Source organism: Nitrospirota bacterium, assembly GCA_023229435.1.
Taxonomy (GTDB): Bacteria; Nitrospirota; UBA9217; order UBA9217; family UBA9217; genus JALNZF01.
This window is the reverse complement of the sequence record JALNZF010000015.1, coordinates 1-57,671: the sequence shown is the minus strand read 5'-3', so window position 1 is coordinate 57,671 and position 57,671 is coordinate 1. Positions and strand designations below refer to the sequence as shown.

General features: G+C 53.5%; 56 protein-coding genes. 12 read left to right on the top strand and 44 right to left on the bottom strand.

Going from position 1 to position 57,671, the window contains the following annotated elements:
- Positions 1-133 precede the first annotated feature (133 nt).
- Together M0R70_10895 and M0R70_10890 are read right to left on the bottom strand one after the other, a co-directional pair.
- Entirely contained in the window at positions 134-1,579 is a 1,446-nt protein-coding gene (locus M0R70_10895) for a sigma-54 dependent transcriptional regulator (protein MCK9419873.1), read from the bottom strand.
- A 52-nt stretch (positions 1,580-1,631) separates the two neighbouring features.
- Complete coding sequence (locus M0R70_10890; GenBank protein ID MCK9419872.1) at positions 1,632-2,747, bottom strand: ATP-binding protein; 1,116 nt, start codon at positions 2,745-2,747, stop codon at positions 1,632-1,634.
- A gap of 174 nt (positions 2,748-2,921) precedes the next feature.
- Here M0R70_10890 and M0R70_10885 point away from each other — a divergent pair, with 174 nt between their 5' ends.
- Positions 2,922-3,809: a DMT family transporter gene (locus M0R70_10885; GenBank protein MCK9419871.1), complete on the top strand. Its 888-nt coding sequence runs from the start codon at positions 2,922-2,924 to the stop codon at positions 3,807-3,809.
- 56 nt (positions 3,810-3,865) lie between these two features.
- On the opposite strand, the gene M0R70_10880 is transcribed toward M0R70_10885, so the two are convergent.
- Positions 3,866-5,056: an ammonium transporter gene (locus tag M0R70_10880; GenBank protein ID MCK9419870.1), complete on the bottom strand. Its 1,191-nt coding sequence runs from the start codon at positions 5,054-5,056 to the stop codon at positions 3,866-3,868.
- 571 nt (positions 5,057-5,627) lie between these two features.
- Between M0R70_10880 and M0R70_10875 the strand changes: the two genes are divergently transcribed.
- The 6 genes from M0R70_10875 (at position 5,628) to M0R70_10850 (ending at position 8,603) form a co-directional block, all read left to right on the top strand.
- Complete coding sequence (locus M0R70_10875; GenBank protein ID MCK9419869.1) at positions 5,628-6,080, top strand: hypothetical protein; 453 nt, start codon at positions 5,628-5,630, stop codon at positions 6,078-6,080.
- Positions 6,055-6,240 (top strand): hypothetical protein, encoded by a 186-nt coding sequence (locus tag M0R70_10870; protein ID MCK9419868.1) that lies wholly within the window; start codon positions 6,055-6,057, stop codon positions 6,238-6,240. The genes M0R70_10875 and M0R70_10870 overlap by 26 nt, the downstream gene beginning before the upstream one ends.
- 13 nt (positions 6,241-6,253) lie before the next feature.
- Positions 6,254-6,733 carry a rubredoxin gene (locus M0R70_10865; GenBank protein MCK9419867.1) on the top strand — a complete coding sequence of 160 codons (480 nt, stop codon included), beginning with the start codon at positions 6,254-6,256 and terminating at the stop codon, positions 6,731-6,733.
- 93 nt (positions 6,734-6,826) lie between these two features.
- On the top strand, positions 6,827-7,405 hold the full coding sequence (locus M0R70_10860; GenBank protein MCK9419866.1) for a superoxide dismutase: 579 nt from the start codon (positions 6,827-6,829) through the stop codon (positions 7,403-7,405).
- Positions 7,406-7,535: 130 nt separating this feature from the next.
- Positions 7,536-8,030: a rubrerythrin family protein gene (locus M0R70_10855; GenBank protein ID MCK9419865.1), complete on the top strand. Its 495-nt coding sequence runs from the start codon at positions 7,536-7,538 to the stop codon at positions 8,028-8,030.
- Between the two features lie 3 nt (positions 8,031-8,033).
- Positions 8,034-8,603 carry a flavodoxin family protein gene (locus M0R70_10850; protein ID MCK9419864.1) on the top strand — a complete coding sequence of 190 codons (570 nt, stop codon included), beginning with the start codon at positions 8,034-8,036 and terminating at the stop codon, positions 8,601-8,603.
- 18 nt (positions 8,604-8,621) lie between these two features.
- Here M0R70_10850 and M0R70_10845 read toward each other — a convergent pair whose 3' ends face one another.
- From M0R70_10845 to M0R70_10790, 12 genes are all read right to left on the bottom strand, one after another.
- Positions 8,622-11,765: a type I restriction endonuclease subunit R gene (locus M0R70_10845; GenBank protein ID MCK9419863.1), complete on the bottom strand. Its 3,144-nt coding sequence runs from the start codon at positions 11,763-11,765 to the stop codon at positions 8,622-8,624.
- Positions 11,766-11,863: 98 nt separating this feature from the next.
- The gene (locus M0R70_10840) at positions 11,864-13,150 is read right to left on the bottom strand and encodes a DNA-processing protein DprA (GenBank protein ID MCK9419862.1); all 1,287 of its coding nucleotides are present in this window, start codon (positions 13,148-13,150) and stop codon (positions 11,864-11,866) included.
- Positions 13,147-15,225 (bottom strand): RecQ family ATP-dependent DNA helicase, encoded by a 2,079-nt coding sequence (locus M0R70_10835; protein ID MCK9419861.1) that lies wholly within the window; start codon positions 15,223-15,225, stop codon positions 13,147-13,149. The genes M0R70_10840 and M0R70_10835 overlap by 4 nt, the downstream gene beginning before the upstream one ends.
- 137 nt (positions 15,226-15,362) lie before the next feature.
- Positions 15,363-15,917, bottom strand: a complete 555-nt coding sequence (locus M0R70_10830; GenBank protein ID MCK9419860.1) for a TIR domain-containing protein — start codon at positions 15,915-15,917, stop codon at positions 15,363-15,365.
- A gap of 2 nt (positions 15,918-15,919) precedes the next feature.
- Positions 15,920-16,753 carry a DUF6430 domain-containing protein gene (locus M0R70_10825; GenBank protein ID MCK9419859.1) on the bottom strand — a complete coding sequence of 278 codons (834 nt, stop codon included), beginning with the start codon at positions 16,751-16,753 and terminating at the stop codon, positions 15,920-15,922.
- A gap of 56 nt (positions 16,754-16,809) precedes the next feature.
- Positions 16,810-17,661 (bottom strand): hypothetical protein, encoded by an 852-nt coding sequence (locus tag M0R70_10820; GenBank protein ID MCK9419858.1) that lies wholly within the window; start codon positions 17,659-17,661, stop codon positions 16,810-16,812.
- Positions 17,651-18,625: a hypothetical protein gene (locus M0R70_10815; protein ID MCK9419857.1), complete on the bottom strand. Its 975-nt coding sequence runs from the start codon at positions 18,623-18,625 to the stop codon at positions 17,651-17,653. The genes M0R70_10820 and M0R70_10815 overlap by 11 nt, the downstream gene beginning before the upstream one ends.
- Before the next feature lie 13 nt (positions 18,626-18,638).
- The gene (locus M0R70_10810) at positions 18,639-19,919 is read right to left on the bottom strand and encodes a restriction endonuclease subunit S (protein ID MCK9419856.1); all 1,281 of its coding nucleotides are present in this window, start codon (positions 19,917-19,919) and stop codon (positions 18,639-18,641) included.
- The gene (locus M0R70_10805; protein ID MCK9419855.1) at positions 19,909-21,492 is read right to left on the bottom strand and encodes a type I restriction-modification system subunit M; all 1,584 of its coding nucleotides are present in this window, start codon (positions 21,490-21,492) and stop codon (positions 19,909-19,911) included. Before M0R70_10805 ends, M0R70_10810 begins: the two co-directional genes overlap by 11 nt.
- Before the next feature lie 132 nt (positions 21,493-21,624).
- Positions 21,625-21,963 carry a P-II family nitrogen regulator gene (locus M0R70_10800; protein MCK9419854.1) on the bottom strand — a complete coding sequence of 113 codons (339 nt, stop codon included), beginning with the start codon at positions 21,961-21,963 and terminating at the stop codon, positions 21,625-21,627.
- A gap of 109 nt (positions 21,964-22,072) precedes the next feature.
- Positions 22,073-23,260, bottom strand: coding sequence for an ammonium transporter (locus M0R70_10795; GenBank protein ID MCK9419853.1), 1,188 nt, complete (start codon positions 23,258-23,260; stop codon positions 22,073-22,075).
- Between the two features lie 210 nt (positions 23,261-23,470).
- The gene (locus M0R70_10790; GenBank protein MCK9419852.1) at positions 23,471-24,202 is read right to left on the bottom strand and encodes a hypothetical protein; all 732 of its coding nucleotides are present in this window, start codon (positions 24,200-24,202) and stop codon (positions 23,471-23,473) included.
- Between the two features lie 420 nt (positions 24,203-24,622).
- Between M0R70_10790 and M0R70_10785 the strand changes: the two genes are divergently transcribed.
- Entirely contained in the window at positions 24,623-25,645 is a 1,023-nt protein-coding gene (locus M0R70_10785) for a hypothetical protein (GenBank protein ID MCK9419851.1), read from the top strand.
- Positions 25,646-25,657: 12 nt separating this feature from the next.
- On the opposite strand, the gene gspN is transcribed toward M0R70_10785, so the two are convergent.
- The 16 genes from gspN to M0R70_10705 all read right to left on the bottom strand — a co-directional run bounded on the left by gspN (position 25,658) and on the right by M0R70_10705 (position 40,761).
- Positions 25,658-26,488 carry a type II secretion system protein GspN gene (gspN, locus tag M0R70_10780; GenBank protein ID MCK9419850.1) on the bottom strand — a complete coding sequence of 277 codons (831 nt, stop codon included), beginning with the start codon at positions 26,486-26,488 and terminating at the stop codon, positions 25,658-25,660.
- Positions 26,489-26,519: 31 nt separating this feature from the next.
- Complete coding sequence (locus M0R70_10775) at positions 26,520-27,020, bottom strand: type II secretion system protein M (GenBank protein ID MCK9419849.1); 501 nt, start codon at positions 27,018-27,020, stop codon at positions 26,520-26,522.
- Between the two features lie 80 nt (positions 27,021-27,100).
- Complete coding sequence (gene gspL / locus M0R70_10770) at positions 27,101-28,432, bottom strand: type II secretion system protein GspL (GenBank protein ID MCK9419848.1); 1,332 nt, start codon at positions 28,430-28,432, stop codon at positions 27,101-27,103.
- Positions 28,429-29,334, bottom strand: coding sequence for a type II secretion system protein GspK (locus M0R70_10765; protein MCK9419847.1), 906 nt, complete (start codon positions 29,332-29,334; stop codon positions 28,429-28,431). Before M0R70_10765 ends, gspL begins: the two co-directional genes overlap by 4 nt.
- Entirely contained in the window at positions 29,325-29,975 is a 651-nt protein-coding gene (locus tag M0R70_10760; GenBank protein ID MCK9419846.1) for a prepilin-type N-terminal cleavage/methylation domain-containing protein, read from the bottom strand. The genes M0R70_10765 and M0R70_10760 overlap by 10 nt, the downstream gene beginning before the upstream one ends.
- A 49-nt stretch (positions 29,976-30,024) precedes the next feature.
- Positions 30,025-30,426 carry a prepilin-type N-terminal cleavage/methylation domain-containing protein gene (locus tag M0R70_10755; GenBank protein MCK9419845.1) on the bottom strand — a complete coding sequence of 134 codons (402 nt, stop codon included), beginning with the start codon at positions 30,424-30,426 and terminating at the stop codon, positions 30,025-30,027.
- Positions 30,423-30,989, bottom strand: a complete 567-nt coding sequence (locus tag M0R70_10750; protein ID MCK9419844.1) for a prepilin-type N-terminal cleavage/methylation domain-containing protein — start codon at positions 30,987-30,989, stop codon at positions 30,423-30,425. Before M0R70_10750 ends, M0R70_10755 begins: the two co-directional genes overlap by 4 nt.
- 22 nt (positions 30,990-31,011) lie before the next feature.
- Complete coding sequence (gene gspG, locus M0R70_10745) at positions 31,012-31,452, bottom strand: type II secretion system major pseudopilin GspG (protein MCK9419843.1); 441 nt, start codon at positions 31,450-31,452, stop codon at positions 31,012-31,014.
- Between the two features lie 247 nt (positions 31,453-31,699).
- A complete protein-coding gene (gene gspF / locus M0R70_10740; protein MCK9419842.1) occupies positions 31,700-32,920 on the bottom strand; it encodes a type II secretion system inner membrane protein GspF in 1,221 nt (406 codons plus the stop codon).
- Positions 32,921-33,048: 128 nt separating this feature from the next.
- A complete protein-coding gene (gene gspE / locus M0R70_10735) occupies positions 33,049-34,734 on the bottom strand; it encodes a type II secretion system ATPase GspE (GenBank protein ID MCK9419841.1) in 1,686 nt (561 codons plus the stop codon).
- A complete protein-coding gene (locus M0R70_10730) occupies positions 34,731-36,695 on the bottom strand; it encodes a hypothetical protein (protein MCK9419840.1) in 1,965 nt (654 codons plus the stop codon). The genes gspE and M0R70_10730 overlap by 4 nt, the downstream gene beginning before the upstream one ends.
- Before the next feature lie 130 nt (positions 36,696-36,825).
- The gene (locus M0R70_10725) at positions 36,826-37,656 is read right to left on the bottom strand and encodes a PDZ domain-containing protein (GenBank protein MCK9419839.1); all 831 of its coding nucleotides are present in this window, start codon (positions 37,654-37,656) and stop codon (positions 36,826-36,828) included.
- A 167-nt stretch (positions 37,657-37,823) separates the two neighbouring features.
- A complete protein-coding gene (locus M0R70_10720) occupies positions 37,824-38,222 on the bottom strand; it encodes a type II toxin-antitoxin system VapC family toxin (GenBank protein MCK9419838.1) in 399 nt (132 codons plus the stop codon).
- Between the two features lie 4 nt (positions 38,223-38,226).
- Positions 38,227-38,469: a type II toxin-antitoxin system PrlF family antitoxin gene (locus tag M0R70_10715; protein ID MCK9419837.1), complete on the bottom strand. Its 243-nt coding sequence runs from the start codon at positions 38,467-38,469 to the stop codon at positions 38,227-38,229.
- A gap of 363 nt (positions 38,470-38,832) precedes the next feature.
- The gene (locus M0R70_10710) at positions 38,833-39,945 is read right to left on the bottom strand and encodes a hypothetical protein (GenBank protein MCK9419836.1); all 1,113 of its coding nucleotides are present in this window, start codon (positions 39,943-39,945) and stop codon (positions 38,833-38,835) included.
- Between the two features lie 195 nt (positions 39,946-40,140).
- Positions 40,141-40,761, bottom strand: coding sequence for a hypothetical protein (locus tag M0R70_10705; protein ID MCK9419835.1), 621 nt, complete (start codon positions 40,759-40,761; stop codon positions 40,141-40,143).
- A gap of 87 nt (positions 40,762-40,848) precedes the next feature.
- Here M0R70_10705 and M0R70_10700 point away from each other — a divergent pair, with 87 nt between their 5' ends.
- Complete coding sequence (locus M0R70_10700; GenBank protein ID MCK9419834.1) at positions 40,849-41,055, top strand: AbrB/MazE/SpoVT family DNA-binding domain-containing protein; 207 nt, start codon at positions 40,849-40,851, stop codon at positions 41,053-41,055.
- On the top strand, positions 41,055-41,426 hold the full coding sequence (locus M0R70_10695; GenBank protein ID MCK9419833.1) for a type II toxin-antitoxin system VapC family toxin: 372 nt from the start codon (positions 41,055-41,057) through the stop codon (positions 41,424-41,426). Before M0R70_10700 ends, M0R70_10695 begins: the two co-directional genes overlap by 1 nt.
- 196 nt (positions 41,427-41,622) lie before the next feature.
- Here the strand turns inward: M0R70_10695 and M0R70_10690 are convergent, their stop codons facing one another.
- The 7 genes from M0R70_10690 to M0R70_10660 form a co-directional block, all read right to left on the bottom strand.
- The gene (locus M0R70_10690) at positions 41,623-41,991 is read right to left on the bottom strand and encodes a type II toxin-antitoxin system VapC family toxin (GenBank protein MCK9419832.1); all 369 of its coding nucleotides are present in this window, start codon (positions 41,989-41,991) and stop codon (positions 41,623-41,625) included.
- Positions 41,978-42,193 carry a hypothetical protein gene (locus M0R70_10685; protein MCK9419831.1) on the bottom strand — a complete coding sequence of 72 codons (216 nt, stop codon included), beginning with the start codon at positions 42,191-42,193 and terminating at the stop codon, positions 41,978-41,980. The genes M0R70_10690 and M0R70_10685 overlap by 14 nt, the downstream gene beginning before the upstream one ends.
- Before the next feature lie 190 nt (positions 42,194-42,383).
- The gene (locus tag M0R70_10680; protein ID MCK9419830.1) at positions 42,384-42,617 is read right to left on the bottom strand and encodes a type II toxin-antitoxin system MqsA family antitoxin; all 234 of its coding nucleotides are present in this window, start codon (positions 42,615-42,617) and stop codon (positions 42,384-42,386) included.
- Positions 42,618-42,896: 279 nt separating this feature from the next.
- A complete protein-coding gene (locus tag M0R70_10675) occupies positions 42,897-43,613 on the bottom strand; it encodes a response regulator (GenBank protein MCK9419829.1) in 717 nt (238 codons plus the stop codon).
- A 226-nt stretch (positions 43,614-43,839) separates the two neighbouring features.
- Complete coding sequence (locus M0R70_10670) at positions 43,840-44,472, bottom strand: hypothetical protein (protein ID MCK9419828.1); 633 nt, start codon at positions 44,470-44,472, stop codon at positions 43,840-43,842.
- A 326-nt stretch (positions 44,473-44,798) separates the two neighbouring features.
- Positions 44,799-46,172, bottom strand: coding sequence for a DNA repair protein RadA (radA, locus tag M0R70_10665; protein MCK9419827.1), 1,374 nt, complete (start codon positions 46,170-46,172; stop codon positions 44,799-44,801).
- Between the two features lie 85 nt (positions 46,173-46,257).
- Entirely contained in the window at positions 46,258-48,801 is a 2,544-nt protein-coding gene (locus tag M0R70_10660) for a PAS domain S-box protein (GenBank protein MCK9419826.1), read from the bottom strand.
- Positions 48,802-49,428: 627 nt separating this feature from the next.
- Here M0R70_10660 and M0R70_10655 point away from each other — a divergent pair.
- A complete protein-coding gene (locus M0R70_10655) occupies positions 49,429-50,790 on the top strand; it encodes an HD domain-containing protein (protein MCK9419825.1) in 1,362 nt (453 codons plus the stop codon).
- A complete protein-coding gene (locus M0R70_10650; protein MCK9419824.1) occupies positions 50,783-51,361 on the top strand; it encodes a hypothetical protein in 579 nt (192 codons plus the stop codon). Before M0R70_10655 ends, M0R70_10650 begins: the two co-directional genes overlap by 8 nt.
- 22 nt (positions 51,362-51,383) lie before the next feature.
- Here the strand turns inward: M0R70_10650 and M0R70_10645 are convergent, their stop codons facing one another.
- The 6 genes from M0R70_10645 to M0R70_10620 form a co-directional block, all read right to left on the bottom strand.
- Positions 51,384-52,088, bottom strand: a complete 705-nt coding sequence (locus M0R70_10645; GenBank protein ID MCK9419823.1) for a DNA alkylation repair protein — start codon at positions 52,086-52,088, stop codon at positions 51,384-51,386.
- Positions 52,089-52,170: 82 nt separating this feature from the next.
- Positions 52,171-52,638 carry an SsrA-binding protein SmpB gene (gene smpB, locus M0R70_10640; protein MCK9419822.1) on the bottom strand — a complete coding sequence of 156 codons (468 nt, stop codon included), beginning with the start codon at positions 52,636-52,638 and terminating at the stop codon, positions 52,171-52,173.
- Positions 52,639-52,701: 63 nt separating this feature from the next.
- The gene (locus M0R70_10635) at positions 52,702-54,645 is read right to left on the bottom strand and encodes an SWIM zinc finger family protein (protein MCK9419821.1); all 1,944 of its coding nucleotides are present in this window, start codon (positions 54,643-54,645) and stop codon (positions 52,702-52,704) included.
- Positions 54,646-54,903: 258 nt separating this feature from the next.
- Positions 54,904-55,686, bottom strand: a complete 783-nt coding sequence (locus M0R70_10630) for a hypothetical protein (protein MCK9419820.1) — start codon at positions 55,684-55,686, stop codon at positions 54,904-54,906.
- 396 nt (positions 55,687-56,082) lie between these two features.
- Entirely contained in the window at positions 56,083-56,403 is a 321-nt protein-coding gene (locus M0R70_10625; protein MCK9419819.1) for a nucleotidyltransferase domain-containing protein, read from the bottom strand.
- Positions 56,404-56,786: 383 nt separating this feature from the next.
- Positions 56,787-57,266, bottom strand: a complete 480-nt coding sequence (locus M0R70_10620) for a hypothetical protein (GenBank protein MCK9419818.1) — start codon at positions 57,264-57,266, stop codon at positions 56,787-56,789.
- Between the last annotated feature and the right edge of the window lie 405 nt (positions 57,267-57,671).

Genomic DNA, 57,671 nt, shown 5'->3' with positions numbered 1-57,671 from the left:
TGCAAAAAGCATGGGACACGTCAAGTGATATTTCTCGGAAATTAGATCGTGCGTTGTGGTAAGCAGGAAGGATGCACGCGATGGCAGGTCCATCCTGACCAGCATGGCGGGTAACATCGAACAGCAGTTTGTCTTACGGGTATTCCTCGTGTTCTTCCTCGTCGAAATGCCCTTTGATCCCCAGTTCCTTGATCTTCTTTCTGAGGGTGTTCCGGTTGATGCCCAGGAGGCTCGCGGCCCGCACCTGGTTCCCGTCGGTCTTCTTGAGCACCAGCGTGATGAGCGGTTTCTCCACGCGCTGGAGCACCATGGAATAGATGTCTCCCCGCTCGAGCCCGCCCATGCGTTCCACGAGATCGGCAAGCTTCTCTTCGAGAAAATTCTCGAAGGAGAGATGGGCGCCCTGTCCCGGTTTGAAGATCTGAGGAGGCAGCGAGTCGGGGAATATCTTGTCGCCCTGGGACAGGGTGATGGCCCGCTGGATCGCGTTCTCAAGCTCGCGCACGTTGCCCGGCCAGTCGTACGCACGCAGGATCTTGATCGTCTCCGGGGTCAAAACCTTTTTCTTGGCCCCGCTCGCCTGATATTTCTCCATGAAATATTCAGCAAGCTGAAGGATGTCTTCTTTGCGTTTTCTGAGCGGAGGAATGTTGATCTGGATCACGTTGAGCCGATAGAAAAGGTCCTCCCGGAACCGCTTGTCGCGCACCGCCTTCTCGAGGTTATGGTGGGTGGCCGCAAGCACGCGCACATCGGTCTTGATCAGTTCCGTGCCGCCGACGCGCTCGATCTCCTTTTCCTGGAGAACGCGCAGGAGCTTTCCCTGGAGCGGCAGGTCCATGTCCCCGATCTCATCGAGGAACAGGGTCCCGCCCGCGGCGGCCTCGAACTTGCCGATCTTGCGGCCGATGGCGCCGGTAAAGGCACCCTTCTCGTGCCCGAACAGTTCGCTCTCGAGCAGCTCTGACGGAATGGCGGCTGAATTCACGGGCACAAAAGGCCGGCCCGCGCGCCTGCTGTGATAATGGATAGCCCGCGCCACCAGCTCCTTGCCCGTGCCGCTTTCCCCGTGGATCAGGACCGTGGCATCGCTTTCCGCAACGCGGCCGATCGTTTTGTAGATCTCCTGCATGGAGGCCGTATTGCCGACCAGTCCGCCCTCGTATTTTTCCCGCACCTCGGCGCGGAGCGCGGTCACTTCCTGCGAAAGCCGCCTGATCTCAATGGCCTTTTTCACGAGGATATTCACCTCGTCGAGGTCAAAGGGCTTGGTGATATAATCGAAGGCGCCGCGCCGCATGGCCTCGATCGCGTTCTGCATCGTGGCCTGGGCGGTCATGATGATGACCGAGGTCCCGCGTCCGTCGGCTTGTATCTTGTCGAGGGCATCTAATCCGCTCATCCCGGGCATGCGGATGTCCATGAGCACGATCGCGATATCGCCTTCTTTGAGCCGCTCAAGCCCCTCGGTCGCGTCCTTTGCCAGGATCGTCTCGACGCCCTCTTTTTCAAGGGCCTTCTTGAGCACCCAGCGGACACTCTCGTCGTCGTCAACGATGAGTACTTTTTCGTTTGTCATAATTACACCCAGATTTTACTCCCAACTCCGAACTCAAAACTCCTAACTCGAATCATCCCGCCAGCGGCAGATACACGCTGAACGTCGTGCCTTCGTTCTCCTGGCTCTCGACGCGGATCGTTCCCAGATGTTCCTGCACGATCTGATACGAGAGCGCCAGACCCAGTCCCACGCCCCGGTCCTTGGTCGTGAAAAATGGCGTGAAGATATTCTGCAGGTGCTGCTGCTTGATGCCGGGACCGGTGTCGCTCACCTTCACGACCATGAGCTGGTATTTCCTCCCGTCGGCCTGCATGGTCGTGAACAGGTCCGACATCCTTGTCATGATGGTGAGCTTCCCGCCCTTCGGCATCGCCTCCACGGCGTTCTTGATTATATTCAAAAAAACCTGGACCAGCTGGTCCTGGTTCCCCGTGATGTCCGGCAGACTCGGGTCGTACTCCCGGGAGAGGACAACACCGTTCTGTCTCACGTTCTCCTCGATCAGGCGCAGCACCCGGTCAAGGATGCTGTGGACATTATGTCCCTTCATGTCGCGGGGCTTGAGCCTCGTGAAATCGAGGATCCCTTCAAGCACATTGTTCAGACGGTCCGCTTCCTTCAGGATCACCTCAAGGTATTCGTCCAGGCTCTTGTTGGACCCGGAACGGAGCTCCGACTTCATGAGCTGGGCCGCGCCCCGAATACCGACGAGCGGGTTCTTGACCTCGTGGGCGATGCCCGCCGCGATCATCCCGAGCGTGGCCAGCCGGTCCGACCTCCGCATCCGCTCCTTGAGGTCCCGGACGCCGGCCTGGTCCCGAACCGTCAGGATCACCCCCAGGGGGATGCCTTCGCTATCCATGAGCACGCTTGTCACCAGACCCACAGGGCGCGGAGGCCCGTACTTTACCATGATCTCCGCCTCGTAATCCGAATAGGACCTGCCGGATGCGAGCGTTTTTTCGATCATGCTCACCACTGCCGGGTTGTCGAAAAGCACGGCATTCACCTGCTTCCCGATGGTTTCCGCCCCGGCGATACCGGTCATCTCCTCGGCAGCCCGGTTCCAGATGAGGACCCTGTTGGACGCATCAGTAACGATCACGCCGTCAACAATACCAGTCAGGATATCGGCGGTCAGTTCTTGTATGCGGGGCGAGAGCGACTCCATGCTTATTGATAGCACAATATATTTGAGTATTCAAGCGAATTCATGGTATAGTGTCGTCGAGTACGGAGTTATGAATGCGGAGTGCGGAGTAGTTAAATATCTGCTACTGCATGAAACGTATATCAACTCTTTCTTTCCGAACTCCACATGGAGCCTGCCCTCGAAGGTATTAATCGGGGGCATTCCGCATTGAACGAACCTATGCTCAATCCCAGGCTCATACTCGTATCGGTCATCTGGGGCGTGAACTTCGCCTTCGTAAAGTACGCCCTTGCCGACTTTTCCCCCTTGAGCTTCACGGTCCTGCGGTTTTCCCTTGCCTCACTGTTTCTCATCTCCGTCATGCTCGTAAACCGGGAACCATTTGCCATGGAGCGCAGCGATATCAGCGCGGTTTTCATGCTCGGCTTCATCGGGATCACCCTGTATAATATTCTCTTCATGGAAGGCCTTAACTTTACCACGGCATCGAACTCGGCCCTGTTCATTTCCTCCTCCCCGCTCTTCGCCGCGCTCATTCTTGCGTTGAAAAAACGGGAGCCCATCAATGCGCGGATCATCGCGGGTCTCCTGTTGTCCGCAGGCGGGGTCTTTCTTATCATCCAGAGCAAACCCGGCGGCCTCAGCTTTTCCCGCCGCGATCTCGCCGGTGACCTGCTCACCCTCAGCGCAGCCGCGTTCTGGGCGCTGTACACCATAAAGGCCAGGCCGCTTCTTGAAAAATATTCCGCTATCAAGGTCACCGCGTACAGCATGGCCGCAGGAACCGTGCTGCTCCTGCCGATCAGCGGCACTGAACTCCTGCATCAGTCCTGGAGTTCAGTGTCGATCCGTTCCTGGGCGGCCTTCGCATTCTCCACCTTCGTCGCCGGCGGGATCGCCTTTACCCTCTGGTATCAAGGGGTACAGACGATCGGCGTTACCCGCACGGTCGTGTATCATTACATCGTGCCCTTTGTGGCGGTGCTTTTCGCCGCCTTGTTTCTGGGAGAGATGATCACCTTCCTCCAGATCATCGGCGGCATGACCATTCTCGCCGGCGTATACATCGTGCAGTCTAAGAACGATCACATGTGACGCTTTGTTCCCCGTCGTCTCTCGTCCCTCGTCTCTCGTCCCTCGTCTAACTTATTTTAGCGCGTATACCCTGCCTCCCCGTGCTGGCTGATATCGAGACCTTCGGTCTCCTGCTCCGCGTCAACCCTCAACCCCATCACCTTGTCGATGATCATGAACAGGCCCGTGCTGACCACAAATGAATAGCCGGCAACCAGCGCGACGGCGCCTGCCTGCACGGCCAGTTGTTTTGGATTGCCGAAGAGCAGTCCGTTTGCGCCTGCTGCATTGACGGCGACCGATGCAAAGACCCCGGCCATGATCGTTCCGAGTACACCCCCAACACCATGCACACCGAAGGCATCGAGGGAATCGTCATATTTGAACCGGGTCTTTGCGTTCAGCGCGATATAACAAAGAACACCCGCTGCCATGCCGATGAAAAGAGCGGACATCGGCCCCACGAAACCCGCTGCCGGCGTGATCGTGGCAAGGCCGGCTATGGCGCCGGTGGCCGCGCCGAACATGGTCGGCTTTCCGCGGTGGAACCACTCGACGAATGTCCAGGTGAGCGTTCCTGAAACAGCGGCCGTATGGGTGGTAACAAAGGCCATGGTCGCAAGCGAGCCTGATGACAGGGCGCTGCCGGCATTGAACCCGAACCACCCGAACCAGAGTATGCCGGCTCCGAGCACGGTCATGGGAAGATCGTGAGGCGGCATATGCTCCTGCAGGAAGCCCTTTCTCTTCCCGATATACAGTGCGGCCGCAAGAGCGGAAAAACCTGATGTCGCGTGCACAACGATGCCGCCGGCAAAGTCGAGCACCCCGAGATTTTTCAACCATCCACCGGTACCCCAGACCCAGTGGGCCACGGGATCGTACACGATCGTGGTCCAGACCGCAGTAAAGATAAGAAATGCGGAGAATTTTATCCGTTCCGCAAAAGCGCCGCTGATGAGGGCCGGAGTGATGACCGCGAACATCATCTGATAGATCATGAAAGCGAGATGCGGCACAGTGGGCGCGTAATCCGCGTTCGGCGTCAGGCCGACAGCGCCGAGCCCGGCCCAGCTCAGATCGCCGATCAAACCGTTTACATCAGGACCGAATGAAAGCGAGTATCCAAAGAGGATCCATTGGAGACTCACCAGCGCGATCGCGATGAAACTGTGCATGATGGTTCCCAGAACGTTCTTGCTCCTTACCATGCCGCCGTAGAAAAGGGCCAGCCCGGGCGTCATGAGCATGACCAGGGCCGTGGACATCAGGACCCATGCGGTATCGCCTGAGTCTATTTTGAGAATTCTTGTCCCGGCGGGCGTTGCAGTCGCTGCCGGTGAAATATCCTGTGCCATCGCCGCAAGCGGAACGAGCAGCATCATGCAGATCAGTGCCGCCATAATGAACCTGGGTGACTTTCCTTCAACCATTGAATCCTCCCTGACACTTTTGGTATGATTGCCTATAACAAAACCACTTGCTTTATTTAATAGCAAGTGACATGCCACTCTTTGATCCGGCGATAGTATCGTAAGGTCGTTGATTTTGTTATTGTAATATCAATTTCAATCTGAGAAGCCTTTTGATAAACCGGAAAGAAAGATGCTAATTTAGGCACATGATTAATTTGTGGGCATGCGGAGCCATAAACATTCCCGGGAGGACATGATTTTCATCATATGTTTTTTTGTTTCATTGCATTATGCTCTAAATGGATACCTTGCGAAGAGAGGGAACCAAAGCTTATCTAAAATACCTATTGACATATAATTATTATCATATTATAATCGTTATTAATTAGCTCTACACCATAAATAAAACACAAGGAGGCTCCCAATGTGCGTAGATCATAGCGTCAATTGCTCGTGCGGTAAAGGAACGGCAAGCTTTAACTTTCGCGATGAGGTTTTGCCCTTTGAGGTGATTACCAAACTAAGCTGTCCTGCCTGCTCGCCAGGCGTCCCGTATGATCCATCAACCATGCTTGCGGACAACGGCTGGATCATCGGATTTGACATGGATGTTGCGCGTTTCATGCTCCAGAAGACAGCCCCCGCGCGCAGGGTGACGCCCGAGTTCATCTTTGATGAAGGCTACTGCACCTGGAGGGGGGTAACGCCTTCTGACCACATTGATTCGGTCAGGGAGCGCAACGGGCTGTTCAAGTTGGCCCAAACAGACCGCAAACGCTATTTTGAGGAGATCAAGAACTGGAGCAACAACCGGATGGAGCGTCTCGCGCGGGAAGGATGGAGGAAGGCAAATGAAAGAGAACTCGTCAAAACATAAAATCGACAAAAACAGCGGCGTGAAGATCATCGCGGTGCCGGATATTATTACAACCTGCCCCAAATGCGGCGGTGAGTTGGGCATCTGGTCGGAGGGGAACGAGACCTTGTGCATTTTCTGCGATCACAAGGTCTTTGAAAAGGAGAATACCATCCACTAACATTGAGGGTACTATGGACATTGCAATCGAAAAAATTCCCGGCGGCTTCAGCGTGGAAGGGCTGGCGCTCAAAAGCGGGAAATGCGGGTGCACTGCGGGGCTTCCCTGCTGCTACAGCTGGTCCAAGGTGAAGCGGCGCGGAAATTCCTTTGTGTTCACTGCAAAGCTTTCCGGGCCTGACTCGCAGGACATATTCACCTGGAGCTATGCGGTAAAAAAAGGAGACACCCTTGTCGAGGTCGGCATCGAGGATGCGCGGGACAAAACGATCTTTTCCGGCTACTATCCGCCGACCATCGAGGAGTGGACTGCAAAAGACTGGGAGGTCATTAAGAAGGAAGGCGATCGGGAGGACTTCGGTTTGTGGCACTGCGCCGCCTGTAAATGGTTATATAAAGAAAAGGACAGAAAGGTCAGGTTCGAGGACCTGCCTGATGACTGGAAATGCCCGGTCTGCAAGGCCGGGAAAGATTTCTTTGAACAAGTCGGCTGAATGATGACCTCTGCAACACCCTGTCTCCTTTTTTTGCTATACTTGAGAGTATTCGAATTATGATGTTATCCTATACCAGCGGAGGAGATGACCATGCCATACGCACCAAAGGACTACGCGAAGCTTATCGGGATGGAAGGGTTCAGTGAAACATTGTTAAAAAATCACTTCACCCTCTATCAGGGTTATGTAACCAACACGAACAAGGTGCTCGATACACTGGATCAGATGAACAAGGATGTCAAGACCGCAATACCCGAGTTTGCTGAATTGAAACGACGGCTTGGCTGGGAATTCAACGGAATGCGGCTTCATGAATATTACTTTGAAAACCTCGGCAACAAAGGCGGCATCGGCAAGGACGGCAGGGCCGCCAAGGCAATCACGGCGAGTTTCGGGAGCGTCGAAGCCTGGGAAAAAGATTTCCGGGCCACCGGCGCCATGCGCGGCATCGGCTGGGTCGTCTTGTATCAGGACATAAGCTCGAACAGACTCATTAACTTCTGGGTCAATGAACATGATACCGCTCACCCCGCAGGAGGCAATCCCCTCCTCATCATGGACGTGTTCGAACATGCGTACATGCTCGATTATGGACTGAAACGGGCTGACTATATCGAAGCTTTTTTCAAGAACATCAACTGGTCCGCCGTTGATGCAAGGGTAAAATAAGATTGTTTTCTCCCCCGGAGCGGGGATGTACAGGCAGCAGCATCCCCGCTTCACCTCCTCCATGAACGGGGATCAACGGGTCATTACATGCAACTACCATTCTATTCATATCGAAAGGAGCACTCCAGTAATGTCAAAAACGGAAAAGAACCTTCAGGACGCATTTGCCGGGGAATCCCAGGCCAACAGAAAGTACCTCGCCTTTGCTAAGAAGGCGGAAGCGGAGGGATTCAAACAAGCCGCAAAACTCTTCCGGGCAGCGGCAGCCTCCGAGACCATCCATGCCCACAATCATTTGAGGGAACTCGGCGTGGTGAAGTCAACGAGAGAGAACCTGATGGCTGCCATCAACGGAGAATCCTACGAGTTTCAGAACATGTACCCCAGAATGATCGCCGACGCGCAAGCGGAAGAGAATCCCGGCGCGCTCAGAAGCTTCAACCTGGCGAACGCAGTGGAAAAGATCCACGCCGCCCTCTACCAGAAGGCGCTCGATAGCCTGGGCAGGAATGCGGACACCGAGTACTATGTCTGTTCGGTCTGCGGTTATACCGCCGAGGGAGCAGCCCCGGATGAATGCCCGGTATGCGGGGCAAAAAAACAGGCCTTCCGCAAGGTGGAATAACCGATGAAGATCATCGCATTCAACGGCAGCCCGCGTTCTGGCGGGAACACCGAGGTTCTGCTCGCCGAGGCGCTCAAACCACTGCGGGACGCAGGACACGATATCAGGGTATTCCAGCTGAACGATCTCGATCTCAAACCCTGCCAGGACTGCGGCGGCTGCACAGAGACCGGCATCTGTATTCTCGAAGATGCGATGACCGGGATCTATTCCGCGATCAGAGAGGCTGACAGGATCATCCTCGCCTCCCCCATTTTTTTCTACAACCTGAGCGCCCAGGCCAAGGCCATGGTCGACCGGTGCCAGTCGTTCTGGTGCGAAAAATATCTCCTCAAGAAAACCATTCCCGCAGGCCCTCACGGAAAAAAGGGCCTGCTCCTGCTCGTGGGCGGCATGAAAAAGGAGGAGTGCAGGATCACGGCCGAGGCCACGGCAAAAGGCTTCTTCAGGACCGTAAGCGTGCTCCACCATGATACGTTGTTCTTTGGCGGTGTTGATGCCAAGGGTGATATTCAGAAACATCCGACAGCTTTAAAAGAGGCCTATGAGGCGGGAAAGCGGCTCGGCTCTTAGCGTTAATCGATTCCATATTTAAACCCCCGCCCACTCCCCGCTTAGCAGCTCCGCTTGCTGCAGTATAGTCTGTGTCGCTCGCTCCTGCTTGTCAGGCGGATAGCCGTACTTCCGAAGTATGCGCTTCACGATAACGCGCAGCTTCGCCTTGACCGATTCCTTCACCGTCCAATCGATAGACGTATTCCTGCGCACGGTCTCTACCAGCTCCCGGGCAATCGCCTTGAGCGTCTCATCCCCAAGGACCTTCACCGCGCTGTCGTTCACTTCCAGCGCCTCATAGAAAGCCACCTCGTCGTCGTTCAGGCCCAGGTCCTCGCCCCGAGTCTCAGCCTCGCGCATGTCTTTGGCGAGCTTGATCAGCTCCTCGATGATCTGGGCTGTCTCTATGGCCCGGTTCTGATATCGCCGAATTGATTCTTCCAGCATTTCAAAGAATGACCGCGCCTGGACCAGGTGCCGCTTGGCCCGCGTTTTGAGCTCGTTGTTCAGGAGTTTCCGCAAGAGCTCCACAGCCAGGTTCTTTTGCGGCATATTGCGCACTTCGGCAAGGAACTCATCGGAGAGGATCGAAATGTCCGGTTTTTTCAACCCCGCTGCGGCGAAGATATCGATCATCTCGCCGGGCGCGATAGCCCTCGAAACGATCTGCTGGATCGCAAGGTTCATTTCGTATTCGGTCTTTCCACCCGTAGGCTCGCTCTTGACCAGGGCCGCCTTCACGGCCTGGAAGAATGCCACGTCGTCGCGAATGCGGATCGTTTCCTCGTGAGGTACGGATAGGGCAAATGCTTTTGACAGATCAACAACTGACTTCGCGAGCCTCGTCTTTCCGTCCTCCTGTTTCAGGATATGCTCCTGAGCAGGCGGAAGCAGCGAAAGCTGCTGAGCAGCCTTCCCGGTTTTCCAGGCTGACCAGTCGAAGCCATGGAACATCCCAAGGCAGACCTCGTATTTTTCAAGCATGAGCGCCACCGCCTCCGCTTGGTCAATGGCGGTCTTTCCCGTGCCGCCGCTCTCGGTGTAGGCTGCCAGCGCGTTCCTGAGCTGATCAGCCAGTCCCAGATAATCCACCACCAAACCGCCCGGCTTATCCCGGAATACGCGATTCACGCGCGCGATGGCCTGCATCAGGCCGTGGCCCCGCATGGGTTTATCCACATACATTGTATGCAGACAGGGCACGTCGAATCCTGTGAGCCACATGTCGCGCACCAGAACGATCTTGAAGCCATCCTTCGGGAGCTTGAACCGGTTGGCCAAGACCTCTCTTCTGGGTTTGTTTCGGATGTGCTGCTGCCAATGCAAGGGGTCGGATGCCGAGCCGGTCATCACGACTTTGACAGTGCCTTTGTCGTCATCTTCAGAATGCCAAGCGGGCCGGAGCTTCACGATAGCGTGGTACAGATCCACGCAAATGCGCCTGCTCATACAGACGACCATTGCCTTGCCGACCATAGCCTCCTGCCGCTTCTCGAAGTGGTCTACCAGATCACGGGCGATCACACTCACGCGCTTCTCCGTACCAACGACCGCCTCAAGGGCTGCCCACTTGGTCTTGAGCTTCTCCTTGCGCTCGACCTCTTCGCCCTCCGTTGCCTCGTCGAATTCCGGATCAACTTTCGGCTTCTCGGACTCTTCAAGCTCCAACTTCGCGTACCGGCTCTCGTAATAGATCGGCACGGTCGCGCCGTCAAGCACCGCCCGCTGGATGTCGTAGATGCTGATGTAGTCGCCGAATACCGCGCGAGTGTTCTTGTCCGTCAGCTCGATCGGCGTACCGGTGAAGCCGATGAACGAGGCTTTCGGCAGGGCGTCGCGCATATGGCGCGCATAGCCGTCGATGAAGTCATATTGGCTCCGGTGCGCCTCGTCCGCGATTACAACGATGTTCCTGCGGTCCGAGAGCATGGGGAAGGTATCACCCTTTTCTTCGGGGAAGAACTTCTGGATCGTGGTAAACACCACACCGCCTGACGCAACTTGCAACAACTCGCGGAGATGCTTGCGGTCTCCCGCCTGCACCGGCGCCTGGCGCAGAAGCTCACTGCAGCGCGAGAAGGTGCCGAAAAGCTGATCATCCAGATCATTACGGTCCGTCAGCACCACGAGCGTCGGGTTCTCCATAGCAGCATTGAGGATTACCTTCCCTGCATAGAACGCCATGGTCAGGCTCTTGCCCGATCCCTGCGTATGCCATACCACGCCCACGCGCCGGTCGCCCACATCCCGCTTCTCCTTCGCTTTGTCAGCGCGGGAATAGTACTTGCCGGATTCTTCTTTGATCCCTTCTGGAGAAGACATTCTATCGGCAGCCCGCAGTGTCTCTTCCAATGCTGCGTTCACAGCATGGAACTGGTGGTAGCCCGCCATCTTCTTAACAAGCTGGCCGCCGCCCTCGTCCTCGAACACGATAAAGTGGCGGATCATATCCAGAAACCGGCGCTTGTCGAACACGCCTTTGAGCAATACTTCGAGCTGAGGAATGGCAGAAGATGCAAGCTCCTCGCCATCGATGGTACGCCATGGCATGAACCGCTCCCTGTCAGCCGTAAGCGTACCGATCCGGGCTTCCAGCCCATCGGAGATGATGAGAGCGGCATTGTACAGGAAGAGCGAGGGGATCTGATGTTTATAGGTCTGAAGCTGGTTGAAGGCAGACCAGATCGTAGCGTTCTCGTCAGCAGGGTTCTTTAGCTCGATCACGCAAAGCGGCAGGCCGTTCACGAAGATCACGATATCAGGTCTGCGGTTGTACTTCCCCTCGATCACCGCGAATTGGTTCACCACGAGCCAGTCGTTGTTCTCGGGCTTATCGAAGTCGATCACCCGGACAGTGACCCCATGCCCGCCGTCAGGCCGAACAATGTCGATGGGAACACCGTTTACGAGATAGTTGTGGATGGTGTGGTTGTTTCGAACAAGGGAAACATGGGAAGGATGTAGGAGTTTGCGGATCGCCTCATCGATGGCTGTTTCATCGAGAGAAGGATTCAGCCGCACCACAGCATCGCGCAGACGTGTTTTCAGGACGACTTCGCCAAACTCAGCGCGTTCGGCAAGAAGCTCGCCTGGGGCGATGCTGGGACCGGAAAGGACGGTGCAGCCAAGTCCGTTCAGCCAGGACAGCACGGTTTGTTCAAGTTCGTTTTCGTCGAGCATGCTATATTCGTCCTTTATCGGACAGTTTTGAGCAAACCTTCGGAGCTCTCTCCCCAAATCATCGGAGGTCGCGGGCAAACCTTCGGACCTCCCGCAAATTAAAAAAGTCTGCCTGATGATGAAGCCGCTCGATACCGGAGCGGTTTTTTGATCTTTTCAAGTAATCCTTCTTCAACCAGGCGTTCCAACCACGCCTTAGCCTGAATTTTGGAGACTCCCAGCATCTGGGCAACTTCGGCATCAGTCTGGGGTGTATCCAGCTTTCGAAGCAGTTCTCTAACCTTGTCAAACAACGCTTCAGCGGGGGTAGCAGTGCTACTTGAGTTCCGATTCGTTGTCATTTGTTCACTCTCTGGAGCGGGCTTTTCAACAGGCGCAAGCTTTATTTGCTCTTCTCGCACAGCAAATGATAGTTCGTCCTGTCCATGCGCAACCTGTTCAGGATAAATTTTCGCTGAAATGGCCTCTGCAAAAGCTTCTGAAGTTTGCGGGTTCGGCCAGGGCAAAGCACCAATTCTTCGAAGCGCATCAAGTCCCTTGCTTGTTTCACCCTTCGTGCGAACATAGACCGGCACAAACCGCAGTTTTTTCAACTGCTCGATTGCACCCGCCCACGTACCGCCCTTCTCTACGTCGGAACTCACCACAAGCGCGGCATCCGCAAACGCGTAGATCAGCTTATTACGCTGCATCGCGTTTCCGACATTAAATCCTGCTGACGGATCGTAAGGCGATATCAGTACCAGTCGGCCTTCCATCAGGAACTCCCGATGTTCCCGAACCAGCGCCATCCGTTCGAGACCTTCTGACAACACGCCGACGACACATCCGCCCGCAGCCAAAGCGCCCCTCATTGCAGCCTGATCGATTCCGCGTGCTCCGCCCGAAATCACAGTCCGCTTTGCTACTGCCGCCAGTCTGCCGATGCCCTCGGTATATTCTACAAAGGCAGAGTCCACATTCCTTGATCCGACGACTGCCAGACCGCCTGTTTCCAGGAGTGCCGCGTCCCCGCAGCCGTACAGGATCGGCGGAGCATCGTCCTTGAGTCGATTCTTTAATTTTCCGGGATAACCCGCGTCAGCCCGGCTGATCACCCAGATCGCTCTCGCCTGCCATCGCTCGTACGCCTGGGTAAGCAGGAAACCTCTGCCGAGGAGCCTCTTTAACCGGGAACCATCTACAGCCTGTTTACACAGATCGATTACGATACTGGCATCGGAACCGAGTAAATCGGATGGTTCACGTTGGTTATCCCGAAGGATGCGCGCCAGTTTCTTGTATTCTCCGGGTGTCAGAGGCTCTCCTTCAGAAGCACCCCGGCCCGCGATTAGCGGGGCCGTAAGCAGCAGGATCGCCTGTGTATTAGATGAAAGTGCCATCATTGATCACCATGCGCTGTCAGTGCAAGCGCCAAAGGAAATACTTCACTGCAACCGTTCGAACGAAGCAGCCAAGCTGCAACAGTAAAGGTCCACCGCGAGTCTACGATGTCGTCGACCAGCAGCACCGGCCCCTTCGGGAGTTTATCTTTCTTAACAGCAAGGGAGCCATCGACATTTCGTGCCTGCTGAACGCTGTTAGCCATTGTCTTCTGTTCCGGCCGGTTCTCGGTTCTCTCTATTACCGGATGAAAGGGAAGATGAAGAGCATCAGCCAGTCTTTTCGCGAAATCCGGAACCAGCTTCGGATGACGGAGCGATGGAATGCACGTAACCCATACTGGAGCGGGAACCGGTTTCCATTCAAGGACGAGGTTTTTGCACGCCTCGATCAGATCGTCGGCAAAGTGACTGTCCCGATATTTTCCCTCACGCACCGCGGAACCCCAACCCGCGTCGCCCCAGATGCAAAGTGCCTTGCCTGGTTGAGCCCGATGCTCAGGCGGGATCAAACCCTTCAGTTGATACTTCAGCATTCCCCCGTCCGGCCATTTTGCGCGTGGCTCAATCGGAAGGCTGGTCCGGCGAAGGAACTTCACCGCTTCCTGAACAAGCACTTGATCCAGGGTATCAGTCAGATCCGGCAGCGGTGGCATACGAAGATCTTCAGGCGTACCATCCAGCGCGCGGATGAGAAACTCCATATGGTCTGACTTGAGGTTCACAAAAACCTGCATTTGCTCCTGTTCTTTGCGCCGCAATTCAGTAAGGCGCTCCGCCCGCTGCCAGAAGGCATCACTCATCTTTGTCGCGGTCAACTGCCACTTCGTACCCTGTTTGGCGATAGGCGCCGGAGATTCCAGCGACAGCAATGAGATCGTTTTCTCAATCCTGCCCTTGCTGATGTTGACCCTGCCCATCAACTCTGGGATGGAAAGTCCGGCATGCACTGAGTGTAATGCATCAAGCACTTGTTTCACCTCTTCCCTTGTCGGGAAAGCGGTCTTGATGAAGTACTCCGTGATATCGGCCTCTTCCTTGCCGCTCAATAAAACTCCGTATGCGGCATCGAGAGCGCGGCCTGCCCGTCCGACCTGCTGATAATACGCCACTACGGAGCCTGGCGTCTGATAGTGGATGACGAAGCTGAGATCAGGCTTGTCGAAACCCATGCCAAGCGCCGTTGTCGCCACCAAAGCCTTCACCTGGTTTTCCAGAAGCGCCTGTTCCAGTTCGGGCCGCCGCTCGCCTGTGTCCCCGCTGTAGGACTCGACATTGATACCGCGCGACTTGAGCCATTCAGCGACCTGGACGGCATCACGCACGGTCAAAGTATAGATAATACCATATCCCGGCAATTTCGGCACCTGGGCAGCGAGCCAAGCCAGGCGTTCGGATTGTAGAGGAAGCCGGAATGTCTGAATCTTGAGAGACGGTCGGTTTAGATCCCCGCGGGATAACGTGAGGTTTGGCCCAAGCACGGATTTCAGGTCATCCATTACCCGGTTGTTCGCCGTAGCCGTGGTGGCCAACAGCCGCAGGTTCTGCGGAAGCGTCCGCGCGATCCGTTCGATGAGCCGGTAGTGCGGCCGAAAATCATGGCCCCAGTCCGATATACAGTGCGCTTCATCGATGACCAGTAAAGCGATGCGGGCCGCGATACTCGCCAGCACCTCCGTGCGAAAACGCTCATTCGCCAATCGTTCTGGCGAGATGAGTAATATGTCCACCTCATTGCGCCGTATTTTCTCTTCGATCTTTTCCCAGCGTTCCTCATTATCGGAGTTGATCGTTTCTGCGTGGACACCCATCCGCTCCGCAGCCGCGATCTGGTTGCGCATGAGCGAAAGCAAGGGCGAAATGAGCAGCGCCGGGCCTGTGCCGGTTTCGCGCAGCAGTTTGGTGGCAATGAAATAGACAAAGCTCTTACCCCAGCCCGTTTTCTGCACAACGAGTAGGCGTCCTTGGCCCTCCACAACATGGCGTATCGCGTCCTCTTGGCCTTCGCGAAAGACCGCAGCCGGTCGGCCGGAACCGAGACGAAGAAGCTCTAATGAGCGATGTGCATTATACGTCATGCGGTCTCCATAAAGCGTTTGGGCAGAAGCTCGCCAAACATGAAAACTATGCCATAGAAAACCTTATAACACAGGCCCACCAGCCAGACGAGGACAGCTTCTACGATGCTGGTTTCGAGATTGTATCGAGTGATTGATCACGCGCACCCTATGCCCCACTTCTCGTAAGTCTCACGCGTGTAGTATGTCAAAGCACCCTCGGGTAAATTTGCCATGTTGTACTTATTTATCGCAGCACTGATCGGCTCTTTTTTGAATGGAATGTGAATCACCCTTGCCGTATTGTTGTTGATCCGATCTGCCAGCGCTTTGGGCCAGAGCGAATTAAATTTACTCGGCTCCAGAATCGGGCCATATCCGGGATATGCCGCAATAATAGGAATTTTGTAAATATCGACCGCACAACTAATCTCGAAGGGAACCCAGTCTGTATCGAATCTGGTTGTCTCGCCGATGATTAGAACCACGTTCTTAGAGTTTCGTAGTCGCTCTTGGAGAGCCAATTTCAGTGTCTGTTTCTTGCTCGTATCGCGCACAGCGCCTGTTTTGTCGTGACTATTCACCATTGTAAAATCGTCATCCGTCTTTTCAGTCCACGCTTTCATCAGGTTGTAGTACTTGATGTCTGAATCGACCGGGACATCGGTACCATTTGCATGAAATGCTACGTATGTACCATTCCTATAAGCCATGATTATATCTCCCAGTGTTGCTTGACGTCTCTCAAGTCAAGTTCCTCAAAGCGATCTCTATGCAAAACAATCCGAATTCTCTGCGTCACTTGTTTTGCCTTCGTTTCAGTGATTGCAGAAAGAATAATCAGGTTCAGAAGGTCCCGAGTGGGCAAGCCGAGTCCCGAAAGACCACTACCGACGAGCGGAACATTAAGCGGATCGCCACCCGATTCTATTCGAGCCCGTTGCCATAATTGATGAAGGGCAACCCACATCATCGTTACATCTGAATATGCTTTGCATGTAGCTGGATCAGTTTTGGCAAAAGCGAAAGCGAGGTACTTATCCTTATCTGCGGTGATCAATGCGCTAGAACCGATGGAATAACTCTTCGTCTTGCCTTCTGACCGTTCAACCTGCATACTCTCCAGCCCCTTGAGTTGTTTTTCGACCTGCTTATCAAAAGGTTCCGGGTGTCCGCCAAAGCATCTGTTGAGAAATATACCATGCAAACTCTTTTCGGATACGGGCTTTCCGAGTTGACTATCGAAGAACTCGTTGACCGCAATAGCACGAATGCCGTCTTGCTGAAACAAATCTCCGAATAGTACTTCAATCGTAGTGTTTGAATTGGAAACCTTAATCTCTATGACAGACGGCTTCCATACCTGCTTTAGCGCATAGCCAAGGCTTATCAGAATTATGGCTCCAAGCGCGATAAAACCCTTTATCTGGATTCCAGGTACGAAGTAAGTCAATCCTTCGGTCAGCGTCCAAAGTACACTGAAAGATACAAACGTATGTCGGACAGTTTTCCACGGGTGGTTTATAATTCCATTCCATAGGTCTTTCATGACTTTTTCTCCATTAGACAAAACAATCGCTCGCCAATGACTTCCATCTTATGAACTTATTCTTTATCTTTCTCGAGGCTCTTCCTGAAAAGCCGCTGCTGGTTTTCTATTATCATTTTCGCCATCATAATTTCCATCATTTCGTTACGCCGACCAAAATGATATTTCAGGACCAGCCAAAATGACGAGATCGTTCCCACGACGGCAGTAGATAAGCAGCTCGCCTGCCCAGCTTTAACCCAGCTATAGAAAAGCATATCACAACTCATATTGGCAAACGCAGAGCTTACGGTCAAACCGACGATAGTTATTAAAAGCGTAATAACGCCGATAAAAGCAATATACTTGTCACTTTGAACGAGGCGATGAAATCTGTCGCCTTCGGCAACCCTATACTGTGCCTCGGGATTAACCGTCAAAACAAATAACACAAAGATCGATATGAAAATTGACATTGAAGAAATAAGAGCCTCTGACAAGGTTTTCGCAATTTCTGCCGTAAGATATTTATTCGCGACCCACAGCCCTGCTAACCATACTACTATGCCAAGGACAATTCGCCGCCACGTAAACACATCATGCAAGAACGAAATGAATGTATATTTACCTTCAGTTGTCCCATATATCGCAAATTCGTCCGCGTTTATGAAAACGAAGTCATTTTTTGTATAATATTTTGGTTTTGGCTCTCGTAAAATCAATGAGATATCTTCACGTCCTACAGGTTGAGCTATGACTTGATCCTCCACAATGGTCAGTATCCATATTACTCGCTTATGAGCCTCACTCCCCTTCATTTGATTAAAAGCATCCCGAAACACAGCAAGCGGAACGCCGTCTGCTGACAAGGGTTTATTGCTCAATACAGATTCAACAATCTCACTGGAAGTGACTGGACTAGTCCCCATCTTTATCCTCAGTTTGTCTGAATATATCTAGCTGCCGATTGACCTCAGCGCTTTCCGCAATATCTCGTCCGATATCAATCTTCTTAATTGCATTAATTACTGAAGTAGCTATTTCCATTTTTGATTCAGCCGTGTCAGTCTCAGCAATAGGTATCTGCACATCTATTTCACCCTTCTCGGTTTTTTTGCGAATTCTGATTTGGCCGCGCCCATCTTTATACTTTATTAATATAGGCTGGCTTGAATGAAGAGCTGCCCTAGTAATGGCAGATGCTCTTAAATCCGCGTTTCGGTCCTCTTTTGCTTCAGCAACTAATTTAGATATAGAAGGATGCAACACGTCGTGTCGGATTAGTTCACGGGCTGCACCCTCTAAGTGCTTATTAGGATTAACCAATACAACATCTGAAGATACGATCTCTGTTCCAAATTTTTCCACGGCCACTTGAATCATTTGATAATTATGATCGTAAAAAAGCTTTATGAACTCATCCTTCGGTGTCTCCCTATCTATTTGCGCAAGTTTTATAGCAACATTTACACCCAAGCCCTTTACAATATCAGTAAGGATTAATTCCATCCGCTCTACCGTGGCAGGCAAATTTAGCGGTGGTTTGTTGCGAAACTGACGCCATTCCAATATCACGATATTTTCAGATAAAAGAACGACGAAAAAGCGATCCTCATACGAATCAACGTTCTGTTTAGTTTCTTGTTTTTTATCATCATAAAGATGCTGCTCCAAATTATGTTCTTGTGTAATCCAACCACAGACAACATCAGGGGCAAATAAAAAACATTTAATAAGCGAGAAACGCAACCCATCCGCTGCTTTCCACCATTTGGCCTGTGCTGATCCAGCTACTATTGCACTTGCGATATCTTTGAGTTGATTTTCTCGCAGAGCAGCAACATCGAATCTTTCTACAATATGTATTTTGAACTTTCTTTCTTCGGACGCCATCAGAATGTGCCTCCTATGTGCGTACCTTTAAGTCTCCAGACAACAACTTCGGCAACAGCGTGTCTCTCAGGGCAATGAGGGTGCCAGATTGCTGCTCGTTGTTAGCAATTTGCTCATCTATCGAAAACGCTAAATGTTCAAATGCCGTTATCACTTCGGCAGGCGAAATTATGCATTGAATATTATGAAAATCTTTTTTAGAGATTGAGCCGAAAACAGTGCCCTCCGCTTCGAAGTGGGCAAATACTTCATCTATCGACTTCATGAAATAAAATGTATACGAACGACTTCCCGACTTATGTTTGGCGGCTGCAACGCCACGACCTATGCAACATTTTTCAGCAGCCATGTTAACATCGCCAACCGGCGCTCTTACGCTGATTAACGTATCTCCTTTATCAGCATATCGTGTCGGCGCTGTACAATACACACGCCTGCTCGGAAATCGAAATCCAAAATCCGTGCACCCCTGAAAGAATGGCAAGCCTTCACCAGTATCATTATAAGTTTCGCCGGGCGGTGACTGTCCCATCGTAAGGTTAAACTCCTCATCAACAATACCTACCCTCCACCCCTTCGGGATAGCGCCCAACTCCGAATCCTCGAAGCTATCAGGGAAGAGCTCGGCGAGGTCGCGGGGTAGTCCAGGATCACGGCCTTCGGCTATGGCGCGGACAGGGTCAAAATCCGCGAACCACGATTTGAAGATCGCCTGGGCCATGGCTTCGAGCGTCTGGTTCATCTTGCGGTTCAGTTCGATCTTATCATCCAGTGTGCCGAGGATGTGAGATATTGACTTTTGTTCAACCAGGCTTGGCAGGCGTGCCTTGTATGCAAGGATACGACTCGGCGAAGTATGTTTTATCGACGTGCCCGTCGCACTTGCTAACACTTCATGACGATATTCTGCTGAACATAGAAGATAATATATGAATCGTTTATCTACCTCAGCATTTGGTTTAACAAGTATTTTCCCCAGCCGTTGATTATGCAGATATCGACGCGCGCTACCGGCTTTCGGAACCAGGGCAGGGAATCCAAGCGTATCCGATTGTTTGCTGAGGTCCGTCATTGTGACCAACAAGTCACCCTCTTCGAGCACATATTCGTCAGGAACCTCTCCATCGAAATACTTGAACTTATCCGCCTTGAAGCCACCGCCAATCTCGAAGTTTCCGGGTGTCAGGAGAATATCTCCCAGCGGCTCTTCACGAATATTCTCGCCAGGGAAGGCGTACCCGTGTTTCACGGTTATTATTTCATCAAAGGTCACGGTACTCCAATCACCCGCCATACCCCAACCCCTTCAGGTTCTTCTGTATCGCCTTCTCCAGCTTCGCACTCTCCGCAAACTGCGATTCCAAATCTTTAGTCAGCCGCGCCATCTTCTCCTCGAACGGCTCATCATCATCCTCTATTGCCTCAGCACCGACATAGCGCCCAGGGGTGAGGACATAGCCGTGTTTCTGGATTTCTTCGAGCTTGGCTGCCTTACAAAAGCCGGGCATGTCTACGTACTTCTTTTTCAGATCACCTCGCCAGGAGTGGTAAGTGTCGGCGATGCGTTTAATCTCTTCATCTGTAAGATTTCGGTGTACGCGGTCATACAGCACACCAAGCTTGCGAGCGTCGATGAATAGGGTCTCACCCGAGCGGTCGCGCATGGGTTTGCCGTCCTGCCCCTTGCCGTTTCTCTTGTTCCTGCTGATGAACCAGAGACAGACGGGAATCTGCGTGGAGTAGAAGAGCTGGCCCGGCATTGCGACCATGCAGTCCACGATATCTGCTTCAATGATGTTCTTCCGGATCTCTCCCTCTCCTGACTGATTCGATGACATGGAGCCATTGGCGAGTACGAAGCCTGCGATGCCGTTCGGCGCAAGGTGATGGATGAAGTGCTGGACCCAGGCGTAGTTTGCATTACTTGCGGGCGGGACGCCGTACTTCCACCTGCCATCTTCGCGCAAACGGTCGCCGCCCCAATCGGACATATTAAAGGGCGGGTTGGCGAGGACGTAATCGGCCTTGAGGTCCTTGTGCATATTGTGGTGAAAACTGTCCGCGTGCTCGGAACCAAGATTAGCCTCTATGCCGCGGATGGCGAGATTCATCATGGCAAGTTTCCAGGTCGTGGGGTTTGATTCCTGGCCGTAGACGCTGATGTCGCCGACCCGTCCGCCGTGGGCCTCTACGAACTTCTCTGACTGGACGAACATGCCGCCGGAACCATTGCAAGGGTCGAGCACTCTTCCTTTGTACGGCGCCAGCATCTCGACCAGGACGCCTACCACGCACCGGGGCGTGTAAAACTGGCCACCCTTCTTGCCTTCGGCGCTGGCGAACTGGGAGAGGAAGTACTCATATACTCTGCCAAGAATATCCTTGGAACGGTGTTCTTTGCTTCCGAGCCCGATGGTTGCAATCAAATCAATCAAACCGCCCAAAAGGTGTTTATCCAGCGCTGGACGGTTGAAGTCCTTGGGCAGCACTCCCTTGAGCTTGGTGTTGTCTCGCTCGATGGCAACCATGGCATCGTCGATGATCTTGCCGATGCTTGGCTGCTTAGCCTTGCCCTGAATGAACGGCCAGCGGGCTTCCTTAGGCACCCAGAAGATGTTCTCCGCGAGATACTCGTCCTTGTCCTCGGGATCAGCACCCTTTTTCTTTTCCTCAACAAGCGCTGTGTGCTTTTCCTCAAAGGCATCGGAGATGTATTTCAGGAAGATGAGGCCCAGGACCACGTGCTTGTATTCCGCCGCGTCCATGTGGCCGCGCTGCTTGTCCGCCATGGCCCAGAGCGTGGCCTCGAAGCCGAGGGCGGCGCTGCCGGCATTCTTTTTTACCATGTCTTTTAGTTTCTTTGCCATGCAGCGAACGTACTATAAATGCGGGGAAAAGGCAAGAAAAGAGATAAGTTTTTTGGGGGGTGCCATCCGAATAAAAATAGGGCCGGCATGCAATGCTCCATGCCGACCCCCGGGAGGATGAATGATGATCTGTTAGATCGCCGTTTCGCCGCGTTCTCCGGTCCTGATCCTGACGATTTCCTCGATCTTCGTGATGAATATCTTGCCGTCGCCAATCTTGCCGGTCTTTGCCTTTTCCTGGATTGTGCTCACCACCTTTTCCGCAATGCCGTCACCCACCACAACCTCGATCTTCACCTTCGGGATGAAAGCGACATCATACTCCGCGCCGCGGTAGAGTTCCACGTGCCCCTTTTGCCTGCCGAACCCCTTCACCTCGGTCACCGTCATGCCCTGGATACCGAGGGCGTTCAGCGCTTCTTTTACTTCATCAAGTTTGAACGGTTTGATGATGGCTTCTATCTTTTTCATACCGCCTCCTTATTGAACAGTGATAAGTAATAAGTGATGAGTAATAAGATCGCAGTGTTCGGTGTTCGCTCTTCCCTCTTACCCATCACTCCTCGCCTATTACGGATTTTTACAAGTTATACGCCCGCTCACCATGCTGGCTTTCGTCCAGCCCGACGCTCTCTTCCTCTGCATCGACCCGCAGACCCACGACGACCTTGATGATCATGAAGATGATAAAGGTCATCACACCGCTGTACAGAATCGTCGCGCCGACCGCAACGATCTGTGTCCAGAGCTGTCCCGGATTTCCGTACAACAGGCCCCTGCCGGCCTCGTTGATGGCCGGGTCCGCGAACACACCGGTCAGGAGCGCGCCGATGGTCCCGCCGATGCCATGGATGCCGAAGGCGTCGAGCGTGTCATCATACCCGAGCAGGGGTTTCAACTTCGCAACCGCGTAAAATGGTATTACCCCTGCCGCGATGCCGATGATTATCGCTCCGCCGATATTCACGAATCCCGCTGCCGGAGTGATGGCCACCAGGCCGCCGACCGCGCCTGAGGCAAGACCGAGGACCGTTGCCTTTCCGGAGTGCATCCATTCAACGACCATCCATGCGATGGCCGCGACCGCTGCCGCGGTGTTGGTGTTGATGAACGCCGCGCCTGCCAGTCCGTTCGCCGCGAGCGCCGAGCCGGCGTTGAACCCGAACCAGCCGAACCACAGGAGACCCGCGCCGGTAATCACGAGCGTAAGGTTGCCCGGGATGAGCGCCTTCTCACGCCGTTTGCCGAGGACCAAAGCGCCCACCAGCGCCGCGATACCGGCATTGATATGGACGACCGTCCCGCCCGCGAAATCCAGCGCCCCAAGCTTTGCCAAAAATCCTCCGCCCCATACCCAGTGGGCCACCGGGAGGTATACCAGCGACATCCAGAGGATCGTGAACATGATCCAGGCCGAGAACTTCATGCGCTCGATATACGCGCCGCTCGCCAGGGCCACGGTGATCGCGGCAAAGGTGAGCTGGTACGCGATGAAGATGTATTCCGGGATGGTCTTTGCCAGATCAGAGATGCTGTTCGGCCCGACGCCTTTCAGGAACAGCTTCTCAGCACCGCCGATCAATCCCTTGATGTCGGCGCCGAAGGTAAACGTATACCCGTACAGTACCCAGAGCACGCTCACGATGCAGAACGTCACGAAGGTCATGGCCATGGTGTTCAACGAATCCTTGGTCTTGGAGAGTCCTCCGTAAAAAAGCGCAAGACCCGGGATCGACATGAGCATGACCAGCCCCGTTGCCACGATCATCCAGGCAGTGTCGCCGGTATCGATCTTCAGCGCTGGGGCAGCTGCCGGAGCTGCCTCAACCGTCGCCGGAACAGGGACAGCCGCTTCTTCGGCATAGGTAAGGCCGCTGAATGCGATAGCGCCGATGAAGAAACAAAATAGAATAAGCTTGTTCATGATAAACCTCCCTTTCAATGAGTTCCCTGAATCAATGACAACTGAATGTGTGTATTACAAGTCGATATCCACCTGGAACGTCGCGGTCGGCTTCAACGTATCGTTCGTCCAGATATCGTATCCGACAATGACGCCGACGTTCGGTGCGAACTTCCACGCAAGCCCGAAGCTCGTTGCGCCGTAGCCATTCTCAGCGCCCTGATAATCCACGGCAACCCAGAGCTTGTCCGAGATCTCGCTCATGGTGCGGTCCCAGGACAGGAGCAACCCGGCTTCGTCTTTCTCTCCGTTCTTGTCGAGAAGAAGTTTGTCGTTCCCCGCGTAGTAGCCCACAGAGAAACGGCCGGCAACACCAAGCGTTTTCGCGATAACACCATAGATAATATTATAATCGGTCAGGTCCTTCTTGGTGCCAAAATCATAGCCGCCGATTGCGACGGCAGGTGACCCGGTGAAAAGGGCGCCTTCAGGAGTCCCGATCTTGGCATTGTAATAGAGCGGGTTGGAATCATACGGCTCGAGGCTGACCGTGCGCTGGTCAATGCCTGCCTCGGCCTGTATCTTCTCGAAGGGAAGCACGCCGACCGTGATCCCGTTGTTGACCACGGTCGTCTCCCGGGTACCCGCATCGGTCTTCTTTACCTTGATATACTGATCAAAACCAATATGCCACTTATTGAACGGCTGGATGTCCGATGACGGGATCCAGATCTGTGTTGACGGCGTTGCCTGGGCCGCCCCTGCTGCTAAAAACAGGAAACTTAAAACTACCGCGATCTTTTTCATTGTATCCTCCTCTTTCCCCTTTACGATTATTCCCCGCCTCATGATAAGGCATGGTAATGAAGGCCTCTGGCGCCCTTGCTTTGCTTCTATGCAACAATCTTCATGACATTCCATATTGCAACGCTCATGCCAACAGCAGTGACGCCCTTCGTTTTCAGTGAACCTGTTGATTTCATGCCGGCTTTGACGGTGAGAGGCATCGGCTCGTGAGTAGACGAAGATTTCATAACGATGCGCATTTAATCATTGGCATAGAAAATAGGCACGAAGGGCCATCGGCATGTCAGATAAATTATGCGTGAGCGGAGACAGACAGCCCATTCAAATCTTGACAAAGGTATTGCTAACCGCTATGATTTCGAACCGTCGTAGGATGTCGCTGCGGGGTAACCCTTTGTTCCATCGTTATGCGAGGTGCTCGTGACAAGCAGAAAAGCAGCGTTGTTTCTTTTCATGATAGTTGTTCTGTTCCCGCTTATCGGATTCGCAGGGTTTATCGATGGCCGAGATGATGAGGATAGTGAGATCAATTCCGCCGTTGGCCTCCAGGGATGGTTCACCCAGGCAGACGCGAAGTGGCAAATATCCTTTCCCTATACCACCAGCACCGGCGTCGCGGGGAAGATCGAGTCGCAGTTGGATTTCAAGAAAATAGACAGTCCACTGATCATCATGACCGCAGGTGGGAATGTAGCACCACGATTTGCATTCGATGCAGTGTATGGATACGGATCGATCTCGGGAGGCCGGGGAGCGGATACAGACCGTTTTCTTCCGTCATCGGGCGGAGGGATTGCATTTTCGCAATCAACGAACAGCCTCGATGGCGCCGTACGGCTCTGGGGCGTCAACTTTACCTACAACACCAAACGGTTCGCTGATAAGCAGGCGGGCCCCTGGGGTTTTGTCCTGGGATTTCTTCATTACGGGGATAAACTTCAGATGACCAACGCCGTTCAAACCGTTTCCGTGCCATTCGATGGAACCAACTTTCCTCCCGTCGGGCCCTTCCCACCGAACCAGGTGCTCAGCTCTACCTTTGACTTTTCCTGGGACTTGTTGAAGGCGGGAGTCGTACACCAGACAGAGCTGGCAAAAGGCTTTTCGTATTCCGGCACGCTCTCGGTCTATCCCTATGTGAACTATCAGGGCGAGGGATACTGGAACCTGCGCGCAGGCACGGATCCGTCGGATTTCAGGATTCAGTCGCCGAATTTTATTCAGAAGTCAAACAAGGGGTATGGATACGAAGCATCGCTGGGGCTGGCGTATGATCTTTCGGAGAATGTGGAACTGTCGGGAGGGTACCGCTATTTTTACCTGTATGCGGAAAACGGGACTGATACGGTCTATTTCGCAGATGGCGCCGCACCGCAGTCAACCCTCGATTGGGTGACAGTCACCCGGCATGGCACCTACGCGGAGTTGTTGTTCAAATTCTGATGGGGCGAAAAGCTACAGCCTCGGCAGGGGCTCGGACAGCGTGCCGCCAAGACTGAACTGGTAGAACCCTTCGGCATCTTTATTCTTCAAGAGAGAAAAGATCCCCTCCTGTTCCCTCGCCATCCGCTCCGACGGCTTGAGTTTTATTGTCAGGTTGATCGTGCCGCGCTCTCGCAAGACCAGGTCTCCCAGACACCGGACCTTCAGTTCCTTGCCCTCGAGCTCAAGCTTTTTGATCGTCAGGCGGTCACCTTTGATCTCCGCATCAAGCCAGCACTGTTCAAAGTCAAGGTCCGGGATGGAGAACCCCTTGATCTTCAATTCTCGCGAGGTCAATCCCTTGATCCACAATCTCCCTTTGCCCGAATCGCCGGTCATCTCGAAGTTCCCGCCCAACTTGCCGGAAAGCTTGAAACCAAGCTCCTTCAGTAATGCGTAGGATCCAATATCCAGTTCGTTGGCATCAAACAGAAGGTACTGCTTTGGCTGCCCCAGCTGCGTCCTGACAAATAGTTCTCCGCCGTAGGCCCTGGCCTTCATGTCGAGCGAGAGCCGGCCGCGAAGAAAGTTGAGAAGCGAGACCGTGGTCCTGACGGACGGGCTCTCGAACAGGATCTTGCCGGCCTTGTCCGAAACGACCACGTCGGAAAGCACGAAACTATTAAAGAACCGCGGTGAAATATGTGCTATGGAGAGCTCAAACGGCGTGCGCAGGCGGACCTCGGATTCCAGCTTTGTCCCGACCCGGTCAAAGGGAAAGCGCAGCAGAAGAAAGATCAGAAATACCGCGACAAAATACGCGGTAAATGACAGCCATCGGATGAGTGATTTTTTATCTGGCATATCCTGGAAAAGTTTTAAAAAAGCTAAATGTCTATTCGGCGCTTGAGACAAGGATCGTCGAGTTCAGCAGCTTGGGATTATCATATCGGGGCTTGAAATTCAGCTTCTTGATCCGAAGCCCATCCTGCTCGAGTTGATAAACGTAATTCACAATATCGTACAGCGTAACGTTGTCGAGTTTTATCTCGACGGTGCTCTCCTTGAAAGCCTCGGTCTGGACGCCCGCCTGCGGCTTGAGCGATACCATTTTGCCGCTCAGGTTCGCCCGCTTGGTGAGGTTTTCGATCTCGGTCAGCAGGGGGCCGCGCTTCGCGGCAGCGGCCTGTGCCTGCTGCAGACGCTTCTGTATCTCAAGGTACTGGTCCTTGAGCACGCCCATCTCCACCAGGTCACGCTCTTTTTTCGGGATCAGCTCCCGCTTGCGGGCCAGGTCGGAGGTCAATGGAGACACCACGAAAACGTAGAGCAGGATGATTGCCGCAACCACGCCGCCGATGAGAAGCGTCTTTTTATCGCGTGATTCAAGTTTCAAGGAATTCTCCCGCTATAATCACGTATTTGTTTTTTGTGTTTTGTATTCCGCACTCCGCACTCCGAACTCCGCATTTATATTCACAACGTCTGCTTCAATTTGATCTCGAACCGGAACTTCACCTTGTTGTCAACTCCCATGCGAGTGTCAAGCACGGCTACGTCGCTGAAGGGCGCGGCCTTCTGGAGTTGTTCCTTTATCTTGTCAACGGACTCGAACGATGCCGCCTCACCCTGGAGCTTCAAGCGGTCTCCGTCCAGATTGAATTCCTGAAAGTTCACCCGTACTTCCTTGGGAATCCCCTCGGTCACCGCCTTCATCACGTCAAGCGCGGAGGTCCCGGCCCCGAGCACGCCGAACTTTTTCCTGGCCTCGTCGAGTTTGGTGCGAAGCTGCCGCATTGGATCGGCAACGTTCCTGGCATCGGGAAATACCTGACGGTACATCTCCTGGATCTCCTTGTTCAGTTTCCCGTAGCTTGACCCGACGAGGTACGACTTCACCCCAAAGTTCGCCGCGGCAAGCGACACTGCCACAACCCCCGCGATAATGAGGGTGCGTTTCCTCTTGCGGATACCTATATCGACCAGACGATAAGCGAACTCCCCCTTGCGGAAGTTGATTTGCTCGGACAACGCGAGCCCGAGACTCACGGGATCGGCGGCCTTCTTCCCCTTGAACTCAGGCGTGACCTGCTCCACCGCTATTCCAAGGTCCGCAAGCTCCGCGCTCAAGCGGTCATTCGCAGACAACAGGTATGCTTTCTCCACCCGCTCGTGGCTCTCGATTTCAAGCGCTTTCAGCGTATGACTGATCCCCGTTGTCGCCCCGCTCTCGGAAAAGCTTCTGCAGGCGGTCACCGTGTTCCCTGACTTTGTGCAAAGATCACTGCCGTCTATCAGAACGGCGTTCCCCTCAACAGGGACCATCCTTGATACAAAATAGAGGCCGATATAAGAAGGTACGATAACCTGCGGGTCCATGCCGGCCGATGCAAGAAGCTGGAGGTGCTGCCGCAGGACCGCCCTGGACAGCATGATGCCGAGCACCGTGGCCTCTTTCTTCTTGGCACTATCCTTTTCCGCCTTGTCCAGGGAAAAGTGGTCGATCTCCACATCGTCGAGAGGAAACGGCAAGCTGTCCTCGATCTCGAAGGGCAGGGCCTTTTCGATGCGTTTGCGGTCAACAAAGGGGAAGTGGACGATACGCTGGCTGAAATGGCGCCCGGGGATCGAAGAGACGATCCGCGCGCCTGCCCATTCCGCGGCTTTCTCTTTCAGAATGTCGACCAGCTCCGCGTCGGTGGCAAAGGCGCGGTTGAAAGACTCCTTGAACTCTGTTTGACGCAAGCCGGTCACGACGACCGACGCGGCCACCCGTCCTTTATCTATGTTCAACCCGACGATCTTCACAACGCTCTCCAGTACTGTACGGTAAATCCTGTTGTTGACCGCGTAATAACGGCCTCAACCTGCTTCGTGTATCCTCCCACGGTTGCGTAGGAATACACCTTGAAAACATTGCTTGTTTCAGTTAAAAAATTCGCAACGAGCAAGTCCGTGGTCTGCAGCTTGACGTTGTTGATGCCGGCGAATTCGCTGACCTTCGCGTGGTCAATAAAGGTTGCATTGTTTCGCGCTTCGATGATCAAGCCGGCCGCTCCTGCGCTTATCCCGAGGCTTTGCAGCACTTCCGGGGACGCAGTATTAATGTCGATCTTATCCACCTGGCTTGTTGTCACAAAATTATTCACTTTAAGGTAATCTTCATCGCTCATATATTGATGCAATCCGGTCAGCAAGCCAATATCCTTTATTCCGCTTCTGATATCGGTCATTTTATCGTAAACAGTGCGGTCAATGCCATTATTCTCGAAAAGTTTGTTCAGCATAGATTGCCTGTATGGGTTCGTCTGCACGTCGGTGATCTTTATCTTCCCCGCTTCATCTTCCCATCGCACCCTGAGTTCCGAATCGCTGCCCGGAATGAACGGCACTGATTGCCACTCCAATTGCTCAAGCTTGTCATATTTGTGGTCTTTGCCCGTCTCCGGGTCCATCTGCAGGTTGCCGGCGAGATATCTCCCGACAAAATTCACCCCCGAACGCGCCAGGTAGTAGGCGCGCTGACTGTCACGGAAATTGACGGCCGCGCGAAGGCTTATCCTCGTACCATAGGCAAACTCAAAGATAAGCGCGATCAGCAGCGCCGTCACCAAGAGAACGATGATCAGCGCGACACCGCGATCGTTCTTCATCAAGCCTGATTTTTTTCCGTCACTCCGCACTCCGAACTCCAAACTGATCACCGCCACACTTCCACCCGCGTGATATAGAACGAACCATCAGGGAATTCCAGCGCGATCTCCACCGCCCTCGGCGGCGAGAGGCGGGTCTTGCTGTCCCACTCATCGACCCAGTTTATTCCGTCGGAATACCGCAGGCGGAACCCCTTGAGTCGATCGGTAATAACGAAATCTGTTCCACCCTCCAGGGGTGGAGGATTGTCCTTCCCAAGCTCCCGCTTTTCATTGCGGACCATGATCCTGGCGCTTTTATCCGGTTGTTCATCGAACCGGTAACCCACCTCCCACAGGTCGCTTTCCTTTGAATCGGGCTTGCGCCAGTTCGTCAGCGTGGTGAGGTAAATGCTGTCGTACCGCTGTTCATCCTGAGCTGTTGTCGATTTCTTGCCGTAAAATATCGTCTCGGTCATCAACGGGTTATAGTAAGCATTCGTGATATCGTTTGAAAGCTTAGACACGAGGGTCCGTGCAAGGTCCGTCTGGTCCCGTTTTATCTCCGCCTGCTCTACATTCCTGCCCGCGGTGGAAAAGCTTGTATAGATCACGGTCACGATCCCCGACATGATCGCCACGGCGATGAGCACTTCGAGCAGGGTAAAACCCTTCGAATGCGGAGTGCGGAATGCGGAATGCGGATTTGAACATCTCATCCGGCCCTGTTTTTCCCACTCCGAACTCCCAACTCCGAACTCCGAACTATTATTCATAGTCCACCAGTTCCACCATTTCCAACCGCGTGCCTTCCGTCCACAGGACCGCGACACGGATCTCGGTGATGAACACAGCGCCGAAAAGAGGGATCTGAGAAATAGTCCTCTTCCAGGCGTAGTCACTGAAATTGTCCTCGCCCGTGAAGTCCCCGTCATCCTCAACAGGCTGCAACGGCTTGGTCCCGATGGTGTCCACCATCATGCGCTTTGCAAGCATGGTCGCCGTGGTGATATGTTCCGCCAGCTTCACGTCCTGGGTGGTTCTGCTCTGAAGCCCCAGAAGGGTCACCAGCACCATGGACATGATCGTTACGGCGACCATCACCTCGAGGAGAGTAAAACCGCCTTGTTGTACTCTAACCCTTGACCCATGACCCACGACCCAGGTCATCTCTCCTCCACATATCCCTCGCGAAGCTCGGTATCGCCGGTAAGCGGCTTGACGATCAGGGTGAAGGGCTTGTCGTCGCCGTCCTTCAGATAGATGAATGCATTCTCCACCCACCCGTCCGGAGTAAATTGGATATAGGGATCATCGGGATGGCTGCCGACCCGCACATCCCGAAATGTCGTCTGGCCTGAAAGGCTTCCCTCGGACCCCATCTCTGAAGAGAACCGTTTGAATTCCACGGTCTTCTCGTTCGTCTGGGTCATGACCTCGGCCCAGTAGTGCCCTGCCTGGACATCAAAGCGGAGGCGGTAGACGTCCTTCCGCGCCTGAGACTCGTCTTTCAGAAATCGTATCGTGCTAGACAGATGTCTGGCGCTCCGTTTCAGGTTCGCCTCGCCGAGTTCGCCCAAGCGGGGAATGATCAGCGTCAGCATAACGCCAAGAATCACGATAATGACCGTGAGCTCGATGAGCGTGAAGCCCTTTGAGTGCGGAGTTGCGAGCGCGGAATGCGGAGTGATGCATCGAGAAGCCTCATCCGCTCCTGTTATAACATTCCGCATTCCGCACTCCGCATTCCGCACTTTACTGTATCTTCCAGCTCTCGATGTCCGCGTTGTTGCCCTCACCGCCGGGCTCGTTGTCGGCACCGTAGGAAATGATCTCGTACTCCCTGTTCTCGCTTCCGGGTGAGATGTAGACATACTCTTTGCCCCAGGGGTCTTTCGGGATCCGCGCAGGCTTGAGATAACCGCCTTCCCGCCACTTCGACGGAATACGGCCAATCTCGGGTTGTTTGATAAGCGCCTCAAGCCCCTGCTCAGACCCTGGATAGAACCCGTTATCGAGCTTGAACGCATCGAGCGCGCTCTCCAAAGCCCGGATCTGCGTTTTCGAAACCTCGACCTTCGCCTTTTCCTCCTGTCCCAAAAACTTCGGCAGCACGAGGCCGGCGAGCAGGCCAAGGATAATGATAACAACCATGATTTCGATTAAGGTGAAACCTTTTGAACTATTTTTTTTCATAGCAACTCCTTTATGCAAATTTTACCGGTACGGTAATAAAAGTTGAAATATTGCATTTTTCGTCATTCCCGTGTAAATGGGAATCCAGTCTTTTCAAGTTGTTCATTGGATACTGGATACCCGCTTTCGCGGGTATGACAATTTTTTTCGAATTAAACAGTTTAACTGATCGATAAGCGATGTTCTCCTGACTCCCGACATTTTATTTCCGTACTCCGAACTCCCAACTCCGAACTGTAGCACAGCATCACCGCACTCCCGAGCTCATCTCGAGCATCGGCAGCATGATGGCGATCACCACGAACCCGATGATCAGGCCCATGGCGAGAATGATCACCGGCTCAAGGAGCGCCATGAGTCCGGTAAGCCGTGTCTCGACGGTCCGGTCGAAGGAATCCGATATCTTGAGCAGCATCTTCTCGAGCTCGCCGCTCTTTTCTCCCACGGCGACCATCTGCACCACCACCGGCGGGAACAGGCCGCTCCTGCGGAGCGGATCGGCGATGGGCTCACCCTCTCGCACATTCTCGCGCGCCTTCTGCACCGCGTTCGCAAGCACCGAGTTTCCGATCACGTTCTTTACGATATCGAGGGCCGCGAGCGTGGGCACGCCGCTCTGGAGCAGCGTACCCAGCGTGCGCGTGAACCGTGACACCGCGATCATGCGGATAAGCGATCCAAAGACCGGCAGCCGAAGCAGCCGCGCATCGATATTTTCCTTCCCTGCCTGCGTTCGCGCGTACCGCCTGAAGTAGTACGCGCCGCCGGCCAGGACAAGCAGAAGCACCCACCAGTAGGATGAGAGGAACCGCACCACGGCAAGGAGCACCAGCGTGATAAAGGGAAGCTGCTGCTTCATGTCCTGGAACATGCCGAGGATACGGGGCATGACAAAGCTGAAAATGAAGAGAAGCATGCCAAGGCCGATGATCGTCATGAACGCGGGATACGCAAGGGCCGCGGCGATCCTGCCGCGGAACCGTACCTGCTCGTCGAGAAAGTCCGCAAGCCGGTCAAGCGTGATCTCAAGGGTCCCGCTCGCCTCGCCCGCGGAGACCATGTTGATGTACAGCGGTGAGAAGACCTTCGGATTTTCCTTGAGCGCATCAGCCAGCGTCGCGCCCTCGCGCACGGTGTCGCGCACCGAAGAGAGCGCCCCTCTCAGGCTGTCGTTTTCCTCCTGCTCCACGAGTATGGACAGCGAATCCATCAGGGGAAGACCGGACGAGAGGAGTGTGGCAAGCTGGCGCGTGGCGTTCGCGACATCGCCGAGCCGTACCCTGCTCCCGAACGTGAAAGAAAAGGTCTCGCGACGGGCCGCCCGCGTGGAAGCTCCCTCGCGGATCTCGAGGACGATGACCCCTTCTTTCTTGAGTTTCGACTTGACGGCCTTGAGGCCTTCGCCGTCCTGAACGCCGGAAACGTTCCTGCCGCCGCTCGTGACACCTTTATATTCGTAGACAGGCATGGTTTATTGTAAATCCTAAACTGCATGAGAGACGATGGACGACCGCTCGCTGCACTCGCTAGGAGGATGGACGATTTTGAACCATGCGTCCCTCGTCCTTCTTCGAGTTTCGCACTCAGTGCTTGCCCTTACGTTTCTCTCTGCGTCACCCTCACCACCTCATCCACGGAGGTGATCCCCGCGAGCACTTTGTCCGCGCCGTCCTGCCGGAGCGTGTGCATGCCTTTTCCCACAGCCAGCGCTTTCAGCATGGCCGCGTCGGCGTTCTTCATGATGAGCTGACGGACCTCGTCGTCCACGCTCAGGAGTTCGTAGATCGCGCTCCTGCCGAGGTAGCCGGTCTGGAAACATGCCGGACATCCTTTCGCGCGGTACACGGTCGCGCCGGCGGCAGCGGTCTTGATCTCGAGCTCTGCTATCTCAGCGGGCGTGATCGGGTAGGGCTCACGGCAGACCGTGCAGAGGACCCTCACGAGCCGCTGTGCCAGGATGGCCATGACCGATGACGAAATAAGGAACGGTTCCACCTTCATGTCGATCAGCCGGGTAACGGCGCCGGCCGAGTCGTTCGTGTGGAGCGTTGAGAACACGAGGTGGCCGGTGAGGGCAGCCTGGATCGCGATCTCCGCGGTCTCCGAATCCCGGATCTCGCCCACGAGGATCACGTCCGGGTCCTGCCGGAGCACGGAGCGGAGCCCGGCGGCAAAGCTCAGATGGATCTTCGCGTTCACCTGTATCTGGCCGATGCCCTTGAGCTGGTATTCGATGGGGTCCTCGATGGTGATGATGTTCTTGTCGGGAGAATTGATCTTCGAGAGCGCGGCGTACAGGGTCGTGGTCTTGCCGCTGCCCGTGGGGCCGGTCACGAGAACGATCCCGTGGGGCCGGGTGATGTGTTCATTGAACCGGGTGAGGGTATCGCCGGAGAACCCGATCTGATCGAGCGGCAAAAGCGCGCTCTCACGGTACAGAAGCCGCAGCACAATGCGTTCGCCGAAGGCGGTGGGCACGATCGAGACGCGGATGTCCACGTCCTTGCCGCCGATCTTGATCCGCATGCCGCCGTCCTGCGGCAGCCGCCGCTCGGCGATGTTCAGATCCGCCATGATCTTGACGCGCGACGCGATGCTTGCCTGAAACCGCTTCTGGATCGTCAGGATGTTGTAAAGGATGCCGTCGATGCGGAACCGGGCGACCATCTCCTTCTCGAAAGGCTCGATGTGGATATCGCTTGCGCGTTCGCGGATCGCTTGGGACAGCAGCGAGTTCACGAGGCGGATAATCGGCGCGTCATCAGTGGCCTCGAGCAGGTCCGTGGGCTCATCAAGTTCCGCTGCGAGAAAGGTCAGGTCCTCTTCCTCCATCTCCTGCACAGTGTCCTCGGCGCGGTTCATGTCCTCACTATGCAGTCGATTGACGGTGTCAAGGATCGTTTCTGAGGGGGAAAGACAGAGGGAGATATCCGCGTTGAACAGGAGCCGGAGATCATCGATCATGGAGAGCGCCAGCGGTTCGGAGGTGGCGATGAGAACGCTGCCGTTCTCGCGCCGGAGCGGGATCGCGATGGCTTTTTTCGCATAGGTGATCGGCAGCTTGAGCGCGAGTTCACGGTCGATCTCGCCAAGACCCGCCTGGAACGGCAGGCCGAGCTGCGTGCCGAGCGCCGTGAGCACCTCGGCCTCGCTCACGAAGTTGAGACGAACGAGCAGTGTTCCGATCCGGCCTCCCCTCTTTTTCTGGAGGTCGAGCGTCTTTTTGAGCCGTTCAGCTGAAAGCCCGGACTCAACGAGTATCTCGCCGAGCAGGCGTCTCACCGGCCATCCTCTGCTGGCACCGCCGTCTTTTCCGCGGCCGGAGCACCGGGGGTCGGGAGGCTCTTCATCTCCCCGGCGGTGCCGGTGTCCGCGGACATCATTGCCGGCTCCACGCTTCCTGTTCCGTCCGACGGCTTCAGCGTCAAGCGATGATCATTACTTTTCTTCTCAATGTGATATTCCTTGCGGAAGTCGTCGAGAATCTTTTCCTTTTGCAGGGTAAGTTCCGCAGACTCTTCCGCGGTCTTGATGATGTAGGGCGTGATGAATATCATGAGGTTGGTCTTCTCGACCCTGCTCGTTTTGTACTTGAAAAGCCAGCCGAGGATCGGGATATCGCCTAGGAGAGGGACCTTCATGGTCGAAGAGGTGACATTGTCGCGGATCAGGCCGCCGATCACCATGGTCTCGCGATCCTTCACCACGACCGTGGTGCTCGCCGACCGTTTGCTGGTTGTGGGGCCTGCATCGTTCAAGTTGGAGGACTCGATCACATCGGAGATCTCCTGGTTGATTTCAAGTCGCACGCTGTTGTCCGAGGTGATCTGCGGCGTCAGCGACAACTTGATGCCCACGTCCTTCCGCTCGATGGCGTTAAAGTAGGTCCCGCTGCCGGTTGTCGCGTTCTGCGTCTGGCCGGTTTTAAAAGGAACGTTCTGACCGACCATGATCTCGGCCTTTTGATTGTCCGTCGTAAGGATGTTCGGCGTCGAGAGCACATTCACATCGGTGTCGGTCTGGACCGCTCGCAGAAGAGCCCCGATGCTCAGGTATTCAACGCCTTTAAACTTGAAGGTGCCCCTGACAGCGCCTACGGCAAGGCCGTTCATCGACGCGAGGGCGGCTGGTCCGCCGACCATAGCGCTTCCAATGCCGCCGAAGTTCGTCCCTCCCACGGCGGTTGTCTGCCCGGCATCGAACGAGCTCTGGTTGATGGGGACCTGCATTTCAAAACCGAGATCGCGCTGCTTTGACAGGCTCATTTCAATGATCGCCGCCTCCACATAGACCTGACGGCGTCTGATGTCGAGCTTCTGTATCACGTCCTTCACCAGTTCAAAATCGCCCGGCGAGGCGACGATGATCAGCGAATTGGTGGATTTATCCGCCGAGATATTGACAGCCCCTTCGAGGATCGTGGAGGGATTGACCGGCTGGGCAGCAGCCGCCGCCGGAGGCACGGGCATCCGCGCGACAAGCGCGGACAACAGTTTGGAGATGTCCTCGGCGTTGGCGTTCTGGAGGTAATAGACATTGATCTTCCCTTTTCCTTCGGGCGCCGCAACGTCAATGGCGTGGACCAGGCTCTCGATCTTTCTAATGTTATGCACCGGGTCGGTAATAATGATCGAATTCGTGTTGGGATAGGCGATCAGGTTGCCGTCCTTGCTGATCAGCGGGCTGATGGTGCGTACGATCTCCTGGGGATTCACAAATTTCAGCCTGATGAGCTTGGTCACAAACCCCTCGCCCCGGGCATCTCCATCCTGAAGCACCTTGATCCCGCTCTGCCGGGCCATTGCCGCGGGTATGATGCGGGTGACGCTGCCGTCTTCCACGGTTGTGAAACCTTTGATCTCGAGCGCGGAGAGGAAAACCTGGTACGCCTCGTCCGGCGACATCTTCGTCGGCGTCATGATCGTGATCTTTCCCGTAACCTTCTCGTCGAGGATAAAGTTCCTGCGGGTGAGCTCGCTCATCACCTTGATGAGCGCGTTGATGTCGATGTTCGTGAAGTTCAGGGTAACGTAATCATCATCGGATTTGATCTTCCTGAGCTCAACCTGTTCGGCGGGAGCGGCGGATGCAGCCGGGGCGGGGACGGCTTCGGTCCCGCCAGGCGGGCTCGGGGCGGCTTCGGCCGAATCGGGTGCAACTGATTCGTCCGGCCTGCTCTGAGCGTATGATGTCGCTGCGCTTACAAGCCCTATCACAAGCAGCAGGGCCGCTAATTTTTTCACTCGTTGCCTCCGTATAAAATAGCAACGACGCGGAAACACGGGGAACCGGGAACGCGGAGAAAATGCCTGTTGATATGCTTTTCTCTCCCTGTCACCGTATCACCCCGTCACCGCGTCTGTCTTTTGCCGATTATCGTATCTCGTAATTCAACGTCTGACGCGCACCGCCCCGGATCAGGTCGATGGCGATAAAACGCTCGGTCCTCAAACCCTGATAGAGCTGGAAGAACTTGGCGGGATCGTCCACTTCCTGCGAATTGACCTTCTGGATCACATCGCCGTTCTGGAGCCCGATCTTTTCATAGATGCTGCCCGGAGAGATCTCGCTGATCCGGAACCCCACGGTCTTTCCCTGCTCCATGTAGGGCAGCGCCCGCGCCTGTGTCAGGATCTGGCTCATGTTCTCGGTGCTCGCGAGCATTTCCCGCTGGTCCACCATGTACTTGCCATCCGACACTCGCTTGACTCCGGGGCCGGCGTTTCCGCCAGGAGTGTTCATGTTGACGATCTTATCGTCGTCGGCAACAAGGATGTCGATCGTCGATCCCTCAGGTCTCTGGAGCGTCACCTTGTCGCGCTTCACCCTGATGAGCTGGGACCCATCCGGCAGCTTCTGGTGCAGACGGTAAAACACCTGGCCGGTGCTGTCCTCGAGCACAGCGCCGGAAAAGCTCCTGCCCTCTATCGTGCCGATGAGCTTGTAGTTCGAAGACTCTGCCGCCGGTCCGCTCGACGGGCCTTTGCCTTCGCCGAAGAGCCCGCGTTCCAGAATGGAGGAATAATCGCTCAACTCCCGGCGGGGCTCCAGGGCCGGCCGGCCGCGCTCCAGGGGCGTGGTGAACCTGGGTGCGGCTTCAAGGCTCCGGCCGATCATGGCATCCACGGTATCGGCGAGAAAATAAGCTGACACCGTGAGGAGCGCAACGAGCGCAAACACATATAGTGTTTTGTTTTCCTTCATAAAATACCTTCTCTTATTACCTTTGTGGAGTTTAGAAATTATACTCTCAAACCGTGCCTGTTGTCAATTACTAACAACTTGTCAATGACCTTCGGCGGTACAGGCACAGATATTTTTTACGAGGTTCATGGATCCGCTATCGGATGCACGTGCGCATTAAGAATGCATTACTCAAGCACTGCAAAGTATGGGCTGGTCCTGAGAGCGAGATCAAAAGTAACCGTTGTGTCACATCCATTTGCGCGGTTCACCCTGCCGATGAGATAGTCCGAAAGGTCCCCGTTCCCGTTCCGGTAATCGTGGACAGACTGGCTCACAACGTCCTTCGAGTCAATTTCAAACTGTTTTGTTACTAAAATTTTGTCAAGCACATCGGCGATCTCTTTTTTCGAGTATTTGTATGCCGATTCCAAGACCCAGACAAGCTCGCATAAAACCACGTGGTTTATATAGCAGCGTTTGCCCGAGGCCGCCGCTTTCTGAATATACACGGATGCCTTTTCCGACTGTTTTCGATCGTCCCGCACGAGATAGCGGACAAGCACATTGGTGTCCAAGCCCTTCATCGGTTCATCTCCCCTTGAACCGCTTCTTGATCGCCGTGGTCATGCCTTCCATGGAGACGGTCTTCATGCCGGGCCTGTGGAGAATGCCTTCAAGTTCCCGCACATCGAGCGTGGCGGGTTTGAGCACAACCTCACCGTCTTCCTGTACGACAAAGTCGATCCGGTCTCCCGGCCTGAGCTTCAGATGGTTCCTGATCTTTTTCGGGATCGTTGTCTGGCCCTTGATGGTAAGTGTTGAAACTGGCATGCCCCATCTCCTTCCCTTTATAGAAATTCCTTACTTAATAGTAAGGCAATTTTTTGGGCATGTCAAGCCCTGTTTTCTTCGCCCCTCTCCTTTGTCCTCCCCATGGGGGAGAAGGATGAGTGAGTGGGTCTCCCGGGATGTACTATTATTTATTTCGTTCGGATTAGGGATACATCGTTGTGTGCAAAGCACGAACGCTTTACAACAGCCGGAGTTGAGTATCGCGCCGCTAAACCCACCCTACCAACTAAAAAGGAGAACATGTCTTACACAGGATAACAGGATTAACAGGATGTAAATAAATTACTGACATTATATTCAATGTCGTTTAATCCCGCCAATTACGGGCTTGTCCGGGCCAGGTTATTTATCAGTGACATCCTGAAACAGTTTCATTGCGCTCCCCGGTTCATGCACCGCCGCTGCCTTTATCTCTTTCCATCTCCGCCTCAGCTTCTTAACATTCTCACCCTTCGCCTCTTTCGCCTTGAGCCTCTTATCGATCACCTCAAGGCGGGCCAGCGCGTCACGAATGCCTTTATCCAGGGCCCGGTATTTCACGGGATCGGACTTCGGGATTGAAAAATCGCCGCTCGTTTTCCAGATATCGCCCAATTTCATCCACGCGGCGAAGTTCTCGATCTTCCCGCCTTCCATGAGCTCCAGTTTCGACGTGGCCTTGATGTCCTTTACCCATAAGCCGTTCTTGTCAGCCACGACTTTCTGGGTTCCGGTGAACGGCTCCGCGCCCTGCGCATCAAAGTATCGCCATTTCACGCGTGCGATCTGGATCTCCGAATCGTGACAACTGCCGCAGGTGCGTGATTTTCCGAGCGGGTGCGCCACCTGGTCCACCTGGATCCAGGCGAGATAGTTGTTGTTGCCGCCCGGGAAGCTGAACGTCCCAAGCTGCACATAGGAGTCCTGCGTCTCGCCTTTCGGCCAGCGGAAGGTAAGACCCGGCACGGGTGCGATGGTCTCTTTCATGCCGCCCGCGCTGTCCGGCCAGATCTTTACCGGCATCCATCTCTTGTTCTGACCTTTGATCAGGATCGGCGGTTCCTGCGGGCCGTAGTACAATGAATACTTCTTGAACGGGTTCGGCCTGGACAATATCTTGCCCGGCCCCCACGACGTCATCTCGTATCCGCCGAGAATCTTCACATGGCAGGCTTCACACGTAACATTCTTGTGCGCGCTCACTGCCATGGCTTGCTCAACTTCGACATGACAATCCTGACACGTTGCCCTTCTCTCGGCATGACCCATCCCATCGGGCCCGGTCTGGTGGCAGTCAATGCACTCGATCTTCTTCGCTACATGCACATCCTCGGGCAAGCCGGGGGGCTCGGAGAATTCCCTGCCAAGGTAGCTGTCACCTCTTCTCCGCTCCATCGTTCCCGCGTGACACACAAAGGTGCTCCTGCCCCCGCCGGTGCAATTCGGCGACGGCGGCACGCGTTTGAATGCATGCACCCCCTGCTCACGCGTGGGCGCATAGTGACAGTCAAGACAACCCGCATGGCAAAGATTGCATGCCTTCTGCTTGGCGATCGCCTGCTCACGCGAAAGAGGGAGATTGATCTCTTTGATGATCTTTTCTGTATTTTCGAAGGAGAACCTGTCTCCTTCCGCCCTGCCGACCGGCCGGGTGTCCGCGAAGGACGGCCCTCAATTATTAGGGCCGTGGATATCGTTCCACGTGCGCATGGAGCGCTGCCGGAAATTCGATGCCATGACGCTGGTGTCGAATTGCTTCACCTGATCAGGATGGCAGGCTGACTTTCCGCAGGTCTTTAAGGCAATGGCAGGGTCGTAGCCGAGCGTATTCAGATTGCGGTCGTGATAGAGAAGCGTGCCGACGTCGTCATCCAACTCGCCGTCAGCGAGGCGGGGCAGCATGTTCCGCTGCCGGTCGTCGCCTGACGGCAGGAGCTGTTTCACGTGACCTTTGCGCGGCATGATGTTCAGATCATTGTCGAGCACGATGAGCTTGAGCATGCCGCGATGCGCCTTTGCCGGATCATCGGACAGGCCGTTGCCGAGATGGCAGTCCCGGCACTCGGTGTTCGGATGTCGGGACTCCTTCTGCACCTGCTCGCGGGTCATCACGAACTCGGGGTAGCCCAGTTCAGCCATACGGGTCTTATCCGCATGGCACGACACGCAGCGGTCGCTCGAATGGTAGTTTGAGTAGAAATAGATGAAGAGAAGAACAAGGACGAGCTGGGCGAGAAGGACCGCCACGCCTGTTCTGCTGCCGAAGGATCTCCAGAGTTTGCCGATGGCCATGAGAACTAAGATACCACAAAAAAGAGGTTTACAAAATACTATTTATGTTCTACGATTTGATCATCGATCATGATTATGGAGGATGCCATGGCAAGAACGACGATTTCACCCAAATTTCAAGTGGTCATACCCAAGGATATACGGGAGCAACTCCATCTCAAGAGCGGACAGAAAATGACCGTTATCTTAAAAGGCGGGATTGTTTCCTTCATCCCGGAAAAACCCCTTGAGTCATTCCGAGGATTCCTGAAGGGAATGAACACGGAAAATATTCGCGATGAAAAGGACCGCTGATGGTGATCGTCGATTCGTCCGGCTGGATTGAATATTTCACCGACGGGCCGCTCGCCTCAACGTATGCAAGACATCTAAAGGATGTATCCAGGCTCGCGACACCCACGATCGTGCTTTACGAGGTGTACAAGAAAATAAAACGCGAGCGGGCCGAGGAAGACGCGCTGTCAGCAGCGTCGGTCATGAACAGAACAACGGTAGTTCCACTCACCGAGAGCATCGCCCTCCTTGCAGCCGACCTCTGCCTCAAACACTCGCTCCCCATGGCTGATGCCGTCGTCTATGCAACGGCGGTAGAAAAGCAGTGCAGCTTGATCACATCGGACGGACATTTCGAAGACCATATTGGTGTCACCTTCATCAGGAAATAACGACGCCGCGGTGCATTGAACAAAGTTTCACAAAATGTGGGCCGCACCCCATTTTCAAAACAGTCATGTAGGTTGGGCTGATCATTACTATGTGAAGCCCAACAGAATCTTATTTCTTGGAGATTATCGAAAGCTGTCGGGTTTCGCTACGCTCTACCCGACCTACTCGCTATTTGTACTTGCAATTTTTCGACCATCAAGCTTTAATCGCCAGTGTTGTGATTTCCTTGATGGTATCAAATCCCTTATCATTGGTGATCGGGGTTGCGTTCAACGTTTGAGCGGTTGCGGCTATGAGAGCATCGGGAAGTTTGAGCCGATACTGTTTGCGCAGGGCAATGGCCGAGTCTTTTATCTCGCGGGTCGCGTCGATAACCGGCATTTCGGCAAGCAGCTTCCTGAGTCGTATTTCTTCCTGCGTAGTACGAGAGGGATAAGAGAGAATTTCGAGTTCGGTTACAAATGAAATGAAAAATTCGCCTTGCGGCAGGGAGGTTGTATCTATTCTTTTCCCGGCGATATAGAGAAGGATGTTGGTATCAAGCAGGAACTTATTCCCATTCACTCCGCACCCTCCGCTGATATTCGAGCGGTTCTTCCTCGATATGCATCGCGCCGGCATATTCCTTGAGCTGCTCCCGGCTTACGCCCTTTTCGACCGACTGCAGCGCCTGCTCGATCTTCAGCCACTCGTCATACGTGATGACCACTTCCACGGGTTTGTTTTCTTTGTTCACCACGATTTTCTTATGGATCGTCATACTCATACCTGAAACCCCAACGCCATGCATAGGCCCGGAAAAGTGCGGCCTTCCTATTCATATTTTAAAATAGTACAATTTGTTTAAAAACGCAAGGAGAAACTCCTATTCTGTCACAGTAATAGCAATGCTGAAGTGAGTGAAGCCGATCATTTTCTCCTGCCTCAAGACAGCCTCTCCATCGCCTCATCCGCCATCAACACGCTTCAGCAAAATCAAAAACAGGCACTTCCAGTTTCTTAACGGGTTTGAATTTGTTTTTCGCAAATTTCAACAACTCATCCGTGACATCAGGTGAATAAGTTTTTTCGCCGCATCGCTCGCAAACCTCAGCGGGGACGTGCTCAACGAGAAAATACTTATCTCCCTCCTCATAGCTGAATGTCACCGTCAATTTTTTTGTTTCGCCTCCGCAAAAAACACACTTCATGGTTTTGTCCTCCTGACCCTGCAATCAATCCATTCAATCTCTTCAGTCCAAAATAATTATTTGTAAAGATCGTCCGAATTTGATGCGTCGGATTTCGCTGCGCTCTACCCGACCTACGAGCTGACCCTTATCAGTGACCCTTATCAGTTTTACGCGAAATATTTGTTTGTCCGGATGATTGCTCATTGGGTATCAACGTTATATATGTTGTCTCTTTCAGGCTTCATGTTACGTGTGCATTATTTTCATTTTAAGAAGACATCCGCTGATTTATTGCCATCACACCCCTAATATCTGCTTTACCTGGCCCGCAAGCTTGTTTGGAGTGGTCGTCATCTTGGAAAGAATGCTCGACACGCCCATTGATGAGATCCTGTCGGTCTCCTGCGGGGTTATCCTTCCGGACAGCATAATAACTTTTACATTTTTCCATGTATCGTTCGAGCGCATAAACTGGAGAAACTTTGTCCCGTCCATGCCCTCCATTTGCATATCCAGCACGATAAGATCAGGGATATCTTCAGTAATTGACTTTATGGCCTCCATCCCGCTTGACGCCTCTCTTACATTGTAGTTGGAAAGGACCAGTTTGTTTTTATACGTTGCTCTCGCGGTGACTGAATCATCGACAAGCAAAACCTTCTTTCTTGTATCACCAGCAGGGCTCTCCTGTTTCACTGACTGGGCAGACACCTTTTCCTCGATAAATCTTTTCAACCACTCCTTGTCAGCCTGATTGATACCCGTAAATGACACACCGACCCCCACCCCTTCCTGCACCGTCTGAACACGTGCCCGCAACTTTATCGGCGGCACTCCATCGACAAGGGAAAAACTCAGCTCTATGATCCTTCCCAGGGTAAAGGGGACAGGTGAATATAAGAGAATGTCTCCCTCGCTTATCTCCACGGTATATCCCTTTATGGAAGTATTTATTATCACGTCCTTTTTGATCATGAGCCTGGCTTGTTTGCCATCGTTTGTGTCAGTTCCCATCGCATCTCCTCTATTCCACAGATTACCGCACAACAGTCGCGTAGGTTGGGCAAAACGACTCAGCTTGCCCAACAGATTATAAGTTAACGCGTTGGGCTTTACAAAGAACGTTCAGCCCAACCTACGGAACTAAGATACCACAGGCGGATGTTCATGAAAATCTTAAAAAGGTGCAGGGGAAATCGAACGGTGAGGTTAGCCACCGAGCGTATCGAGGATGGCTCGACTAATTGTTAGAAATCCCTGGAGCACTCACTATCGGTGAATTTGATAAATACAAGTAAACGTTCGCTTCCGCTGATTTGTTCGCAGTATTGTAAAGGTACATTTTATAGCGAGTAAAGGCGATGCGCTGCTGAACCTGTTCGGATTCAAAATAAATTGGATCACCACTCTTCGCCTGGACTTTACATTCGATAGGAAATTGAATGCGCTTTGCGTCACGAAGGATACGCAAGATAGGCATTTCATCAGGAATGAGAAGAACTCCAATGGTGCCTGAAGAAAAAACTTCGCTTCTCATTTCGCCTTGCAGGCTAATCAAAAGAGAGGTGAATCCGTCAGTTTCGATGGTCCCGGCATAAACCATTTCAGGCAGTTCCGCGCGTTGTGAAGTGGGCACTACCAAACCTTCTCGTGTAATGAATTTCGTCGTACCTTCAATCGAGACAGAGCCCTTGATTTGTTGCAGCTCGGGGAAATTATTTACGTGCACATCGCCCTTGATTTGCTGCGTCTCAGGGAAATTTTTAACGTTCACATCAGAATGTTGGGAAACCTGCGCTTGCAGGAGTTGAGGAACGATTGCCGGGAAAAGAAAAAAGATGGGGAATATCGCAATGATCAAATGTTTGTACATGGCATCCTCCGAAATTTAGATGTTTTGATAACTTGGAATCGCAACTCGGGTCGCGATTTTATTGATGAGAAGTATCAACGACGAGTTGAGCCGCCCATGGCGGCTCGAACGACTCGTTAGCTCACTTTACTTTCCTGATATGCTTTGTTTTTAAATTGACCTCAAACGTCTCATCACGTTCGTTGGTTACGAGCAATCGTCCATCTTCAATGGTCATCGATGTGATGAAAAGATCCTGTACGTCTCGTTCAAGATTTAGATTATACTTCTCTTCGTAAATCTGAAGTTCGCAGGTCGGGTAGAGCAAAGCGAAACCCGACATCTTTTCAAAACAGCCTCTCCATCGCCTCATCCACGGTACGCACGCCCATCAGTTCCATCTTTTTAAGCGCAGCGGTCTTCTCCATCTTCTCGACATTCAGCGCCGGCAGCACGCAGCGCGTAAAGCCGAGCTTTGCCGCGTCTTTGAGACGTGATTCGGCCTGACTGATGGCCCGCACTTCTCCGGCAAGACCCACCTCGCCCATGACCACGGTCCGGGCATTGATCGCCTTCTCTCGAAAGCTCGATGCCACGGCGGCAATGATGCCGAGGTCGATGGCCGGCTCGTCTACCTTCAACCCTCCTACGATGTTCACGAACACGTCCATTCCCATGAGGTGCATGCCCACACGCTTTTCGAGCACCGCGAGCAGGAGCGACACACGGTTGAAATCCACGCCGATGCAGGTCCTCCGGGGCATGGTGAGCTTTGAAGGGGCCACCAGCGCCTGAAGTTCCGCCAGGATCGGCCTCGTGCCTTCGAGCGATGAGACTACAACCGAGCCGGTCGCGTCAGCGGGCCGTTCAGCGAGGAATATTTCCGAGGGATTGGATACTTCGGTCAGACCGCTTTCCTTCATCTCGAACACGCCGATCTCATTCGTGGAACCGAAGCGGTTCTTGACCGCGCGCAGGATGCGGAAGGAGTGCCCTTTGTCCCCTTCGAAGTACAGCACCGTATCGACGATATGCTCGAGCACGCGCGGCCCGGCGATGGCGCCGTCTTTGGTCACGTGGCCGATGAGGAACGTCGGCATGCCCGTGCGTTTGGCGTGGATCATGAGCCTGCCCGAGACCTCGCGCACCTGGCCCACGCTGCCCGGCGCGGACGGAAGTTCCGAGGTGAACATGGTCTGGATGGAATCGATGACCAGGACCTGGGGTTCGAGTCCGTCAGCCGCATGGATGATCTCTTCAAGCTGCGTCTCGGCCAGCACATAGAGGTTATCGGTCTTGACCCCGAGCCGCTGGGCGCGCATCTTGATCTGCGCCGGCGACTCCTCGCCCGAGACATACAGCGCCTTGCCGCGGAGCTCGGAAACTTGTCTCAGCATCTGGAGCACGAGTGTTGACTTGCCGATGCCCGGGTCGCCGCCGATCAGCACCACGGAACCGGAGACGATCCCGCCGCCGAGCACGCGGTCGAGCTCGCCGATCTTCGTGACGAACCGGTCTTCGTCCCGGGCCTGGATCTCTCCCAGAAGGACCGGCTCCGATCCTCCGGAGCGCTTCGCGCTCCCGATGTCCTTGGGCTTCTCCATGCGCTCCTCGACCATGGTGTTCCATGCGCCGCAGTCGGGGCACTTGCCCATCCATCGGGGAGACTGGGAGCCGCAGGACTGGCAAACATATACCGTCTTGGTTTTGGCAGGCTTCATAGAAGAAGTATTTTATGGTTTCGATCCCGGAATGTCAAACGCTATTTGCGCGGGGAGTTACTATCGCGACGGATCAATCGCCGATTCATTCGTGAACTGATACCGGTCTCATCTCTTCCGCATTTGCCGCGGCCAGCGGCAGGTGGACCTTGAACAAACAGCCCCTGCCCTGCTCACTCTCCGCGGTAATATACCCTGCATGTTCTTTGACAATATCATACACGATCGAAAGACCTAATCCGGTGCCCTTTCCCATACCCTTGGTCGTAAAGAACGGCTCGAAGATCTTTGCCCTGGTCGCCGCATCCATGCCAATACCCGTGTCGCTGACCGAAACAGTTGCATACAACCCCGGTTTGCCAAAACCATGGGTACTGATGAATTCACTGTCCAGTTTCATGGTGCCGGTCTCGATGGTGACAGTCCCGCCGTCGGACATGGCGTCCCTCGCGTTCACCAGCAGGTTCATGATGACGCGCTCGATCTGGCTTTTGTCGACCAGCACGAACAGCCGACCGGAGGCAGTTTTTAGCGAAAGCCCGACGCCCTCGCGGAGGAGTCCGGACAACATCTTTTCCATCATCCTGACGATATCGCTCAGGTCCCCTGGCGCGACGTTCGTCACCTGTTTTTTCCCGAAGGCAAGGAGGTTCTGCGTAATATGCGACGCGCGCTCGGTCGCACCCAGGATCTCGTCCACATATTCACGCATGGGGTCGTCCTCGTCTATCTTCATGCGCAGAAGGTTTCCGTAGCCCACGATGGCGGCCAGAATGTTGTTGAAATCATGCGCCACGCCTCCGGCCAGTTTCCCCATAGCCTCCATCTTCTGAACATACCGCAGCTTCCCTTCGAGTGCTTTTCGTTCGGTGATGTCGACGAGCGTTCCGATCACGGAGGGCTGGCCCTCATACTCAAAGCGCGTTGCGTTCATCAGCACCCAGCGCTCCTCGCGGTCTTTTCGAATGATCTTGAACTCGTACTGGAATGGGACTGCATCGGAGGAGAGACGGTCGCGTCCCCGCTCCTGAACGATCCTCTGAAAATCAGGATGAATAATGCTCCAGAAATCCATGGACAGAAGCTCCTCCTGCGTATATCCGGAGATGCGCTCCGTGTTCGGGTTCGCATACAGGATCTTGCCTCCCCTATGGATAAAAATAGCCGAGGGCGTTGTCTGGGCCAGGGTCCGGAACTTCAACTCGCTCTCCCGAAGGGACTCGCGCGAGTGACGCGCTTCGTCGTAGAGCAGGGTGTTCTCGATGGCGATGGCGGCCTGGCCGGCCAGCGTCTCCAAGAGATCAATGTCGCTCTGCAGATAGGGAGCTCCCGTTCCCCGTGCTCCCAGGGTCAGGAAACCCTGCAACTGTCCTTTGGTTATCAGGGGAATGAGCAGTTCGGCATCGATCTTCCGCATGCAGTCATATGCCGCACGGGCCTCAGGTTCGGGCAGCTGTTCCTCCAGTTCTCCCCGAAGAAAGGCGTGCCCGCTCCGCCGGATCCAGTTCGCGACATCGGCGCTGGTGGCGCAGACATCCCCGTCTCTGTCTTGATCGCCGGAGACGTTCCGACGCACCATACTGCCGTCGCGTTCTTTCAGGAAAAGACGGACATTCTCCACCTCCAGGCTCTTTTTCATGCTCTCGATGATATGGCGCAACAGATCATCGCGGTCAAAGATCCTGAGCATCGCATAAATGGAGTCCTTCAGTACCTGCTGGTAGTCATACCGGTGTCCGATAATAATTGTCTTGATCCGCTCCTGCATGCTCCGGTTGAACGATGTGCCGAAGAAGATCAAGCTGATGACGGAAAGTGAACATACTATCGCGAGATTATTGCCGAGAACCGGGGCGAACACATGGAACAGGAGCAGGTGAATACCGCTAAAGACCGCTGAGAGAAAAATGACGGTGACCGTGCGCGATATGGCCAGCCGGATATCGAACAATCGGTAGCGGGTAATGGCATAGAACGTGAGCAGGATCCAGGGCAGGCCGAAATAGGCGCCGAGTCCCGCGGCGATGCCGAACCCCACATACAGCTGTAGAAAGCCGCCGAGGAACGCGCCTCCCGTGCCGAAGATCACGAGGCCGGCAAAGAGGTAGTTCATCTGAACGCGTTGTATGCCAGTCGATCGTTTCCTGGTGCGGTAGTATTCATAGACGACCCACAGGGCCTGGAGCGCCCCGAACAACCGGACCGGGTTCTCCAGGAGACCGGTGTGGTCAACGTAGGGCCGCAGAGAATAGCCGCTTGGCTCCAGCAGATCGGTAAAAAGGCAGAGAACGAGTATGATACTCCAGAAGGGATACAAGAGCAGACCCGCGGTCCGTGCAGCCCGGCTGTTTTCCTGCTTCATGTAATAGATCGCCTGCAGCGCGGCCGTGGGAGCAAACCAACCGATCCAGCTGGCACGGGCAACAAGATCGATGGGCAGCCCCAGTGAGGTCAGTACATACATCTGGGCGGTAAAGAAGGAATATCCTGCCGAGACGAAGGACAGGATCGCAACGGATCTATTCACCCGGCTTTTGCGCGGATTGTGCGTGAGAAGCACGATCCCAAGCAGGACTTCCAGGACGGCCACGACAAATAACGGGTAACCCATCAGTTGAAATACATCCATCAGGACCTCGTCCACTGATTCACTGCGCCTGCGGAAGCACCGGATCAATTACTTCCAGCGTCGTGATCAAGTCTAAATGCTTTTAGTATAACAGATATATCTCCGTTGAGATGGTGTTTCTTCCCTGTAGGTGAGAGCACACATACACCGGGCCGGTAACGAAGACCCCGACAAGGTCATCTTGATGGAATGGAGTAAATCCGTTATCACCACACCATGTCTTCAGCGATTCTTCAACCGGGGAAAATTAATGCTGTCTTTTATTTCATATGTTGTATAATGAGCCGGATGAATCATGTTCGGGATATTTCGAATACTAAATAGACTGTCATCCCCCGCTTGATTCTTGCGGGGGCAGGCCCCGAATCTTGCCCTCGAATGTTGTAATCGGGGGGCTCCTATCGGGATATGGTTTAACATCAGATTCCCCCCGGCTTACAATCATACCGGGGCAGGCTTTAAAACCTTCGGGAATGACCGCCTTAGAATGGCGTCATTTTTTTATTAAGAGACGATTAACAGCTAATTCTTTGGTTGCACAAGTTTAATCCGTTCAATTGACTCTCTCCTCAAATTGTGCTATTAAAAGGGTTGGAATTTTCACATCACAAAACAATTAAGGCGGATATGAAAACATCACTGCTTGCCACATTACGATTCAAAATTGCGTTCTTTATCGTCATCCTGCTTCTTATCACTGCATCCCTTTTTTCTCTTATTACGATCCAGACGATGAACAGGCACATATTGGACGAGGTCATAAAAAGAGCGGAATCCTTATGCAAAAGCATGGCGGCCCTGGCGCCATACAGCATTCTCTCCAGCGATCTGCTGGGCATAGATAATATCGTCTCCAAAGCAAAGGACGCAAATTCCGATGTGGAATACGTTGCAGTCACCAATGCCGAGATGAAGATTCTGGCCCATACCGATGTTGCACGGCGGGGGGAGACATTCGTGCCGTATCCCCGCGACATCTTCAAAGAGAATCAGGACGGCACTCGCGTGTATGAAGTTCAGCCCGCGTCGGAAAAGTTGCTGGAAATCGTTGCCCCTATTCTCTTTGACAACAAACAAATAGGCAATGTCATTATCGGGATCAATAATTCCGTTTTGTACCATGCACGGGCCGAGACCCGGAGAAAGATCCTGGCGGGATTCGGCATTACCCTGCTCCTGGGCATCGGGTGCATCATCGTTCTGTCCTCCGTCATAACGCGGCCCATCAAGGAGCTCACCCGGGGTGTCGATGAACTCAAGCAGGGAAGACAAGCAAGGCTCAGGATCTATTCGCAAGATGAGCTCGGCAATCTGACCGAGAGTTTCAACCGGATGACCGAACTGATCACGGATCAGCAGGCACGGCTCGGCACCTATGCGACGGAACTGGAAGAGGCGTATGTTTCCACGGTCACGGTGCTTTCCGCTGCCATCGATGCCCGCGATCCGTATACACTCGGACATTCCACGCGGGTCGCTCAATTGACCCGTAAGATCGGAGCGGCGATCGGGCTTCCCCATCAGGAGTTGGAAGACCTCGAGATCGCCAGTCTGTTCCACGATGTGGGGAAATTGAAGACTCCCGACTTTGTTCTGCTCAAGGAGGGTCCGCTGGACCCGCAGGAGCATCGCGAGATCGCGAACCACAGCGAGAACGGCGCCGCGATCCTGGGCAGGGCGCCGTCTCTTCAAAAATACATGCCGGCGGTCAGGCACCACCATGAATGGTTCAATGGTGAAGGGTATCCCGACGGCCTCCGGGGGGACGACATCCCGCTCTTTGCGGCCATCATCGCCGTGGCTGACGCCTTCGATGCCATGACATCGGCCCGGCCTTACAAAAGTGCGCTCTCCCGTGAAGAGGCTCTCCGGGAGTTGGCCCTCTTCTCGGGAAGACAGTTCAATCCCCGCCTTGTCGAGGTGTTCCACGAGGTGATCGAGTCCGTTGCCCTGCCTGCAGTTCTCGAGCAAAGGATGACCAATGCGTAACGCTGCCTCATTGACCGTTATGGTGTTCTGCGCCTGTCTTATCGTGTTCGCGCCATCGTGCTCATATATCCGTCGGGTAACTGCCCCGGCCGGACAAGAACATAAAGTCATCGATGATACGGCAAAACAAGCGCAGGCGAACATTGCGCTCGGCGATTACAATAAGGCGCTGGAACTCTACTCGAAAGCGTATGATAAATATCATTACCCGGGAATGAGCAGCGGCTATGCCAGAATAGGCGATCGGATCAGGAATTCAGCGGATACCGCTTATCAGAAAAAGGATTTCTCGGAAGCCGGAAACATCTACAATACCCTGTTCGAAAGCGGCATTACCACCAGGGATTTCTCTCAAGCGTTGTCTTTCGACGATGATTACTTGAACGGGCAGATGAAAGCATGCTCCAAGGCGCTCCTGGAAGCGGGCTTGACATCCTATCGTGAGGGCAAACTGGAAGACGCGATCGCTGTCTGGAAAAAAGCACTGGTATTCGATCGTGACAACATGGACATAAAGAATATGATCGATACCGCCACAACACAGCTTCAGAACCTGAAGAATATAAAATAAAGAACTTTTTTGATCCGGTAATTCACACTTTTCCGTCCAGATACTTCCTTCTTTTCCCTTCCGGGAACCTTTCAATGGCATAGCGCAGCATAGTCCGCGGCATTTTCTTATAGTGCTGTTGAAGAAACTTTTCCTCTGCGGCTATATCACGCTTCCCCACCTCACGCAGCATCCATCCCACCGCCTTGTGAAGAAGATCGTGATCGTCCGTCAGCAGGACCTTCGCGATCCCGAGCGAGTCATCAAAATCGTTCTGCCTGATGAACGCAAACGTCGATAGGATGGCTATCCGCCGCTTCCACAGGTCCTTTGATTTCGCGAACGCATAGAGCGGCTTCCTGCTCTTGTCCCAGAGATGTGACCCGACGATATTCGGGGCCGACAGGTCCACGAGGTCCCAGTTGTTGATGTACTTTGTATTCTTGAGATAAAGGCTGAAGATTTTCTTTTTCAGGGCGTCATTGCCCCTGGCATATGCACTGACCAGCATAAGAAGCGCAAGCAGGCGTTCCTCATGAACGGTTGAGGCAAGCAGCGTCGTGATCTCGCCGAGCGGCGTGTCAGAAAATTCCTTTGCCACCCTCCGGATGTCCGGGACCACGACCCCGAGGAAGATGTCCCCTTCCCCGTACTCGCCCGTCCCGGTCTTGAAGAACCCCTGAAGGACCTTTGCCTTCTCTCTGCTCGCCAACTGTCGTAAACGTTTTCTGATTTTTTGCGCGGTCATGGAATGTTTTGAGAATTCGTCATAGTATTTCTTGAAGCATGATATAGGTTAGCAGAATACAGGACCTGCGTGGATTGCAAATTTACCGGTTCCGTTCCTTTACAACCCGATCCATTTCGCGTTTAGCTTCATTTGCCTTTATCGTATCACGCTTGTCAAAGGACTTCTTGCCCTTGGCGAGCCCAATCAGCACCTTGGCTCTGCCGCGTACGAAATAGATCTTGAGCGGGATGAGCGTGAATCCCTTCTGCGACATCTTCCAGGTAAGCTTGCGGATCTCTTCTTTATGCAGCAGGAGCTTGCGCGTCCGGAGCGGCTCGTGGTTCGCCAGGTTGCCGTGGGTATAGGGACTGATGTTCGCGTTGAACAGGTACATCTCTTCATTCTTGACCATGGCATAGCTGTCTGTCAGGTTCGCGTGACCCAGGCGCAGGGACTTCACCTCCGTGCCCTGAAGCGCGATGCCGGCCTCGACGGTTTCTTCGACGAAGTAGTCGTGGAATGCCTTGCGGTTCGTCGCGACCGCGTTGTCCTTTTTCTTTTCTGTCATGACGCTATGATACACGACACGCCTGCGAGAGGCAATAGCAGAGATATATTGACGGTCAGAGAATCATTTCGAAAGGATCGGTTTTCCGCTAAGGACGTTCAGCATCTCCACGAGCCGGGGTTTTCGCTTGTTCGCCTCTGTCAGGGCCGCCAAATAGGCGGCCCATTCAGCAGCCCTGCCGGGCCCGTCCAGGGCCTGACGCACTTTTTTGAGATAAGCGACGGCCTCGCTGTAAGCGCCGACCTTGGCCTGGGCGATGAGCCCCTCGGCGATCTTTTTCCAGATGGCAATAGCCCTGTCGGGGTATTTGTGAGCAATAGCGCTCGCCACCTCGTCGTCTCGATGCGATCCGAACCAGGCGTTTGCTCTCTGTTTCTGAATGTCATACCAGCGCAAAACATCATCAATGCGCTTCTCGCTAATGGCGATATCTATCAAAGTGTCAGCGAAAGGCGGCTTTTCACGACGGGGCTTTTCAGGTTTCCCGAAACCGGTGTCAGGCAAGGGCCAACCGGCCTTATCACCCGGATAGACGCCCGTTTCCAAAAATTCCAGGCAAGCGCCCCGGACCTTGGGCCCAAACCTTGCTTTTTCAGCGGCAACCTGAAGCTCCTCGAAGGTTTTCAGGCCTGGCTGTTCAAAGAAGTCATCAGCACGGAGCGCCGCGGCGAACGGCCAATCTTTCTTCCGCTGCCGGAGCTCCAGCAGTTCCTTCTTCAGGGAGGACGCAATACCCGGTAATTTATTCTGTGTTGCCGTCACCCCTTTGCGAATCCACTCTTCAGCCTCGGTCGTGCGGCCTGCCTTGCGGAGTTTTCTTACCAAACGCTCATAGCTTCCGGTCGCTTCCGCCTCCCGTAAACACAGGCCAATGGCTTCATCTGCTCGTCCAGCATTCTCCATAGCCCGGATAACTTCGCCGGATAAGCGATCACGATTGTAATCACGGGAAAAAGCCCCTTCTCCCGTTTCAGGTTTCATAGCTCGAAGCCTTGCAAGAAGACGGTCTGCCAGCTCGCTCCACGCCTTTTTCCCAAATCTGCGCTGCAGGAACTCATCTGCCCCGCTGCAAAGATCGTAATCGTCCCTCAGAACGAAATCAACAGCCCATTCCAGCTTGTCCGTATCAGACAGTGAGCATTTCGCAAGGGCCTTAAAAACGATCGGCATGGTTTCGGAGAGCTCGGTCGCTGTCTCACCTTCGTCGTGAGATTGCTCAACCTGTTCAATGCCTTTCACAAAAAGCTTCTCCCCCAGCCGCACCACGTCGTCCGGACAACCCTCGTCGAGAAGCCGCTGAAGCCCATCGCGTACAGGCGAATAGTCGGGCGTGTGCCCGGTGTGCTTCCAGTAGTTGCGCCATGCCGGCTCGCTGCTGATCATGACGATGGCTTTCGTAACGGACTTGGTCAGCGCGGCGCAGTCCTTTTTCCCCGGTGTTGGTCGAGCAAATCCTAATTCCTTCTTCAGTTCGGGATGTGATTTCAGAATGCCGGAAAGCGTGGCCTGCAATTCCTGCTTCGACTTCTTCTTGAGGGAGGCTTCTATACCTGCAAGCACGCGCTCCGCTTCCGGGATGAGGTCATCGTCTTCATATTCTTCATCGTCTTCATCAAAATCAACGTTATCCTCATCATCTTCCCATGCAAGAGACGCATCCTCCAACAAAGAGAACCTGTCGTCATCCGCGTTAGCCAACGGCACATCGGCTTTCTTCTTTAAGCGGTCAAGATATTCAAGCACCACCGCGACAGCGTGCTTGCAGGTCCCCTCGTAGGGGCAGGAGCAGTCCGACGAAAGCCGCCCCTTTTCGAGCGCCGCCTTTGTCGCATAGTTTCTCGAGCCCCGCACCCAGGCGAGCAGACCGCCATCGGAGGTACGGGCCAGGTCCCGCACGGCGCCGCTCTTTTGATACGATGTCCCGCGGGATACGATCTTTGTTCCAGCCCAGGCTTCAAGATCGGCCCAGGTGAGCTCAGACAGTGTTTTCTTGGCGCGCTTGCTCATATGCTCATATCAATGGCGTTGTTTTCAAATTTGAGTTGGAACAAATATAATTCAAGTAGTGGCGGAAATAACCAATGTATAGCTTCTCGTTTGTTGCGCCTACTTATCTGCTATTGCCACGAAACTGAACGCCGCCGTGAGGGGCGCGTTTCTTAGCGACCCTCTCGACGGCGTGGTTCGGATCATGTGTCGGATTTCGCTCTGCTCTACCCTCCCTACGAAACTTGGCGTTACTTGTTTCCTTCTTTATCTCTTTTATTACTTCTTTTTTTTCTTCATTCGTTCCCACCAAGAAACGTGCCCGGGAGTGAATATATCATCATTCAACCTGTCAACGACATACCCTTTTGATGCCAAGTAATCGGAGAAAGCCTGCCCTTTAGCTGACAGAGTATAAATGTCGCCGACTATTTCGACATATCGTCGAAGCCTAAAAGGTTCAAGGAAAATTCTGCCAGGAGAAGACGACATTATCGGAAACATAGCCTTGAAATGCCCTTCTATATAGATTTGATTTTTGGGTTCAATAGGGCGTGTAACCTTAGGTATTGCCATTATCGCGCAGAGAGCGGCATGTTCATCTAAACCTTCAAAAATGTCAATTACAGCATCGAACTCTCCGCGGTACAGCTCGGGCAGGCCACTCGTAATTGATTGCAGGGTTTTTTTGAGATTTTCTTCGTACTTTGCTTTACCTTCAATTGTGTTTTCATACTTCAGGATTCGGAAGTGGGCAACGTCAAATGGAATATCACTATATTCGTCATGTGTGATCATTATAGTTCTGTTTCTTTTCAGAGTATGCGCAACACCTAGTTCATAGAAACAGTTTGCATTACGCCCAGAGATATCAACGATCACGATTGACGATTGTTCGACCGCAGTAATGATGTCATCGAATACTGGATTGGCTGAAAATATTTCGTCAGCGCGTTGAATTCGAAAACCGAAAGACTCTACCGTGGGTTTTGTACTGTGTTGATAGGCACTCATCGCTACTTCATCACTAAAAGGAATTACCATGAAAACGGTATCACTCATTTGGACATTCTCCAAATCTGAAAATATATTAATCTAATGCGACACGTAGCTGGATCATTGCTTGGCCGTGCAGGTGCGAAGAGCATTAATTATAAGTGGTTTTCAATCTATCCTTTCTCAATGTAGCCCCGTCCCCAGCAACGAGGACAATTTTCCATTGCTCCCCCACAAGAACATGGTTTGCCTAGAAATGTTACCTTGAATGGATCGTGAACAAATTCCGGAGACTTGGGTGGATCAATAGCCTTTTCCTTCTTTAAATGAACTACGAAGGAACCATTGCTATCCCTGGTTAGAACCGAACCAGGGTTTTTTCTTTGCTATTTCTGAGGCTTCTTTAAAATTCACGGTCGCACCTCATTGGATTCGAGCGTTACTGTATCCATGCCTGAACAGCTAAGCGTCTCTCCTTTCGTAAATAAGCATTGAAGAATCATTAAGCCCCGCCTCAACTATTGGAGTCATGCCAGAAATGTAAGATTGCAAATCTATGATGAGGCTAACGAGTGGTTGAAGTTGAAGATGCCAATTATTCTTTTCAAAAATTGCAGTAGTAAAGGCATCTGAGTCACCCGGAAGACAATCATGTTCAACTGCAATATCTAGATCGCTATCTGGTCTTTCGTTGCCGCGAATGCGACTTCCAAAGAGCCACACTCGCTTGACTATGGGTTGAGATTTAGCCCAGGTTCTGATTGCCTCAATATCAGCGTCCATTACCATACTATATCGCCTAATGCCTGAGTTGAGCCGCCCCGGGTGAGTGGCGGCGCAGCCGTTCGTCTCTACCTGTCGTGGTTGGCAATCCTCGGCTTAAACCCGTCAACAGCAATGTTTTCTTGGTCCAAACTTACCTGGATACCGTCCTTCCATCCCTTACTTAGACTGAACCAGCTTGCGGCCACTTACTCTGAAATCTATATTTACGCCAGATGCTCGGTGAGAGGGCCGTCGCTAGGCACTGCTGAACTCATAGGTTAGATCTTTTCCCTCAGAACCTGTCCCTCGCAATTTCTGTCTTACGTTGACTTCAAACTAAACTACGGATCCTATCAAAATCTTGCGTAAAGGGCTAACCCTTTTTTAAATTGCCCCCTCAATTATGGCACCCAGAAGAATGTCAACTTCTCAGCATACTTACCGCCCGGCGGTGTATACTTGACTTCATAAGGGGGAAAGACTTTGTCTGGAATAAATCCCTCTTTGAGCAGCCAATCAATAATTTCTTTTAATTCACCACTTTTTAATCTTACTATGGAACCTTTAGCTATATAGAAACCTTGCGTCGTTTTTAATCTGTTTGCAAACTTTGAAGTACTTAGCCAACTCATGATTTCTTTCTGTCTCTCGGTAGGCCAAACTATCTTAGCCATCATTGCCTCTGCCCGCTTTTGTACCCAATTCACGTCCTGGGGATTTTGATCATTCACCTCGTCGTCAGATACCCTATAGTCCGTGTCATCAGGAGAGAGAAAAAAGTATTCCCATGCTGAGCTGTCAGCATCGTTTATCCAAGACACCCAATCCTCCGTAGCTGAGGTGTCACCGCCTCCTAAATAATCGTCATCATCGTCGAGCATACTCACCACCCTATCTGAAAACTGCCACCTTTGGATGAAGGCAAATCACACAAAAAACCTATGCCTTGAAACATCTCATGCGAAACCATCTGCGCGAGCATCAGAACCAGTTATTGACTATGGGGGATAGTAAACACCTAAAAACAAGCCCCATAGTAAAGCACGGATTTTTGTTGTTTACTCGTTTAGCAAGGAACGTGCCATCGACACTCTTGACAATAAGTGTTTATATGAACGGGACTGTATCATCGCTTTCCTGTAAAGTCAACACCCGCAAAGGGTCACCCATTTGAAGGCTCCCTGTCAAGTGAAAAAACCCACCCTGTGACGAAAAAATGAAATTATCTCGTCGATGTTTTTCCGCAGTCAGCAACATCCATACAATTGCCGTAGTTTCATTCTGTT

Excerpts from the sequence above, each read along its gene's own strand:
- M0R70_10895 (MCK9419873.1), bottom strand. The coding sequence starts at position 1,579 with ATGACAAACGAAAAAGTACTCATCGTTGACGACGACGAGAGTGTCCGC.
- M0R70_10880 (MCK9419870.1), bottom strand. The coding sequence starts at position 5,056 with ATGTCCACGGCCCTGGTCATGCTCATGACGCCCGGGCTGGCCCTTTTC.
- M0R70_10875 (MCK9419869.1), top strand. The coding sequence starts at position 5,628 with ATGTGCGTAGATCATAGCGTCAATTGCTCGTGCGGTAAAGGAACGGCA.
- M0R70_10870 (MCK9419868.1), top strand. The coding sequence starts at position 6,055 with ATGAAAGAGAACTCGTCAAAACATAAAATCGACAAAAACAGCGGCGTG.
- M0R70_10865 (MCK9419867.1), top strand. The coding sequence starts at position 6,254 with ATGGACATTGCAATCGAAAAAATTCCCGGCGGCTTCAGCGTGGAAGGG.
- M0R70_10860 (MCK9419866.1), top strand. The coding sequence starts at position 6,827 with ATGCCATACGCACCAAAGGACTACGCGAAGCTTATCGGGATGGAAGGG.
- M0R70_10855 (MCK9419865.1), top strand. The coding sequence starts at position 7,536 with ATGTCAAAAACGGAAAAGAACCTTCAGGACGCATTTGCCGGGGAATCC.
- M0R70_10850 (MCK9419864.1), top strand. The coding sequence starts at position 8,034 with ATGAAGATCATCGCATTCAACGGCAGCCCGCGTTCTGGCGGGAACACC.
- M0R70_10845 (MCK9419863.1), bottom strand. The coding sequence starts at position 11,765 with ATGCTCGACGAAAACGAACTTGAACAAACCGTGCTGTCCTGGCTGAAC.
- M0R70_10840 (MCK9419862.1), bottom strand. The coding sequence starts at position 13,150 with ATGATGGCACTTTCATCTAATACACAGGCGATCCTGCTGCTTACGGCC.
- M0R70_10835 (MCK9419861.1), bottom strand. The coding sequence starts at position 15,225 with ATGACGTATAATGCACATCGCTCATTAGAGCTTCTTCGTCTCGGTTCC.
- M0R70_10830 (MCK9419860.1), bottom strand. The coding sequence starts at position 15,917 with ATGGCTTATAGGAATGGTACATACGTAGCATTTCATGCAAATGGTACC.
- M0R70_10825 (MCK9419859.1), bottom strand. The coding sequence starts at position 16,753 with ATGAAAGACCTATGGAATGGAATTATAAACCACCCGTGGAAAACTGTC.
- M0R70_10820 (MCK9419858.1), bottom strand. The coding sequence starts at position 17,661 with ATGGGGACTAGTCCAGTCACTTCCAGTGAGATTGTTGAATCTGTATTG.
- M0R70_10815 (MCK9419857.1), bottom strand. The coding sequence starts at position 18,625 with ATGGCGTCCGAAGAAAGAAAGTTCAAAATACATATTGTAGAAAGATTC.
- M0R70_10810 (MCK9419856.1), bottom strand. The coding sequence starts at position 19,919 with ATGGCGGGTGATTGGAGTACCGTGACCTTTGATGAAATAATAACCGTG.
- M0R70_10805 (MCK9419855.1), bottom strand. The coding sequence starts at position 21,492 with ATGGCAAAGAAACTAAAAGACATGGTAAAAAAGAATGCCGGCAGCGCC.
- M0R70_10800 (MCK9419854.1), bottom strand. The coding sequence starts at position 21,963 with ATGAAAAAGATAGAAGCCATCATCAAACCGTTCAAACTTGATGAAGTA.
- M0R70_10795 (MCK9419853.1), bottom strand. The coding sequence starts at position 23,260 with ATGATCGTGGCAACGGGGCTGGTCATGCTCATGTCGATCCCGGGTCTT.
- M0R70_10790 (MCK9419852.1), bottom strand. The coding sequence starts at position 24,202 with ATGAAAAAGATCGCGGTAGTTTTAAGTTTCCTGTTTTTAGCAGCAGGG.
- gspN (MCK9419850.1), bottom strand. The coding sequence starts at position 26,488 with ATGCCAGATAAAAAATCACTCATCCGATGGCTGTCATTTACCGCGTAT.
- M0R70_10760 (MCK9419846.1), bottom strand. The coding sequence starts at position 29,975 with ATGAGATGTTCAAATCCGCATTCCGCATTCCGCACTCCGCATTCGAAG.
- M0R70_10755 (MCK9419845.1), bottom strand. The coding sequence starts at position 30,426 with ATGACCTGGGTCGTGGGTCATGGGTCAAGGGTTAGAGTACAACAAGGC.
- M0R70_10750 (MCK9419844.1), bottom strand. The coding sequence starts at position 30,989 with ATGCGGAATGTTATAACAGGAGCGGATGAGGCTTCTCGATGCATCACT.
- gspG (MCK9419843.1), bottom strand. The coding sequence starts at position 31,452 with ATGAAAAAAAATAGTTCAAAAGGTTTCACCTTAATCGAAATCATGGTT.
- gspF (MCK9419842.1), bottom strand. The coding sequence starts at position 32,920 with ATGCCTGTCTACGAATATAAAGGTGTCACGAGCGGCGGCAGGAACGTT.
- M0R70_10725 (MCK9419839.1), bottom strand. The coding sequence starts at position 37,656 with ATGAAGGAAAACAAAACACTATATGTGTTTGCGCTCGTTGCGCTCCTC.
- M0R70_10720 (MCK9419838.1), bottom strand. The coding sequence starts at position 38,222 with ATGAAGGGCTTGGACACCAATGTGCTTGTCCGCTATCTCGTGCGGGAC.
- M0R70_10715 (MCK9419837.1), bottom strand. The coding sequence starts at position 38,469 with ATGCCAGTTTCAACACTTACCATCAAGGGCCAGACAACGATCCCGAAA.
- M0R70_10705 (MCK9419835.1), bottom strand. The coding sequence starts at position 40,761 with ATGGCCATCGGCAAACTCTGGAGATCCTTCGGCAGCAGAACAGGCGTG.
- M0R70_10700 (MCK9419834.1), top strand. The coding sequence starts at position 40,849 with ATGGCAAGAACGACGATTTCACCCAAATTTCAAGTGGTCATACCCAAG.
- M0R70_10695 (MCK9419833.1), top strand. The coding sequence starts at position 41,055 with ATGGTGATCGTCGATTCGTCCGGCTGGATTGAATATTTCACCGACGGG.
- M0R70_10685 (MCK9419831.1), bottom strand. The coding sequence starts at position 42,193 with ATGAGTATGACGATCCATAAGAAAATCGTGGTGAACAAAGAAAACAAA.
- M0R70_10680 (MCK9419830.1), bottom strand. The coding sequence starts at position 42,617 with ATGAAGTGTGTTTTTTGCGGAGGCGAAACAAAAAAATTGACGGTGACA.
- M0R70_10675 (MCK9419829.1), bottom strand. The coding sequence starts at position 43,613 with ATGGGAACTGACACAAACGATGGCAAACAAGCCAGGCTCATGATCAAA.
- M0R70_10670 (MCK9419828.1), bottom strand. The coding sequence starts at position 44,472 with ATGTACAAACATTTGATCATTGCGATATTCCCCATCTTTTTTCTTTTC.
- radA (MCK9419827.1), bottom strand. The coding sequence starts at position 46,172 with ATGAAGCCTGCCAAAACCAAGACGGTATATGTTTGCCAGTCCTGCGGC.
- M0R70_10660 (MCK9419826.1), bottom strand. The coding sequence starts at position 48,801 with ATGGATGTATTTCAACTGATGGGTTACCCGTTATTTGTCGTGGCCGTC.
- M0R70_10655 (MCK9419825.1), top strand. The coding sequence starts at position 49,429 with ATGAAAACATCACTGCTTGCCACATTACGATTCAAAATTGCGTTCTTT.
- M0R70_10650 (MCK9419824.1), top strand. The coding sequence starts at position 50,783 with ATGCGTAACGCTGCCTCATTGACCGTTATGGTGTTCTGCGCCTGTCTT.
- M0R70_10645 (MCK9419823.1), bottom strand. The coding sequence starts at position 52,088 with ATGACCGCGCAAAAAATCAGAAAACGTTTACGACAGTTGGCGAGCAGA.
- smpB (MCK9419822.1), bottom strand. The coding sequence starts at position 52,638 with ATGACAGAAAAGAAAAAGGACAACGCGGTCGCGACGAACCGCAAGGCA.
- M0R70_10635 (MCK9419821.1), bottom strand. The coding sequence starts at position 54,645 with ATGAGCAAGCGCGCCAAGAAAACACTGTCTGAGCTCACCTGGGCCGAT.
- M0R70_10630 (MCK9419820.1), bottom strand. The coding sequence starts at position 55,686 with ATGAGTGATACCGTTTTCATGGTAATTCCTTTTAGTGATGAAGTAGCG.
- M0R70_10625 (MCK9419819.1), bottom strand. The coding sequence starts at position 56,403 with ATGGACGCTGATATTGAGGCAATCAGAACCTGGGCTAAATCTCAACCC.
- M0R70_10620 (MCK9419818.1), bottom strand. The coding sequence starts at position 57,266 with ATGCTCGACGATGATGACGATTATTTAGGAGGCGGTGACACCTCAGCT.